At 73.7% G+C, this 57440-nt stretch carries 48 protein-coding genes, 1 pseudogene and 2 CRISPR repeat arrays (1 of these 51 running past the window's edge); of the genes and pseudogenes, 22 read left to right on the top strand and 27 right to left on the bottom strand.

Annotated elements, in window-relative coordinates; translation table 11 throughout:
- The 3 genes from ABZ340_RS04830 to ABZ340_RS04820 all read right to left on the bottom strand — a co-directional run.
- A protein-coding gene (locus ABZ340_RS04830; protein ID WP_358780313.1) for a terpene synthase family protein crosses the window boundary here: on the bottom strand, positions 1-1821 show its 5' portion. The gene continues 606 nt to the left of window position 1, outside the view; 1821 of the gene's 2427 nt are visible here — the first part of the coding sequence; the start codon lies at positions 1819-1821; its stop codon lies beyond the left edge, outside the window.
- 106 nt (positions 1822-1927) lie between these two features.
- The gene (locus ABZ340_RS04825; RefSeq protein WP_358780312.1) at positions 1928-3157 is read right to left on the bottom strand and encodes a damage-control phosphatase ARMT1 family protein; all 1230 of its coding nucleotides are present in this window, start codon (positions 3155-3157) and stop codon (positions 1928-1930) included.
- Between the two features lie 112 nt (positions 3158-3269).
- Entirely contained in the window at positions 3270-3947 is a 678-nt protein-coding gene (locus tag ABZ340_RS04820; protein ID WP_358780311.1) for a Tat pathway signal sequence domain protein, read from the bottom strand.
- Between the two features lie 824 nt (positions 3948-4771).
- Here ABZ340_RS04820 and ABZ340_RS04815 point away from each other — a divergent pair.
- Positions 4772-5443, top strand: coding sequence for a DUF6230 family protein (locus ABZ340_RS04815; protein ID WP_358780310.1), 672 nt, complete (start codon positions 4772-4774; stop codon positions 5441-5443).
- Entirely contained in the window at positions 5443-5904 is a 462-nt protein-coding gene (locus tag ABZ340_RS04810) for a DUF6114 domain-containing protein (RefSeq protein WP_358780309.1), read from the top strand. The genes ABZ340_RS04815 and ABZ340_RS04810 overlap by 1 nt, the downstream gene beginning before the upstream one ends.
- A gap of 191 nt (positions 5905-6095) precedes the next feature.
- On the opposite strand, the gene ABZ340_RS04805 is transcribed toward ABZ340_RS04810, so the two are convergent.
- The 9 genes from ABZ340_RS04805 to ABZ340_RS04765 all read right to left on the bottom strand — a co-directional run bounded on the left by ABZ340_RS04805 (position 6096) and on the right by ABZ340_RS04765 (position 15083).
- A complete protein-coding gene (locus ABZ340_RS04805; RefSeq protein ID WP_358780308.1) occupies positions 6096-7055 on the bottom strand; it encodes an ABC transporter substrate-binding protein in 960 nt (319 codons plus the stop codon).
- Between the two features lie 91 nt (positions 7056-7146).
- Positions 7147-7812: an ABC transporter permease gene (locus tag ABZ340_RS04800; RefSeq protein WP_358780307.1), complete on the bottom strand. Its 666-nt coding sequence runs from the start codon at positions 7810-7812 to the stop codon at positions 7147-7149.
- Positions 7809-8492, bottom strand: a complete 684-nt coding sequence (locus tag ABZ340_RS04795; protein ID WP_358780306.1) for an ABC transporter permease — start codon at positions 8490-8492, stop codon at positions 7809-7811. The genes ABZ340_RS04800 and ABZ340_RS04795 overlap by 4 nt, the downstream gene beginning before the upstream one ends.
- Positions 8489-9619 (bottom strand): ABC transporter ATP-binding protein, encoded by a 1131-nt coding sequence (locus ABZ340_RS04790; RefSeq protein ID WP_358780305.1) that lies wholly within the window; start codon positions 9617-9619, stop codon positions 8489-8491. Before ABZ340_RS04790 ends, ABZ340_RS04795 begins: the two co-directional genes overlap by 4 nt.
- Before the next feature lie 141 nt (positions 9620-9760).
- A complete protein-coding gene (locus ABZ340_RS04785) occupies positions 9761-11134 on the bottom strand; it encodes an FAD-dependent monooxygenase (protein WP_358780428.1) in 1374 nt (457 codons plus the stop codon).
- A gap of 316 nt (positions 11135-11450) precedes the next feature.
- The gene (msrB, locus tag ABZ340_RS04780) at positions 11451-11858 is read right to left on the bottom strand and encodes a peptide-methionine (R)-S-oxide reductase MsrB (RefSeq protein WP_358780304.1); all 408 of its coding nucleotides are present in this window, start codon (positions 11856-11858) and stop codon (positions 11451-11453) included.
- A 14-nt stretch (positions 11859-11872) separates the two neighbouring features.
- Positions 11873-13270, bottom strand: a complete 1398-nt coding sequence (gene murC / locus ABZ340_RS04775; RefSeq protein ID WP_358780303.1) for a UDP-N-acetylmuramate--L-alanine ligase — start codon at positions 13268-13270, stop codon at positions 11873-11875.
- Positions 13271-13428: 158 nt separating this feature from the next.
- Positions 13429-13884, bottom strand: coding sequence for an indole-3-glycerol phosphate synthase (locus ABZ340_RS04770; RefSeq protein WP_358780302.1), 456 nt, complete (start codon positions 13882-13884; stop codon positions 13429-13431).
- Positions 13885-14276: 392 nt separating this feature from the next.
- Positions 14277-15083, bottom strand: coding sequence for a pyrimidine reductase family protein (locus ABZ340_RS04765; protein WP_358780301.1), 807 nt, complete (start codon positions 15081-15083; stop codon positions 14277-14279).
- 172 nt (positions 15084-15255) lie between these two features.
- Here ABZ340_RS04765 and zapE point away from each other — a divergent pair, with 172 nt between their 5' ends.
- The 13 genes from zapE (at position 15256) to ABZ340_RS04700 (ending at position 29827) form a co-directional block, all read left to right on the top strand.
- On the top strand, positions 15256-16377 hold the full coding sequence (zapE, locus tag ABZ340_RS04760) for a cell division protein ZapE (protein ID WP_358780300.1): 1122 nt from the start codon (positions 15256-15258) through the stop codon (positions 16375-16377).
- Positions 16378-16602: 225 nt separating this feature from the next.
- Complete coding sequence (locus ABZ340_RS04755; RefSeq protein ID WP_358780299.1) at positions 16603-17004, top strand: hypothetical protein; 402 nt, start codon at positions 16603-16605, stop codon at positions 17002-17004.
- Positions 17005-17088: 84 nt separating this feature from the next.
- Positions 17089-17670 carry a carbonic anhydrase gene (locus tag ABZ340_RS04750; protein ID WP_358780298.1) on the top strand — a complete coding sequence of 194 codons (582 nt, stop codon included), beginning with the start codon at positions 17089-17091 and terminating at the stop codon, positions 17668-17670.
- 17 nt (positions 17671-17687) lie between these two features.
- Positions 17688-19205, top strand: coding sequence for a SulP family inorganic anion transporter (locus tag ABZ340_RS04745; protein WP_358780297.1), 1518 nt, complete (start codon positions 17688-17690; stop codon positions 19203-19205).
- 205 nt (positions 19206-19410) lie between these two features.
- Positions 19411-20214 (top strand): slipin family protein, encoded by an 804-nt coding sequence (locus ABZ340_RS04740; protein ID WP_358780296.1) that lies wholly within the window; start codon positions 19411-19413, stop codon positions 20212-20214.
- 101 nt (positions 20215-20315) lie between these two features.
- Positions 20316-21803 (top strand): PhoX family protein, encoded by a 1488-nt coding sequence (locus ABZ340_RS04735; RefSeq protein WP_358780295.1) that lies wholly within the window; start codon positions 20316-20318, stop codon positions 21801-21803.
- Between the two features lie 100 nt (positions 21804-21903).
- Positions 21904-23430, top strand: a complete 1527-nt coding sequence (locus tag ABZ340_RS04730; protein ID WP_358780294.1) for an FAD-dependent oxidoreductase — start codon at positions 21904-21906, stop codon at positions 23428-23430.
- A gap of 216 nt (positions 23431-23646) precedes the next feature.
- Complete coding sequence (locus tag ABZ340_RS04725; RefSeq protein ID WP_358780293.1) at positions 23647-24516, top strand: polysaccharide deacetylase family protein; 870 nt, start codon at positions 23647-23649, stop codon at positions 24514-24516.
- An 18-nt stretch (positions 24517-24534) separates the two neighbouring features.
- On the top strand, positions 24535-24717 hold the full coding sequence (locus tag ABZ340_RS04720; RefSeq protein WP_358780292.1) for a hypothetical protein: 183 nt from the start codon (positions 24535-24537) through the stop codon (positions 24715-24717).
- Positions 24718-24822: 105 nt separating this feature from the next.
- Complete coding sequence (locus ABZ340_RS04715; RefSeq protein WP_358780427.1) at positions 24823-25506, top strand: aminoacyl-tRNA hydrolase; 684 nt, start codon at positions 24823-24825, stop codon at positions 25504-25506.
- Between the two features lie 164 nt (positions 25507-25670).
- Positions 25671-27005 carry a DUF692 domain-containing protein gene (locus tag ABZ340_RS04710; protein ID WP_358780291.1) on the top strand — a complete coding sequence of 445 codons (1335 nt, stop codon included), beginning with the start codon at positions 25671-25673 and terminating at the stop codon, positions 27003-27005.
- A 95-nt stretch (positions 27006-27100) separates the two neighbouring features.
- A complete protein-coding gene (locus tag ABZ340_RS04705) occupies positions 27101-27904 on the top strand; it encodes a TIGR04222 domain-containing membrane protein (RefSeq protein WP_358780290.1) in 804 nt (267 codons plus the stop codon).
- 297 nt (positions 27905-28201) lie between these two features.
- Positions 28202-29827, top strand: coding sequence for an alpha/beta hydrolase (locus tag ABZ340_RS04700; protein ID WP_358780289.1), 1626 nt, complete (start codon positions 28202-28204; stop codon positions 29825-29827).
- 8 nt (positions 29828-29835) lie between these two features.
- On the opposite strand, the gene hemQ is transcribed toward ABZ340_RS04700, so the two are convergent.
- On the bottom strand, positions 29836-30567 hold the full coding sequence (gene hemQ, locus ABZ340_RS04695; RefSeq protein WP_358780288.1) for a hydrogen peroxide-dependent heme synthase: 732 nt from the start codon (positions 30565-30567) through the stop codon (positions 29836-29838).
- 4 nt (positions 30568-30571) lie between these two features.
- Positions 30572-32038: a protoporphyrinogen oxidase gene (gene hemG / locus ABZ340_RS04690; RefSeq protein WP_358780287.1), complete on the bottom strand. Its 1467-nt coding sequence runs from the start codon at positions 32036-32038 to the stop codon at positions 30572-30574.
- Positions 32039-32196: 158 nt separating this feature from the next.
- Between hemG and ABZ340_RS04685 the strand changes: the two genes are divergently transcribed.
- Positions 32197-33117, top strand: coding sequence for a DUF4349 domain-containing protein (locus ABZ340_RS04685; protein ID WP_358780286.1), 921 nt, complete (start codon positions 32197-32199; stop codon positions 33115-33117).
- Positions 33118-33167: 50 nt separating this feature from the next.
- Positions 33168-33683: a CRISPR direct-repeat array (repeat unit 28 nt; unit sequence GAGCAACCCCCGCGGGCGCGGGGACGAC).
- A 21-nt stretch (positions 33684-33704) separates the two neighbouring features.
- On the opposite strand, the gene cas2e is transcribed toward ABZ340_RS04685, so the two are convergent.
- The 8 genes from cas2e to cas3 all read right to left on the bottom strand — a co-directional run bounded on the left by cas2e (position 33705) and on the right by cas3 (position 44259).
- Positions 33705-34052: a type I-E CRISPR-associated endoribonuclease Cas2e gene (cas2e, locus tag ABZ340_RS04680; RefSeq protein ID WP_358780285.1), complete on the bottom strand. Its 348-nt coding sequence runs from the start codon at positions 34050-34052 to the stop codon at positions 33705-33707.
- A complete protein-coding gene (cas1e, locus tag ABZ340_RS04675; protein WP_358780284.1) occupies positions 34049-35053 on the bottom strand; it encodes a type I-E CRISPR-associated endonuclease Cas1e in 1005 nt (334 codons plus the stop codon). Before cas1e ends, cas2e begins: the two co-directional genes overlap by 4 nt.
- Complete coding sequence (cas6e, locus tag ABZ340_RS04670; RefSeq protein ID WP_358780283.1) at positions 35046-35828, bottom strand: type I-E CRISPR-associated protein Cas6/Cse3/CasE; 783 nt, start codon at positions 35826-35828, stop codon at positions 35046-35048. The genes cas1e and cas6e overlap by 8 nt, the downstream gene beginning before the upstream one ends.
- A gap of 3 nt (positions 35829-35831) precedes the next feature.
- A complete protein-coding gene (gene cas5e / locus ABZ340_RS04665; RefSeq protein ID WP_358780282.1) occupies positions 35832-36623 on the bottom strand; it encodes a type I-E CRISPR-associated protein Cas5/CasD in 792 nt (263 codons plus the stop codon).
- On the bottom strand, positions 36620-37804 hold the full coding sequence (cas7e, locus tag ABZ340_RS04660) for a type I-E CRISPR-associated protein Cas7/Cse4/CasC (RefSeq protein WP_358780281.1): 1185 nt from the start codon (positions 37802-37804) through the stop codon (positions 36620-36622). Before cas7e ends, cas5e begins: the two co-directional genes overlap by 4 nt.
- Positions 37805-38001: 197 nt before the next feature.
- Positions 38002-39219 carry a type I-E CRISPR-associated protein Cse2/CasB gene (gene casB, locus ABZ340_RS04655; RefSeq protein WP_358780280.1) on the bottom strand — a complete coding sequence of 406 codons (1218 nt, stop codon included), beginning with the start codon at positions 39217-39219 and terminating at the stop codon, positions 38002-38004.
- Entirely contained in the window at positions 39216-40895 is a 1680-nt protein-coding gene (casA, locus tag ABZ340_RS04650) for a type I-E CRISPR-associated protein Cse1/CasA (RefSeq protein ID WP_358780279.1), read from the bottom strand. The genes casB and casA overlap by 4 nt, the downstream gene beginning before the upstream one ends.
- 334 nt (positions 40896-41229) lie before the next feature.
- The gene (cas3, locus tag ABZ340_RS04645; protein ID WP_358780278.1) at positions 41230-44259 is read right to left on the bottom strand and encodes a CRISPR-associated helicase Cas3'; all 3030 of its coding nucleotides are present in this window, start codon (positions 44257-44259) and stop codon (positions 41230-41232) included.
- A 30-nt stretch (positions 44260-44289) separates the two neighbouring features.
- Positions 44290-45988: a CRISPR direct-repeat array (repeat unit 20 nt; unit sequence CGCGTCCGCGGGGGTTGCTC).
- A gap of 19 nt (positions 45989-46007) precedes the next feature.
- Between cas3 and ABZ340_RS04640 the strand changes: the two are divergent.
- From ABZ340_RS04640 to ABZ340_RS04625, 4 genes and pseudogenes are all read left to right on the top strand, one after another.
- A pseudogene (locus tag ABZ340_RS04640) lies at positions 46008-46517 on the top strand (DUF4349 domain-containing protein); the annotation flags it as partial.
- 57 nt (positions 46518-46574) lie between these two features.
- Positions 46575-47975, top strand: coding sequence for an FAD-dependent oxidoreductase (locus tag ABZ340_RS04635; RefSeq protein ID WP_358780277.1), 1401 nt, complete (start codon positions 46575-46577; stop codon positions 47973-47975).
- Between the two features lie 138 nt (positions 47976-48113).
- Positions 48114-48932: a rhomboid family intramembrane serine protease gene (locus ABZ340_RS04630; RefSeq protein ID WP_358780276.1), complete on the top strand. Its 819-nt coding sequence runs from the start codon at positions 48114-48116 to the stop codon at positions 48930-48932.
- Positions 48933-49126: 194 nt separating this feature from the next.
- Entirely contained in the window at positions 49127-49990 is an 864-nt protein-coding gene (locus ABZ340_RS04625; protein ID WP_358780275.1) for a maleylpyruvate isomerase family mycothiol-dependent enzyme, read from the top strand.
- On the opposite strand, the gene ABZ340_RS04620 is transcribed toward ABZ340_RS04625, so the two are convergent.
- From ABZ340_RS04620 to hemE, 5 genes are all read right to left on the bottom strand, one after another.
- Positions 49968-51233 (bottom strand): FAD-dependent oxidoreductase, encoded by a 1266-nt coding sequence (locus ABZ340_RS04620; protein ID WP_358780274.1) that lies wholly within the window; start codon positions 51231-51233, stop codon positions 49968-49970. The two genes, ABZ340_RS04625 and ABZ340_RS04620, sit on opposite strands and share 23 nt — an antisense overlap.
- The gene (locus tag ABZ340_RS04615) at positions 51230-51424 is read right to left on the bottom strand and encodes a ferredoxin (RefSeq protein ID WP_358780273.1); all 195 of its coding nucleotides are present in this window, start codon (positions 51422-51424) and stop codon (positions 51230-51232) included. The genes ABZ340_RS04620 and ABZ340_RS04615 overlap by 4 nt, the downstream gene beginning before the upstream one ends.
- Positions 51425-51482: 58 nt before the next feature.
- Positions 51483-52706, bottom strand: coding sequence for a cytochrome P450 (locus ABZ340_RS04610; protein ID WP_358780272.1), 1224 nt, complete (start codon positions 52704-52706; stop codon positions 51483-51485).
- Positions 52707-53081: 375 nt separating this feature from the next.
- Positions 53082-53738, bottom strand: a complete 657-nt coding sequence (locus ABZ340_RS04605; protein ID WP_358780271.1) for a TetR/AcrR family transcriptional regulator — start codon at positions 53736-53738, stop codon at positions 53082-53084.
- Positions 53739-54144: 406 nt separating this feature from the next.
- Positions 54145-55212 (bottom strand): uroporphyrinogen decarboxylase, encoded by a 1068-nt coding sequence (gene hemE, locus ABZ340_RS04600; protein WP_358780270.1) that lies wholly within the window; start codon positions 55210-55212, stop codon positions 54145-54147.
- Positions 55213-55372: 160 nt separating this feature from the next.
- Between hemE and ABZ340_RS04595 the strand changes: the two genes are divergently transcribed.
- Positions 55373-56053, top strand: coding sequence for a DUF3000 domain-containing protein (locus ABZ340_RS04595; protein ID WP_358780269.1), 681 nt, complete (start codon positions 55373-55375; stop codon positions 56051-56053).
- Positions 56054-56480: 427 nt separating this feature from the next.
- Complete coding sequence (locus tag ABZ340_RS04590) at positions 56481-57143, top strand: response regulator transcription factor (RefSeq protein WP_003993737.1); 663 nt, start codon at positions 56481-56483, stop codon at positions 57141-57143.
- Positions 57144-57440: the final 297 nt, after the last annotated feature.

Here is a 57440-nt window from a genome sequence, read left to right as displayed (position 1 = left end):
GATCTCCTTCTGGTACGAGAAGACGTCGTTGAGCAGGGAGGCGTAGTCGACGGCGGCGTTCTCCAGGGAGCGGACCGGGCCGCTGCGGTAGACCTCGGGCGGGACGTCGGGGCCGCGGCCCAGCCGGCACAGGTGCAGGGTGATGTCGGCGCCGAAGGTCTGGCGGCGCATCTCCAGGTAGTCGACCGGGTCCGGGACGCGGTTCTGGAGCTGGTTGGACAGCTCCCACACCCATGCCTCGGTCATCGTGTTGACGGCGTCCTTCAGGGTGCGCCGCTCCGGTGCCGTCATGTCCGCCGTGGTGCGCGCCCACAGGTCGGCCAGCCCGCGCTCCATGCCGTTGGCCGGCGCCGGCGGCGTCTCGCCGTCGAGCGGCATGCAGGCCGCGAGGCGGGCCGTGGTCAGCCGGGCGGCGGCCAGGTCGCGGCGGTGGCCGAAGACCAGCGGGTAGTAGTCGTCGCCGTACGTGCCCCAGGCGAGCCACTGCGCGCTCAGGTCGAGGGCCTCGGGTGTCGCGTCCGGATCGAGGCCCGCCGCGCACAGCGGGAGGTCCGCGGCGGCGAGCGTGTCCTCGTCCCAGACGCCCTCGCTGAGGAAGCCCATGCGCTGCGCCCAGCCGGTGAGGTGCCGCCGGGCGCCGTCGAGGTGGGGGCTGAGCTGGAGCGGGAAGGGCATGTACAGGTCGGGGATGCGGGACGGGCCGACCTTCCGGTACGGCACGTGCGTGTAGGCGCGCAGCCGCTCGGCACCGGACGCGGCGAGCAGGGCCCGTACGTCGACGGCAGAGGTGCCGGGACCGGTCGGCGGCTGCCAGGGGGTCCTGGCCCGCGCGTGCTCGTTCATGTACCGGCTGGAGCGCATGTGCCATTCGTGGCCGCCGGACTGCCAGTCCTGCAGGCCCTTCGCGTAGGCCGCCACCGCCGCGACCTCGGCCGGGGTGAGCCCCTCGTCCAGGGCCAGCGCGGGCACCTCGGTGAAGGCGGTGTGCTCGAACTGGTGCAGCCGGGAGGTGAGGACGTCGTTGACCATGTCGGCGGCCTGCTGGGTGGAGCAGCCGAAGAAGGTCTCCAGCACCAGCACGCCGTTGCTGAGCTCGCCCTCGTCCTCGACCTCGCGCTGGTAGGAGAAGAGGTCGTTGCGCAGGTGCACCGCGTCGGAGAACGTCTCCATCAGCACCCGCAGCGGCCGGGAACCGGCGACGGACTCGGGCACTTCGGCGGTCGCGTACTCCACGAGCCCGGCCGACCAGGGCGCGCCGCCCACCTTGCGGCGCATCTCGATGTACTCGACGGGGTTGGCGATCCGCCCCTCGTTGATGTTGGACAGCTCCCACAGCGACTCGTTGAGGAGGTGCTCGGTGGCGGTCGCGAAGCGGCGGCGCCAGCCGGCCGACATCGACGGCACCGTACGGGCCCACAGGTCGGCGAGGCCCGCCTCGACCGGGTTCTCCGGCTCGGGCACGCGGGCGGCGGGGTCCAGCGGCATGAACAGCGGCAGCCGTTCCAGGTGGTCCCGGCCGCCGACGCGGTCCTGGGTGCGCTTGAACTTCTCCAGGAAGTGGTCGTCGAAGAAGAACACCCACACGTACCAGTCGGTGATGAGGGAGAGGGCGGGGCCGTCGCAGTCGGGGTGGGTGTAGGCGCACAGCAGGCCGTAGTCGTGGGCGTCGAGATCGGCCTGCTCCCAGACTCCGGAGCCCTCCAGCATGCCCATCTCGCGTGCCCACGCCGTGGAATGGGCCCGGGCCTCCTCGACATGCGGGTTCAGCCGCGCGGGATGCGGCAGGTAGAAGTGCGGGAGTTCGAAGGGCTGCTGCGTCATGCGCGGGCCCTACCCACGGCCCTTCGGCTCCATCCGGAGCGCGGGACATGATCACACCATCGCGTGAACACCGCGCGAACGGCCCACGCGGCAGGCCGGAGAGAGGTCAGGTCCTGACCTGGATCAGCGCGTGTGTACCGCTCGTCCGCCACCGCCGGTCCCCGGCGGCGCCGGTCAGCGCGGCCTCCGTACCGGCGTCCAGGCCGGTGATCACGTCGGACTTCAGGGTGCGCAGCGCGGCGACCGGCCCCGGGAAGTGGGCGGTGACCTCGGTGAACGGCGTGGTCGGCGGCCACCACCGGTCGCCCACCAGGCGGCGGTAGTTCAGATCGCCCTTGAGGACGGTGACCGTGGCGGCGGCGAACTCCGCGCGCAGGTCGCCGGACATGTCCGCGTACGGCAGCGGCGCGCAGGAGAAGGGGTGGGCGCGGACGGTGAGGCGGCCCTCGGCCAGCGCGGTCCACAGCCGGCGGCCGTACGCGGCGGCCGTCCCGCCGGCACCGGTCAGCCGGCGCAGCGCGTCGACCACGTCGGCGGTCGTCGCGTCGGAGACGTAGTACGGGTACGGCTTGACGTGCAGGACGGCCCGTTCGGCGTGCCCGTGCGCGAGGAGGTGGGCGATGAGCAGCAGGTCGGGGACGAGTTCGCGGCCGGCGTTGTCGGCGACCAGGCACAGGGTGCCGCCTTTCCCGGCCGGCAGGAGAGACCACAGGGCCTCGCTGTCGTCGGCGACCAGGCCGGGGACGGCGGCCCGGGAGCCGGAACCGGAACCGGTGGCGGTGGCGGTGGCGGAGGCGGAGGCGGAGGCGGAGGCGGAGAGACGGAACCCGAGGTCGGCGCGGTTGCCCCAGAGGGAGCCGTGGAGCAGGGCCCGGGCCTGTTCGCCGGCGGGCAGACCGGCGAGGCCGTCGAGCGCGGCGAGTTCCTCGTCCGTCTCCGGGGCGTCCAGTTCGGCCAGTTTGGCCGGGCGGAAGGGGTCGATGCCCTGCCAGGCGCCGGGGCCGAAGTAGCCGACGGCGTGGAGGAGGCGGCGGTAGAAGTAGCTCTCGGACCACAGCCAGGGCGCGTCGAACCAGGAGCGCCCGGCGTACGTGCCCATCCCCCAGTCCGTCCAGCGGCCCCGGTCCGGGGCGTCGGCGGGCAGGGGCTCGATCCCGCCCTCGGTGCAGCTCTCCAGCAGCGCGTCGAGCGCGCGGTGCTGGGCGGGTTCGTAGGGGAACGCCTCCCGGACCTGCCGGATGATGGCGGGATGCCGCTCGGCCAGCACTCCGTGAGGGAAGGAGCCGGGCTCGTCCCCGACGATGACGGGCACGGGCACGGGAGGTGTGTCGGGCATGCGCCTCACCGTACCGGGCGGGCCGGGCGTCGCCGTCCTTCCTCTTCCGGAGCCGGAGGCCGTGTCCCGGGGCCCGGGTGCCGGTGCCCCGGGACGCGGCCGGAGGTCCGCGTCAGTTGACGAAGACCGGTCCGCCCGCGGCGGTCACCGGGGCGTAGGTGGCGGTGAAGTAGCCGTTGGCGAAGCAGAGCGCCGAACCGGAGACCTTGGTGAACTGCTGGTTGGTGAAGGTGATCCCGTTGATGGCGTTGTTCGCGGTGCCGGACAGGCTCGGCGCCTGGTAGACGCAGCTGACGTTGCCCAGCAGGGTGCGCAGCGAGACCGTGGCGCGGATGGTGGTTCCGCTCGGCGGGGTCACCGTGACGGCGCCGGCGGAGGTCACGGTGGCGTTGTACGGCAGGCCGCCGAGGCTGATGCCGTTCACACCGAGCACACCGGTGACGTTGCTGGTGCAGGTGGCGCCGTCGAAGGTGTGCGAGGTGAGCGACTCGGTGGCCGTGCCGGGGGCTGCCGGGTTGCCGGTGACGGTGGCGGTGAACCCGGAACGGGTGCAGGACACCCCGGTGGTGCCGGTCGCGCTGGAGTAGAACGTGGCGGCGGTGCCGCTCGCCAGCGAGGCGGTGAGGGTGCCGCCGACGGGGACCGCCGTGCCGCCGGGGCCGCCCGTGGTGAGGACGGCGTTGTCGGCCGCGGAGGCCGCGGTGGCGGCGGTGGCGGGGACGGCCGCGGGGAGCGACAGCGCCGTGACGACGGCGGCGAGGGTGAGGAAGGTGCGGGTGCGCGTGCGCATGCGGATACCTCTTCTCCGGAGTGGGGGTCGATGAGGTGGAGCACAACGGGTTGCGCGCGTGGGACCGGCGCGTGGGGGGTGGGGAAGCGCCGTGGTGCGGTGCGTCCCGGCCGTCGGGCGCGCCGGGACGCGGGGTACCGCCCGGGCGCCGTTGCCGGACCATGACGCCTTCTCCGTACGTGACGGGCGGCGACGGCGGGCCGGAAACCGGCCGGAGAGGCGGTGACCTTCCCGCGCGGGGCGAGCGGTGCGCGTGCCCGGTGTGGAACCGGGCGGTGCGCGTGCCCGGTACTGGACCGGGCGGTGCGCGTGCCCGGTGTGGAACCGGGCGGTGCGCGTGCCCGGTACTGGACCGGGCGGTGCGCGTGCCCGGTACTGGACCGGGCGGTGCGCGTGCTCCGTGCGGGACGAGCGGTACGAACGCCCTGGGGCGTGCTCTGCGCATGCCCCAGGGCGGGGCGGCGTGCGAGCCGGGAACGCGGGCGGTGCCGCGGGACAAGGATCCGGCGCCACGGATCCGGAAACCAGGGCAGTTGTAGACCTGATCCGCCGTCAGAGTCAATAAGGAATACGGAAGTTGTGCGTTCACCGTCGAGAGGCACGACAGAACACCAGGCCGCGCACACCATCACCACTCTTTGCGCACAACTCGCTTGACCCGACCTGTAACCACCGGTAACTTTCCGGTGAGCTACTGGTGCGTAACGTGAAAGTCCTCACGACCGCCGGGAGTCGTGGGGGCGCGTCCGCCCCGTCCGCTGTCCGCGCCAGGACAACGTGCCACGCAAGCCTGACCCGCATCGCCTATGCCTCAGGGAGCAGACATGGCCTCGTCCTCGGACCTCACTCCACCCGCCGGCAACGCCCCCGACGGCCCGGCCGGCCCGGCCGTCCCCGCCAGACGCGGCCGGGTCAGACTGCGCCGGGCCGCGGTGATGGCCGTCCCGGCCGCGGCGGTCACCGCCGGACTGGCGATCCTCACCGCCCAGGGCGCCCTGGGCGTGCAGTTCGCGATCTCCGGCATGCCCTTCACCGTCACCGCCACGGAGCTCGACGGCAAGGGCTTCGCGCAGTTCGGCGGGCTGGACAACATGGCCGAGGGCAGCCCGAACGCCGGTGACACCGGAGGGCAGGTGCTGGTGGTCACCTCGGTGATCAAGGAAGCGACGCTCACCAAGCTGTGCCAGAGCGTCGACCTGGGCGGCACCAACCTGCTCATCACCGCGGGCGGCGGTGACAGGAAGGTGTCCGCGGTCGACCTGACCACCGACTCGACGGAGCTTTCGGGCGACGCGGCCTTCGACAACATCGAGATCGGCAACGACGCCAGCACGCTGGACAAGGCCGGCCCCAAGGGCCGCGGGCCGATCGGCGTCTTCAGCCAGCAGGCCGACACCGTGCGCATCGAGAAGCTGCGGCAGACCAACTACGCCACCACGGCCGGGGTGTTCAAGCTGCCGGGGCTGAAGATGCGCTTCAGCGACTCGGGGTGCTGATGGCCGACGAGCCGCGTACGGGCTTGTGGTCCGCCTTCCGCCGGTGGCGGGACCGCCGGCCGTTCTGGGGTGGGCTGCTGCTCACCCTGGGCGGGGCGGAGGTCCTGCTCACCATGAAGGCGTCGCTGAAGGTGGTCCTGCACGTCGGGGTGCAGGGCGTGGCCGGCTATCTGCTGCCGGCGCTGATGGTGCTGTGCGGTCTGCTGGCCCTCTTCGCTCCCGCGCAGCGCCTCTTCTATTCGATCACCGGCGTGCTGGTCTCCCTGGGCACCTGGCTCACCTCGAACCTCGGGGGGTTCCTCGTCGGACTCCTCCTCGGGTGCGTCGGCAGCTGCCTGGTCTTCGGGTGGCTGCCGGACCAGGAGCCGCGCCGCGGGCGCCGGCGCCGCCGGAAGGAGGCCGCGGCGGACCCGTCCGCGGTGGCCTCACCGCTGGGACGGCAGGCCGACGGCACCGTGTGAATCCGCTGCGCCCGCCCGGACCGGGGCCGGACGGGCGCAGCGAACACAGGCGGCCCGGACGCGGACGGACACAAGACGCCCGGACGCGGGCGGACGGACACAAGCGGCCCCGGAGACCGGCAGTCCGGAGACCGGCAGTCCGGAGACCGGCGCCCCGAAGACCGGCCGGCGTCGAAGACCGCCCCCCGGCGTCAGACGAGCCCCTCCGACCTCAGCCACTCCTTGGCCACGTCCAGCGGGTCCTTCTTCTCCAGCTGGACCCGGGCGTCCAGCTCCCGCAGTGTGGCCGTGTCCAGCCCGGCGGAGACGGCGTCGAGGGCCTCCACGCCTTCCTGCGGCAGGTCGCCCTCGCGGACCAGCGGCTGCACGTTCTGGAAGCCGAAGAGGTTCTCCGGGTCCTTCAGGACGACGAACTTCTCCTTGGCGATGGCCGGGTCCGTGGTGAAGACGTCCGCCACCTGCACGGTGTTTTTCTTCAGCGCCGCCAAGGTCAGCGGGCCGCCCGCGTCCAGCGCCTTGAACGACGCGAACTCGACGCCGTACACCGACTTCAGGCCCTCCAGGCCCTGGTGCCGGGTCTGGAACTCCGGGGAACCGCCGATGGCCAGGTCCCCGGCGATGTCCTTCAGGTCGCCGATGGAGGACTCGGCGGTGAGCCCGTGCTTCTCGGCGGTGGCCGCGTTGACGGTGACGGAGTCCTTGTTCTGCGCGGGCGACGGCTCCAGCAGCGTCAGCTTCGGGTCCAGCTCGCCCTCGATGGCCTCGGTGGTCTCCTCCACCGTCTTCGGCGTGGTCTTCACGCCGAGGTAGGCCAGCAGCGCCCCGTTGTACTCCGGCAGGACGGTGACGGAACCGTTCTTCATCAGCCCGTACGTCGTCTCGCGGCTGCCGATGTTGTGCTTGTACTCGACCTTGATGCCCTTGGCCTTGAGGGCCTCGCCGTAGATGTCGGCGAGGAGGGTGGACTCGGCGAAGTTGTTGGAGCCGACGACGACGGTCCCGGCCTCCGCCTTCTCCCCGGCCAGCGGGTTGTCGGAGGTGCCGCCGGAGGAGGAACAGCCCGCGAGCAGCGCCGCCGCGGCAGTGAGCGCGACGGCCGCCGCGCCGGTGTGCCTGGTCCTGGACCTGCTGCTTCGTGCGGTAGAAGTCATCCGACGATCCAATCCAGCCGCCTGTCGGTCAGTCAAGAGCAGCCTGGTCACGGTTTCCTGGCGAGGCCGGCCGGGCGGGGCCGGGCGCGGGTCAGCGCCGGCGCACCCCCGGGGAGACCGCGAACCGTCCCGCCGCCCAGAACAGCGCGAGCGTGGCCAGCGCCAGCACCGCGACCAGGGTGGCGCCGCCGACCACCTTCTCGTAGTCCCGCTGGTAGAGGCCGTCGACGATGTACCGCCCGAGGCCGCCGAGGCTGACGTACGCGGCGATGGTGGCCGTGGAGACGATCTGGACGGCCGCCGAGCGCAGGCCGCCGAGGATCAGCGGCAGGGCGACCGGCAGTTCCACCTGGAGCAGGATGCGCGACTCGTGCATGCCCAGGCCCCGGGCGGCGTCCACCGGGGCGGGGTCGACGGAGCGCACCGCCTCGTAGGTGGTCACCAGGATCGGCGGAACGGCCAGGACGACCAGCGGGATCATCACGGGCGTCAGGCCGAACCCCATGAGGAGGACGGCCAGCACCAGCAGACCGAAGCTGGGCAGGGCGCGGGCGGCCGTGGCGAGGAAGGCCAGCGCGTTGCCGCCGCGCCCGGTGTGGCCGGTGACCAGGCCGACGGGCAGGCCGATCGCGGTGGCGAGGGCGAGGGCCAGCAGCGAGTACCGGACGTGTTCGAGCAGGCGCTGCGGGATGCCGTCGTAGCCCTGCCAGTGGGCGCTGTCGCCGAAGAAGGCGCCGACGAAGTTCAGGACGTTCACCGGGCGGCCTCCACCGGCTCGGGCCGGGGACGGGTGCGCGTGCCGCGCGGCATCCACGGCGTCAGCAGGACGCGCAGGCCGACCAGCGCGGCGTCGCACAGGATCGCCAGGACGGCCGTGGTGATCACGGAGGTGACCGCCAGTTCGGGCCGGTCGTACTTCTGCGCGGCGGCCAGCAGGTTGCCGAGGGCGCCCTGGTTGCCGATGAGGGCGCCGACGCTGACCAGCGAGATGCTGGAGACGGTGGCCACCCGCAGGCCGGCGAGGATCGCGGGCACGGCGATCGGCAACTGCACCTGCGCGTACCGGCGCAGGGGCCCGAGCCCCATCGCGGTGGCCGCGGCGAGGGTCTCCGGCGGTACCGAGCGCACGCCGTCGACGATGGCCGGAACCAGCACCACGAGGCTGTAGACGGCCAGCGGGATCATCACCGTCAGCTCGGTCTGGCCGGTGTAGTCGATGAGGACGACGAAGAAGGCGAGGGAGGGGATGGCGTACAGCACGGTCGTCACGCCGAGCACCGGCGGGTACAGCCAGCGGAAGCGCACGCAGAGCTGGGCCAGCGGCAGCGCCAGCACCAGCCCGGCCAGCACCGGCAGCAGGGCCTCGCGCAGATGCAGGCCGATCAGGCCGGGGTAGGTGTTCTGCAGGTCGCTGGGTATGTCGAAGTACCCGTTCACGGCGCGACCCCGGCCCGGTCCCCGGCGTCCGCGTCGGCGGCGTGCGCGGCGCGGATCGCCTCGCCGATGGTCTGCTGGGAGACGACGCCGGTCACCCGGCCGTCGGCGTCCACGGCGACGGCCCAGCCGGTGGGCGAGAGCACCGCCCCGTCCAGGGCGGCCCGCAGCGAGTCGGTGCCGGGCACGAACGGGCGCCCGTACGACAGCAGCCGGCCCGGATCGACGTCCCCGGCGGCCAGGTCCCGCGGCGTGCCCCAGCCGAGCGGCCGGCCGTCGGCGTCGGTCACCAGCAGGTAGGGCGCGTCGGCGGCGGCGAGGCGTTCGGCGCCGGCGTCGGCGCGGACGACCGGGCCGGTCGTCAGCTCCAGCCCCGCCGACGAGAAGAACGACAGCCGCCGCACGCCCCGGTCGGCGCCGAGGAAGTCCTCGACGAAGGCGTCGGCGGGGGCGGACAGCAGCTCGGCGGGCGGCGCGAACTGGGCGAGCCGGCCGCCGGTGCGCAGCACCGCGACCCGGGAGCCGAGCTTGATCGCCTCGTCGATGTCGTGGGTGACGAAGACGATGGTCTTGCCCAGTTCGTCCTGGATGCGCAGCAGTTCGTCCTGGAGGCCCTTGCGGACCACGGGGTCGACGGCCGAGAACGGCTCGTCCATGAGCAGCACCGGCGGGTCCGCGGCGAGCGCGCGGGCCACGCCGACGCGCTGCTGCTGGCCGCCGGAGAGCTGGTAGGGGTAGCGCTCGGCGAGGGAGGCGTCCAGCCCCACCCGCTCCATCAGCTCCGCCGCGCGGGCGCGGGCCTTCCGCTTGCCCCAGCCGAGCATGCGGGGCACGGTGGCGATGTTGTCGGCGATCGTCCGGTGCGGGAACAGCCCGGCGTTCTGGATGACGTACCCCATGGAGCGGCGCAGGGTGGTGACCGGCTGCTCCTGGATGTCCCGGCCGTCGAGGAGGATGGTGCCCTCGCTGGGCTCGACCATTCTGTTGATCATCCGCAGGGTCGTCGTCTTGCCGCAGCCCGACGGCCCGACGAGGACCGTGATCGAGCGGTCGGGTATCTCCAGCGACAGCCGGTCGACCGCCACCGTGCCGTCCGGATACCGCTTGGTGACTGATTCCATCCGTATCAAAACGCCCCGTACCCTTCGGGTGGCTCAGGGCCCGCGCTCCCGGCCGGCGTCGGCGGGCCGTTGGGGGGAGAGTGTAGACGCCGTGTCAGCTTCTTCCGGTCGTTCTCCCGTCCGCCGCGCCGGGCCGGCCGCCGGCCCCGCTCAGGCCCCCGGTTCCTCCGGTGTCCCCGGTCCCTCCGGTGCCGCCGGTGGCTCGGTGGGGGTCGGCGCGGGCGGGCGGAACAGGACGGCCCGGACCACGGGCGGGGCGAACAGGGCGGTGTCAGGCGCGGAGAGGGTCAGTACGGCGCGGAAGGCGCGCCCCACGACGGGGTCGCCGGGAGAGCGTTCCTGGACGCGCCGCAGGTACCAGCCGGCGACGCGGTCCGCGGGTCCGCCGGTGAGAGCGGTGCCGACCGCGCCCGGCATCTTGCGGTCCGCCCCGGCGGAGATGTCCCACGCCTGCCGGGACGCCGCGAGGAGCGCCCGCTGCACGCGGCGCGTCGTGGGGGTCCGGCGCGGATCGGCCAGTGCGTCGCGCAGGGCGACCGCGCTCATCGCGGCGACGGCCATGCCCTGCCCGTAGATCGGGTTGAAGGTGCACAGGGCGTCGCCGGTGGCGAGGAAACCGGCCGGGCTGCGGCCGGGCAGGTCGTAGCGGCGGCGGACGTTCGCGGTGCGCCGGTAGCCGAACGCCGGCGAGAGCGGTTCGGCCTCGTCCAGCCACCGGTGCAGGAGCGGATGCGGCAGCCTCTTGGCGTACGTCACGAACGCGTCGTCGTCCGTCGGCGGTTCGTCGCCGCGCAGCCCCGAGACGATGACCAGGTGGGTGCCGTCCTCCAGGGGCAGTGCACCGCCGCCGTGGACCTGGTCGGGGCAGGGGTACACGTAGTAGCCGAGGGTCTCGCCGTCGAGGACTCCCTTCCTGCCGCGGTAGACGCGGGAGGCGTAGGCGAGCCCGGTGTCGATGGTCTCCTCGCGCGGAGTCTCGGCGCCGATCGCCGCGAGCCACTGCGGGGCCTTGGTGCCGGCGCCGGTGGCGTCGACGACCAGGTCGGCCTCCAGCGGCCGGGGCTCCGCGCCCGCGTCCCCGGAACGGTCCCGCAGCAGCACGCCCCGCACGCGCGAGGCGTCGCCGAGGAGTCCGACGGCCTCGGCCCCCTCCGCCACGCCGACCACCGGGTTGGCGAGGACCCGCCGCCGCACCAGTTCCTCCAGCTGCGCGCGGGAGCCGGTGTAGAAGTGGGTCGTCGAGGGCACCCTGCGCAGCCAGCGGCCGTCCTGCCACAGCACCATGTCCGCCGGCATGCCCACCCGCGGCGCCCCCGCCGCCCGCAGCTCGGCCAGGAAGCCCGGCAGCAGCGACTCCAGGGCGGTCTGCCCGCCCTGGAGCAGGACATGCGGGTGCCGGCCCTGCGGCACGCCGGGCCGTGGCGCGGTGCCGTCCGGGAACCGGTCGCGCTCGACGACGGTCACCCGGTCGGCGTACCCGGCCAGGACGTGCGCCGCGAGGAGCCCGGCGAGGCTCCCGCCCACGACGACCGCGTGCCGCCCGCCCCGTCCGCCGCCCTCGGTCCGACGGCCCGTCTCTCCGGCAGTGTCCACCGATCCGCTCCCCTGGTCGCCACGTCGTGCGGAGGCACCAGTATCCCGCTCCGCGGGGCGGGAGGGCCGCGTTCCGGCTCTTTCGCGCGTCTCGGTACGTTCGTCTCGAATGCGTCCGTCTCGAATGCGTCCGTCTCGGATACGTCCGTCTCGGATACGTCCGTCTCGGATACGTCCGTCTCGAGTACGCCCGTTGTTCCTACGGGTGGGGCCGTCCCGGACCGCTCCCGGTCCCGGCCCCCCGCCGTCAGCCCTCGTCGGGCGTCAGCCGCAGCGCGATGCTGTTGATGCAGTACCGCTGGTCGGTCGGGGTCGGGTACCCCTCCCCCTCGAAGACGTGCCCGAGGTGCGAGCCGCACCGCGCGCACCGCACCTCGGTCCGCACCATCCCGTGCGACCGGTCCTCGACCAGCTCCACCGCGTCGGAGTCCTTCGGGTCGTAGAAGGACGGCCACCCGCAGTGGGAGGCGAACTTCGTCTCCGAGGTGAACAGCTCCGCGCCGCAGGCCCGGCAGGAGTAGACGCCCTTCGTCCGGGTGTCGGTGTACTCACCGGTGAAGGCGGGCTCCGTGGCCGCCTGGCGCAGGACGGCGTACTCGGCCGGAGACAGCTCCGCGCGCCACTGCTCGTCCGGCTTCTCCACGTCGTACGGCACAGTCCTTCAGCCCCTCACTTCGACAGACGGTCCAGGATGCGCGGGCCGAGGTCCGTGACGTCGCCCGCGCCCATGGTGAGAACGAGATCACCGGGCCTGGCCATTCCCGCGATCACCTCGGGGACCTCCGCCTTGTCGTGCAGCGGCGTGACGTCTGCGCCCGCCGACCGGGCCGCCTCGATGATCAGGTCGCTGGTGACGCCGGGGATCGGGTCCTCGCGGGCCGGGTAGATGTCGAGGACGACCGAGGCGTCCGCCAGGGCGAGCGCCTGGCCCATCTCCTTGCCGAGCTCCTGGGTGCGGGAGAACAGGTGCGGCTGGAAGACGACCAGGATGCGGGCGTCGCCGGCGGCGCCGCGCATCGCCTCCAGGTCCGCCGTCATCTCCGTCGGGTGGTGGGCGTAGGAGTCGATCACCTGGACGCCGGCCGCCTCGCCCTTGAGCTGGAGGCGCCGCTTGACGCCCGTGTAGGCGGCCAGCGCGCCGGCCAGCTCCGCGGCCGGGACGCCGAGGGCCGCGCCCGCGGCGAGGGCGGCCACCGCGTTGTGCGCGTAGTGGCGTCCGGGGACGGAGACGGCGAAGGTGAGCTCGGCGCCGTCCAGCACCACCGTCACCTCGCTCTTCAGCCCCTGCGGCACCACGGACAGGATCCGCACGTCGGCGTCCTCCGCCTCGCCGTACGTCACCGTCCGCACCGCGTTGCCCGATCCGGCCAGCCGCCGCGTCAGCTCGCGCGCGCCCTCGTGGTCCGCGGCGATCACCAGCGTGCCGCCGGGGACGATCTTCCCGGCGAACGTCTCGAAGGACTCGTAGATCTCGTCCATGGAGGCGTAGTTGGCGTGGTGGTCGAGCTCGACGTTCAGGACGATGGCGACCTCGGGGGCGTACTTGTGGAAGCTGCGGTCGCTCTCGTCCGCCTCGGCGACGAAGATCTCGCCCTCGCCGTGCAGCGCGTTGGAGCCGGGGGCGTCCAGGTCGCCGCCGATGGCGTACGAGGGGTTCAGGCCCAGCTCGGACAGGGCCACCGCCAGCATGGAGGTGGTGGTGGTCTTGCCGTGCGTGCCGGCCACCGCGATCGGGCGCAGGCCCGCCATCAGCGCGGCCAGCGCGTCGGAGCGGTGCACGACCGGGACGCCCAGCTCGGCGGCGCGCACCAGCTCGGGGTTGTCCGGCCGGATCGCCGAGGAGACGACCACGCAGCTCGCGTCGTCGGCGAGGTGCTCCGCCGCGTGCCCGATGTGCACGGTCGCACCCAGCGCACGCAGGGCCTCGGCGGTCGCGGAGTCCTTCGCGTCACTGCCGGCCACCCGGGCGCCGCGCTGCGCGAGGATCTTCGCGATGCCCGACATCCCGGCGCCGCCGATGCCGATGAAGTGCGGTCGGTCCATGGCGGTAGGAAGGCCGGGTGCCATGCGTGTTTCTCCCCAGTGGTGCGACGAGTGATACGGCTGATACGACAAGTGGTGCGCCCTGTGGTGCGCCACCCCGTACGCGCGGTGGTACGGCGGTGACGGCCGGCGCCGCGCGGCGGCGACGGCGCGCGCTCCCGGCGCGGGAGCGCGGCCCAAGCCTATGCCTTGCTGTGGGAGAACAGCTTCAGCACCGGTACGCCGACCTTGTGCCGGGCCCGGGAGGCCCAGTCCCGGTGGAAGAACTCCTCCACGTAGTGCGGGTCGGTCAGGACGATCACCTCGTCGGCGTCCACCTCCTCGACCAGGGACTTCAGCTCGTCCAGCGGATGGTCCTCGATCAGGCGGCCCTCCGCCTCGCTGCCGGCGGTGCGCAAGGCGGTCAGGGACACTTCCAGGGCGCGCTGCCCCATGGACAGCGCCTCCTCGCCCTCGGGGGTCTCGCCCTCGCGGACGGCCTCGTCGAGCTCGCCGAGCGCGATGTCGTCGATGGCGCGCAGCAGCCGGTCGGCCTGCTCGCCGCGCGGCTGGAGCAGCACGTGGAAGGAGACCGGCTCGTCCCCGTGCAAGGTGGTGACGAACTCCACGTCGGCGGACGTCAGTGCCTTCTCGATCATCAAAACGCTTGTGAACACCAGACGCCCCTTTTCCCTCGAGGGCCCGCGGGCCCGCCCGCAGGGCCGTGGCGGGGTCCTGCGGAAACCATCCTGCCCCGTGACCGCACGGGTACTGCCGGAGTCAGTGTGCCCGCCGGAGGCTAAACGGAACGGATGATTCCGCCGATTACCTGACCGGTGGCGGTACGGATCGAACATGCGCTCGGGGGACGTGAGTGGACCTGAGGGAGAGGGCGGCGGCACGGCGGCTGGGGCCGTACGGCGGCACGGGCGGCGCGGCGGCGGCGCGGCCGAGCCGCACTCCGGCAGCCCCGCGCCCCGCCCCCGGCAGCCCCGCGCCCCACCCCCGGCAGCCCTGCGTCCTGCGCCCCGCCCCCCGGCGGCCTCCCGCTTCAGACCTGCCGGTACCGGCTGAAGAGGAAACCTTCCTCCTCCAGCAGGGACACCAGCTCGAAGCGGCGCGGCACCGCCACCGACGGCCCTCCGGCGATGCGCTGCGCGTCGCCCGCGGTGAGCATCGGGGAGACGGTCAGGCACAGCTCGTCCAGGACGCCGGCCGCGACCAGCTGGCCCAGCAGCCGCGGGCCGCCCTCGGTCAGCAGCCGGGTGTGGCCGAGGTCGGCCAGGGCCCGGACGGCACGGGCGGGCTCCACTCCGACGCCGTCCCCGGCGATCACCACCCGGGCGCCCGCCTTCTCCGCGGCGGCGATCCGGTCCGGGGCCGCCGCGGCGCCCGTCAGGATCAGCGTGGGCACCAGCGGGGAGGTGAACAGCGGCAGCGAGAAGTCCAGCTCCAGACCGGCACTGACCACCGCGACCGCCGGTGCCGGTCCCTGCCCGGCCGCCCGGCGCAGCTCGGCGAACTCGGCTCGCGCGCGTGCCGGGCGGTACCCCTCCTGCCGTACCGTCTGCGCGCCGACGACCACGACGTCCGCCAGCGCCCGGAGGGTGCCGAAGATCCGCATGTCGGCCGCGCTGGAGATGGGCTGGGAGCGGCCGTCGTGCTGGGCGGCCCCGTCGAGCGTGGAGACCATGTTGGCCCGCAGCCACACTCCCCGCCCGCCCTCGCCCGGCTCCGGATAGGCGTAGGCGTCGGCCAGCTCGGCGAGGCTCCACTCGCGGTCGGCCGCGTCCGCCCCGGGGGCGGGGCCGGAACCCGGGTCTGCTGTCTCGTGGATCACAGGGAACAGGCGTCGCATGCCGTGCAGTGTTCCACGGCGCCCGGATCCCATCCCCGCCCCGCGACCGGCCCCTCCCACACACAACCAACCCGCCCCGCCGCCCCGCGACCGGACCACCCCGCCCCGCGACCACTCCCCTGGCCACCCCGGCCCGGCACTCTTCACCCGGAAGGCCCTAGCATGGGGAACCGTGTCGTCCTCCGCCTCCGCCTCCGGTTCCGCCGCTCCCGGGTCCGCCCCGACAGCCGACGCCGTCCCGCTGTCCCTGTGCGCCCGCGAGCCGCACGTCCCCGCGGACCGGCTGGTCGCCGAGATGGTGCCGCCGCCCCGCTTCGACTCGGTCCGCTTCGGCACCTACATCCCGGACCCGAACCAGCCCAGCCAGGCCGAGGCCGTCCGCGTCCTGGAGGGCTTCGCGGCCGGACTGGGCGGGGCGGGCGCGAGCGGCGGCGGCAGGCGCGGCTTCTTCGGCTTCGGGAAGGCCAGGGCGCCCAAGACCCCGGCCGGCCCCCGCGGGGTCTACCTCGACGGCGGTTACGGCGTCGGCAAGACCCACCTGCTGGCCTCCCTGTGGCACGCCACCGACGCCGACCCCTCCCGCAAGGCGTTCGGCACGTTCGTGGAGCTGACCAACCTGGTCGGCGCGCTCGGCTTCCAGCAGACCGTGCAGACCCTGTCCGGGCACCGGCTGCTGTGCATCGACGAGTTCGAGCTGGACGACCCGGGCGACACCGTCCTGGTGTCGACCCTGCTCGGCAAGCTGGTGGACGCGGGCGTCGCGCTCGCCGCCACCTCCAACACGCTGCCGGGCAAGCTCGGCGAGGGCCGGTTCGCGGCGGCCGACTTCCTGCGCGAGATCCAGGGCCTGTCCGCCCACTTCCGCACTCTGCGCATCGACGGCGAGGACTACCGCCACCGCGGCCTGCCCGAGGCACCCGCCCCCTACTCCGACGAGCAGGTCACCCGCGCCGCCCACGCCACCGCCGGCGCCTCCCTCGACGGCTTCCCGCACCTGCTGGACCACCTCGCCCGGGTCCACCCGAGCCGCTACGGCGCCCTGACCGACGGCATCACGGCCGTCTGCCTCACCGGCGTCCGCCCGGTGCCGGACCAGTCGACCGCGCTGCGCCTCGTCGTCCTCGCGGACCGGCTCTACGACCGTGAGGTGCCCGTCCTGGCCTCGGGACTGCCCTTCGACCGGCTGTTCAGCGAGGAGATGCTGCGGGGCGGCTACCGCAAGAAGTACTTCCGGGCGATCTCCCGCCTCACCGCGCTGGCCCGGGACGCGGCCCGGCTCGTCGACGAGAGCTGACCACACCCCCGTCACGACGGGAACCGACCACGCCTCACTACACGGTCAACGCCCGCGCTTCAAGGGCTGGTTCCCGTCACCTCACCTACTCTTTTCGGGCTCTCTCCACACTCGAAACATTGAGTTAACCCTGCAAACGGCTTTACCGGGTTAACGTGTTTCTTGACCAAGCGTTGACCAAGTATTGGTGCGCGCTAGAAGTGTGAGCCGGTGGGAGGGGGGCGCATGTCCGGAGGCAAGACGGCCCGGGCCGTGGTGTCGGCCCTCGCCGCCCTTCTGTTCGCCCTCCCGTTCTTCGCACTCACCGCGCCGTTCGCATCCGCGTACACAGCACGTCATGTCGTGGCCAACGCCCAGCCCGGAAACCTTCCTTCCGGCATGGCGCCGCGCGAAGAAACCGTCGCCTGCCAGGACACCGGCCGCCCCGGCACCCCGCCCGGCCCGCTGCGCGTCCGCGATCGGCACCGCACCGCGTCCGCCCCGGCGGCCGAAGGCCCCGAACGTCCGCTCTCCGGGCCGGACACGGAGGCCGTCCACGCACAGGCCGCCCCCGGCGCGGCCCGTCCCCGCGCACCGAGCCCACCGGCCGACCACTCCCCGGCGGCGCTCCAGGTCTTCCGCTGCTGAGCGGCAGAGCAGTTCCCCGATCCGATCTGTCCTGTCCTGTCCCGTCCGACGCGTCCCCACGCGCGCCAGGAGGAATCACCACACATGCAGCCCCTCATCGACCACGCCCGCACGTTCGGACAGCGCCCTGAGGAGTTCGCCCCCCTTGCCGAAGGCCAGTGGCCGGAGGTCCTGTTCATCACCTGCTCCGACTCGCGGGTCGTGCCCGCCCTGATCACGGGCGCCCGCCCCGGCCGGCTCTTCGAGCTGCGCACCGCGGGCAACGTCGTCCCGGCCTACGCCGCCGACCGCCCGACCGGCGAGGCGGCCACCATCGAGTACGCCGTGCAGGTGCTCGGCGTGCGGCACATCGTCGTCTGCGGCCACTCGCACTGCGGCGCCGTGGGCGCGATGGTGCGCGGCGACGACCTGACCGCCGTACCCGCCGTGCGCGCGTGGCTCGCGCACGCGGCGGAGGAGCCCAAGTGCTCCGACCCGTCCGACCCGACGGTCGCCGAGGCCGTGCAGAACCACGTCCTGGCCCAGCTGGAGCGCCTGCGGTCCTACCCCTGCGTGGAACGGCGCCTGACGGAGGGCGAACTGAGCCTGCACGGCTGGTACTACGAGGTCCACACCGGGACCGTGCGCGAACACCGCGCGGGCACCGGCGCGTTCGAGGCCCTGTGAGCGGGGGGAAGAGCGCGATGACCGCGATATCGAGGTTCCCCCATCTGCGGCAGGACTTCACCGCCTCCCTCGTCGTCTTCCTGGTCGCCGTCCCGCTGTGCGTGGGCGTCGCCGTCGCCTCCGGCGTCCCGGCCGAACTGGGCCTGGTCACCGGCATCGTCGGCGGGATCGTCACCGGTCTGCTGCCGGGCAGCAGCCTGCAGGTGTCCGGGCCGGCCGCCGGTCTGACCGTACTCGTCTTCGGGGCGGTCGACACCTACGGGCTGCCCGCACTCGGCGTGATCGTGCTGGCCACCGGACTGCTCCAGCTCGCCATGGGCGCCCTGAAGCTGGGGCGCTGGTTCCGGGCGATATCCATATCCGTCGTCGAGGGCATGCTGGCCGGTATCGGTCTGGTCATCATCGCCGGCCAGCTGTACGCGGCGGCGGGGCTGGAGGCGCCCGCCTCCGGCATCGACAAGATCCTGGGTCTGCCGGGGGCCGCCGCCGACGCCCTCGGCAGCGCCGAGGCGCTCGCCTCGCTGGCGGTGGGCGCGGGCACCATCGCGGTGATGGTGCTGTGGAAGCGGCTGCCCAAGGGCGCGCAGACCGTGCCGGGCGCGCTCGCCGCGGTCGTGCTGGCGACGCTGGCCACGCTCGCCTTCAGCCTGCCGGTCGCCACCGTCGAGGTGCAGGGCCTGATCGACTCCGTCCAGCCGCCCGGCGCGGACGACTTCGCCGGTCTGGCGAACATCGGCCTGATCGGCACGATCCTCGCCTTCACCCTGATCGCGTCGGCGGAGAGCCTGTTCAGCGCCGCCGCGGTGGACCGGCTGCACGACGGGCCGCGCACCCAGTACGACAAGGAGCTCATGGCACAGGGCGCGGGCAACGCGGTGTGCGGTGTGCTCGGCGCGCTGCCGATGACCGCGGTCATCGTGCGCAGCTCCGCCAACGTCGCGGCGGGCGCGCGGACCAAGGCGTCCCGGGTCCTGCACGGCGTGTGGCTGCTGCTGTTCGCGGCGCTGCTGCCGGCCGCGCTGGCCCTGATCCCGCTGCCCGCACTGGCCGGCATCCTGGTCCACGCGGGCTGGAAGCTGATCCCGTTGCGGGGTCTGGTCTCGCTGTGGCGCTCGCACCGGGGCGAGGCGCTGATCCTGGTGGTCACCGCCGTGTCGATCGTCGCGGTGAACATGTTCGAGGGCGTGCTGATCGGTCTGGCCCTGTCCGTGGTCAAGACCGCCTGGGACGCCTCGCACGTCCGGCTGGAGGTCATCGACAAGGGCGCCGGTCCCATCCAGGTGTACCTGTCGGGCAACGCGACCTTCCTGCGGCTGCCGAAGATCCTCGACAGCCTGGAGTCCCTGCCCCAGGACCGGCCGGTCGAGCTGGACCTGTCGGGGCTGCACCACCTGGACCACGCCTGCCGTACGGCGCTGGAGAACTGGGCCGAGCGGCACAGTGCCACGGCCACGGAGCCGGTGAAGGTCACGGAGCCGGCCGTCCGGGGCGAGGCCGCGGAGCCGGCCGCCAAGGCCGGGGCCACGGCCGGGTAGCCCGGTCCGCTGTGATCCGCGGCGGTCAGCAGCGATGGCCGCGGCGGTGACCACGACGGTCCGCAGCGGTGACCACGACGGTCCGCAGCGGTGACCGCGGCGAGCCGCGTCCCGAGTGCCCGGTCCGGAGGCATGGCCCCGGACCGGGCACTCGGCATATCGTGACAGGAGCAGACGAAAGGGACCCCTGAGCAGGGAGGTCGTCATGCTCCAGGAGCTGCTGACGGCGGCCGCGGCGACCGGTTCGGCCGGTGTGGTGTACCTGTCCGCGGCGGCGCGGGTCGTCAAGCAGTACGAACGCGGGGTGGTCTTCCGGCTCGGCCGGCTCCACGGCGACGTGCGCCGGCCCGGGTTCAACCTGATCGTGCCGGGCGTCGACCGAATGCGGAAGGTCAACATGCAGATCGTGACGATGCCGGTGCCCGCGCAGGAGGGCATCACCCGGGACAACGTCACGGTGCGGGTGGACGCGGTGGTGTACTTCAAGGTCGTGGACGCGGCGGCGGCCGTGGTCAACGTCGAGGACTACCGGTTCGCCGTCTCCCAGATGGCGCAGACCTCTCTGCGGTCGATCATCGGCAAGAGCGAGCTGGACGACCTGCTGTCGGACCGGGAGAAGCTCAACCAGGGCCTGGAGCTGATGATCGACAGTCCGGCCGTCGGCTGGGGCGTGCAGATCGACCGGGTGGAGATCAAGGACGTGTCCCTGCCCGACACGATGAAGCGGTCGATGGCCCGACAGGCCGAGGCCGACCGCGAGCGGCGGGCCCGGGTCATCAACGCCGACGCCGAACTCCAGGCGTCGAGGAAGCTCGCCGAGGCCGCGCAGCAGATGGCCGACACCCCCTCCGCGCTGCAACTGCGCCTGCTGCAGACCGTCGTCGCGGTCGCCGCGGAGAAGAACTCCACCCTCGTCCTGCCCTTCCCGGTCGAACTGCTGCGCTTCCTGGAGAGGGCCCAGCAGCAGATCCCGTCCGGCCACGCCGCGGAGCGGCCCACCGGGGCGTGACGGAAGGCAGCCGGTGGTATCCGCGTGGTTCCCGGGGCGTGTGCCGGGGTGATAGACACGGCGGGGTCGCAGTTCCTGTCCGCCAGCAGGAAGGTTTCTCCATGCCCGAGACCACGACCGGCAGCACGACTGGCACCACGCTCGGCAGCACGACTGGCACCACGACCGGCACCACGACCGGCACCACGCCCGCCGACGGCTCCCCCTCCCGGCGCCAACTGCTCGCCCGTACCGGCGCGCTGGGCGTCTCGATCGCCTTCGCCGGAAACCTCTCCGAGCTCTTCGCGGGCACCGCCGCCGCGCAGGACCTCGGCCACGGCGGTTACGGGCCGCTCGTCGAGGACCCGGACGGCCTGCTCGACCTCCCCGAGGGTTTCCGCTACCGGGTCCTGTCCCGCGAGGGCGACCCGCTCCGCTCCGGCGAGGGCCTCGTCCCCTCGAACCACGACGGCATGGCGGCCTTCCCGGGCAGAGGGGGCCGCGTCCACCTGGTCCGCAACCACGAGAACCGCGCCACCGCCCGCCTGGGCGTCCCGACGGTCGAGGGCCTGACCTACGACCCGGCCGGCAAGGGCGGCTGCACGGCCCTGACCTTGAGCCCTCGGGGCGACGTCCTGTCCGAGCGGGTCGCGATAGCCGGTACGGCCGTCAACTGCGCGGGCGGGCCCACCCCGTGGGGCACCTGGCTGACCTGCGAGGAGACCGAGGACAAGGCCGGGACCGCCGGATACGCCAAGGACCACGGCTTCGTCTTCGAGGTCGACCCGGCCGACCCGCACCGCTCCGGGGCGGTGCCGCTGACCGCGATGGGCCGCTTCCAGCACGAGGCGACGGCCGTCGATCCGCGGCGGGGCGTGGTGTACGAGACGGAGGACGCCTTCCAGAGGCCGTTCGGCCTCTTCTACCGGTTTCTGCCGGTCAAGCCGCTCGGCGGTCTCGGGTCGCTGCGGGCGGGCGGGCGGCTCCAGGCGATGCGCGTGCCCGGTGTGACCGACCTGTCCGCCGTCCAGGAGACGGGGGTCTCCTTCGACGGCATCGAATGGGTCGACGTACCGGACCCCCAGGCCCGCGAAACCCCCATCCGCCTCCAGGACTTCGGGCCGAAGGGCATCACGCACGCGCAGAAGCTGGAGGGCTGCTACTGGGGCGGGCGGTCGGTGTACTTCGTGTCGTCCTTCGCGCGCAGCGCCGAGGGCTCGGCGGCCGACCACTACGGACAGGTCTGGCGGTACGACCCGGAGCGGCGCCGGCTGACCCTGGTGATCGTCTTCGGCCCGGACACGGACGTGCGGCTGCCCGGGGAGTCGCCGGACAACATCTGCCTCGCGCCCAGCGGCGGCCTGATGGTCTGCGAGGACGGCAACGGCGCCCAGCACGTCTTCGGCGTGACCCGGCACGGCGAGGTCTACGCGATGGCCCGGGGCCGCCAGGCGATCACATCAGCCGCTGCCGCGGCGGGCGGCACGCCCCAGGAGCCGGAGTGGGGCGAGTTCGCCGGCGTCACCTTCTCCCCCGATGGCCGCACCCTGTACGTCAACTGCTACACCCCCGGCACGACCTTCGCGGTGACCGGCCCCTGGCGCCGGTAGCCGCGGGTCCTCGAAGGATCCCCCGACCGGGCGCCGCAGTCGGCGCGGTCCTCGCGGCGCCCGGTCACTGAAGTCGCCGCGACGGGGTACCCGGGCCCACATGACGCAGAACCCGCACGTCAGCGACTCGTACTGGCTCCAGACCGCCCCGGGCGGCACCCCTCACCCCGCGCTGGAGGACGACCTCGACGTCGATGTCGCCGTGATCGGCGGCGGCATCGCCGGGCTGTGCACCGCCTGGGAGCTGACACGGGCCGGGCGGAGTGTGGCGGTGCTGGAGGCCGGGCGGATCGCGGCCGGCGTCACCGGGCACACCACCGCCAAGGTCACCGCCCTGCACTCGCTGGTCTACGGCAAGCTGCGCCGCACCCGCGGCCCCGAGGGCGCCCGGCTGTACGCCCGCTCGCAGACGGAGGCGATCGAACGCGCCGCCGAGGTCGTGGCGGAGCTGGGCATCGACTGCGACTGGGAGACCCGGAGCGCGTACACGTACGTCCGTGACGCGGGCCGCGTGGAGGAGGTGCGGGCCGAGGCCGCCGCCGCGAAGGAGGCGGGACTGCCGGCCTCGTTCGTGACGGAGACCGGGCTGCCGTACCCGGTCGCGGGCGCGGTCCGGGTCACCGGGCAGGCCCAGTTCCACCCCCGCAAGTACCTGCTGGCCCTCGCCGAGGACCTGGTCGGGCGGGGCGGGCGCATCTTCGAGCACACCACCGTGCACGGCCTGGACGAGGGCGAGCCGTGCCGGGTGTCGACCGGCACGGGCGCGACGGTGACCGCCCGGGACGTCGTCGTCGCCACGCACTACCCGATCTTCGACCGGGCGCTGCTGTTCACCCGCCTCTCCCCGCGCCGCGAGCTGGTCGTCGCCGGGACGGTCGAGGCCGGGCGGGACCCCGACGGCATGTACATCACGCCGGACGAGAACACGCGGTCGGTCCGCACGGCCCCGTACGGCGACGGCGGCGACCGGCGGCTGCTGGTGATCACCGGGGAGCACTTCACCCCCGGCACGGGCGACACCCGGGAGCGGTTCGACCGCCTGTCCGCCTGGGCCCGCGAGCACTTCCCCGGCGTGGAGCTCACCCACGCCTGGGCCACCCAGGACAACGACCCCACCGACACCGTCCCCATGGTGGGCCCGCTGCATCCCGGCGCCCGGCACACCTACGTGGCCACCGGCTTCGCGGGCTGGGGCATGAGCGGCGGCATGATGGCCGGGCGGCTGCTGGCCCGGCAGCTCACCGGCGAGGAGTGCGCCTGGAGCGAGCTGTACGACCCGCGCCGGCTGCGCACGGCCGTGCGGGAGGCGCCGCAGTTCCTGAAGACGCAGGCCGAGGTCGCCGGCCACTTCGTCGGCGACCGGCTGCGGCCCGCGCCGCCGGTGGACTCGCTGCCTCCCGGGGAGGGCGCCGTGGTCCGGGCGGGCGGCGACCGGCTCGCGGTCTACCGGGACGAGGCCGGCGCCCTGCACGCTGTCTCCCCGCGCTGCACCCACCTGGGGTGCCTGGTCGGCTTCAACGCGGCCGAGCGCGCCTGGGAGTGCCCGTGCCACGGCTCCCGCTTCGACACGGACGGCAAGGTGATCCAGGGTCCGGCGACCCGGCCGCTGGAACGACGGGACATCTGAGGGCCCACGGCGTCCGCCGGGCCCGCGCCGCCTGCCGGTCCTTCACCGCCGGCCGGGCCCGCGCCGCCTGCCGCTCCTCCACCGTCCACCGGGCCCGCGCCGCCTGCCGGTCCCGCCGCACCCGCCCGTCCCGGGTCCCGTCCGGGCGGGTGAGACTCGGCCTCACCGGCGCGCATATATTCGTACATTCACAACAAAAGGCCGTACGTTCATGCGGTGATCGCTCTCCTGCGCCGTGTGACCGCCGTCTGCGCCCTGGGCGGTGCCCTCGCCGCCTGCGGCACCGCCCAGGCACCCCAGCCCCAGGCCCCCCGGGAGCCCCGCCCCGCCCCCTCCGCGTCCTCCGCCCTCCCTTCGTCCGCCCCGTCCCGGCCGCCCACGCTCGCCCCCGGCCCGGCCGGTCTGGCCCCCGTCTTCGAGAACGGCCCCCGCACTCCGGACAAGACCGTGGCCCTGACCTTCGACGCCGACATGACCGCCGATCAGGGGCCGCGGGCGGCGGCGGGCGAACGGTTCGACAACCCCCGGCTGATCGCCGCGCTGCGGGAGCTGAAGGTGCCCGCCACGGTGTTCATGACCGGGCGCTGGGCGCAGGAGTACCCGGACCAGGCCCGCTCCATCGGACGGGACCCGCTCTTCGAGGTCGCCAACCACTCCTACAGCCACCACGCCTTCACCGGCGACTGCCACGGCCTGCCGGTCCTGCCCGAGGACCGGATGCGGACGGACGTGGAACGGGCGTACACGGCCTTCCGCGCGGCGGGCGTGCCCGACCCGAAGCCGTACTTCCGTTTCCCCGGCGGCTGCTACGACCGGCGGGCGCTGCGGGCGATCGCCGCGACCGGCGTGACGGCGGTGCAGTGGGACGTGGTGAGCGGCGACGCGTTCGCCACCGACGCGGACGCGGTGGCCCGGCAGGTCCTGGACGGCGTACGGCCCGGTTCGGTGGTCGTCCTGCACTGCACGCGCAGCGCCGCCCCGGTGACCGAGCGGGCGGTGCGCGCGGTCGTCCCCGAGCTGCGCCGGCAGGGCTACCGCTTCGTGAAGGTCTCCGAGCTGATCGGGGCCGCCGCCGGACGCCGGTGACCGGCCTACGCTGGAGACATGAGCGACGGCGACGACTACTGCCTGATCGACGCGGCCCGGCCGCCCAAGGCCGACGGGCCGCCGTACGCGGAGTGCGTCCTGTGCCGGGAGCCGACGGAGTACCCCGAGTCGTACAAGGGGATCACGCTCTGTCCGCGCTGCGAGTGGCAGGAGGCCCAGCGCACGGCCTGCTCGGGGTGACGGGCACCGGGCGGGCGGACCCCGGCCGCCTCCGGTGCCGATCTTCCGGCTGGCACACTGGGAGGCGTGAGCCAGGACCAGGACCAGCATCAGGACCCGACGCCCGTGAACGACAGCCCCTCCCGCCCCGGGACCGGCACACGCGAGTACGTGCTGCCGCTGGTGGTCCGGATCGAGCGGGCGGCCCCGCCGCCGCGGACGGACGCCCTGGAGACCTCGGCCCGCGCGGTGCTGACCCTGCTCGCCGACGAGCGGTCGCTGGGCGACGGGGAGTGGGCGCGGGCGGTGCGGGACTGGCAGGACGCCCGCATCCGCAAGGTGGTGCGGCGGGCGCGCGGCGCCGAGTGGCGGCGCGCCGAGGCGCTGCCCGGCATCACGGTGACCGGGAAGGCGGCCGAGGTGCGGGTCTTCCCGCCCGTGCCGCTGGACGGCTGGCCCAAGGACCTGGCCCGCCTCCAGGTCTCCGGCACCGACCTCGACGACCCGGAGCCCCCGGTGGACGCCGGCCCGTCCGCACCCGTGCTCTGGACCAACCCGGACCTGGAGATGTCGGCCGGCAAGGCGATGGCGCAGACGGGCCACGCCGCCCAGCTCGCCTGGTGGGAACTGGACGGCGAGCAGCGCGCCGCCTGGCGCGACGCCGGCTTCCCGCTGGCCGTGCGCACCGCGGACCCCGCCGACTGGCGGCGCCTGACCACGAGCGGCCTGCCCGTGGTCCGCGACGCCGGTTTCACCGAGATCGCCCCCGGTTCCTGCACGGTGGTCGCGGACCACCCGGCGCTGCGGTAGGGCCACCGCCTCGGGGCCGCCCGGGGCCCGCCCGCCGCCCGCCCCTTTTGCCCGAACCTCAAATGTTCCTCTGAACGTGCCCATGCCGAGATTGGCGCGCGCGGCGCGGGGCCATACCCCCCTCGCGGCCGGAACGGCATCCCGGCGTGCGGAGGAGGGGGACGATGGAGCGACTGGGGACGGGCATCGGGTGGCGGCCGGAGATCGCGGACGCCGTGGAGCGCATGCCGGGCATCGACTGGGTCGAGGTCGTGGCCGAGAACGTCTGCCCCGGCCACCTCCCCGCCTCCCTGCGGCGCCTGCGCGAGCGCGGTGTCACCGTCGTACCGCACGGCGTCTCCCTGGGCCTGGGCGGCGCCGAACGGCCCGACCCGGACCGGCTGGCCGCGCTGGCCGAACGGGCCGAGGTGCTGGGCTCGCCGCTGGTCACCGAGCACATCGCGTTCGTCCGCGCGGGCGGGCCGCTGACCGCGTCCGCGCACCTGGAGGCGGGACATCTGCTGCCGGTGCCGCGCACCCGGGACGCGCTCGACGTGCTGTGCGAGAACGTCCGCATCGCGCAGGACGCGCTGCCCGTGCCGCTCGCCGTGGAGAACATCGCCGCCCTGTTCTCCTGGCCGGGCGAGGAGATGACCGAGGGACAGTTCCTGTACGAGCTGGCCGACCGCACGGGGGTGCGGCTGCTGATCGACGTGGCGAACCTGCACACCAACCACGTCAACCGCGGCGAGGACCCGGCCAAGGCGCTCGCCGAACTCCCCCTGGAGGCCATCGCCTACGTGCACGTCGCGGGCGGCTACGAGCGCGACGGCGTCTGGCACGACAGCCACGCCCACCCCGTGCCGCGGCCGGTCCTCGGCATCCTGGCCGACCTCGCCTCCCGCGTCGCGCCGCCGGGCGTGCTGCTGGAGCGGGACGAGAACTTCCCCGAACCGGCCGAGCTGGAGGGGGAGCTGGACGCGATCCGGGCGGCGCTGCGCGCGGGGCGGCGGAGCGCGGCCGAGGCGCGCGCCGAGGGGGCGGGTGCCGGGCCGGCCGCCCCCGCCGGGAGGGCGGAGGAGCCCGCGGACTCCTCCGGGTCCGAGTCCGCGCGGGAGCGGCTCGGCCTGGCGCAGGCCGCGCTGCTGTCCGCGCTGGTCGCCGGGACACCCGCGCCCGAGGGGTTCGACCGGGTGCGGCTGCGGGTGCAGGCGCGGGCGCTGGCCGCGAAGCGGGCGGGCATCGTCGCGAAGGTCGCGCCCGAACTGCCGGTGATCCTCGGGAACGGCTACCGGACGCTCTTCCTCGCCTACGCCCACGGACGCCCGTTGACCGGCGGATACCGGCGGGACGCGCTCGACTTCGCCGGACTGCTGCTGGCCGACGGTCTGCCGGAGGACCCGCGGGCGCGGCGGGAGTTGCGGGAGTGGTGGCTGGAGCGGTCGGGACCGGCGCCGCGGTCGCGCCGGCCGGCCGTACGGCTGGCGCGGGCCACGCGCCGGGTGCTGTCGCGGCGCTGACCGGAGACGAAACGGAACGTCACATACCGGCAACGCTCTGTCCGGATGGTGAACAGGGCATGGCGCGGCCGACGCCGCTGTCATACAAACGCGGCATGTTCTGGGTCCTCCTCCTGCTGCTCGCCTGGGTCTTCGCCGGCACCGCGTGCACACGGCTGTGCCTGACCGCGGCGCGCACGGCGGCCGTGGACACGGCGGACGCGCCCGCGGGCCCCGGGCACGAACTGACCCTGTACGAGGCGGCGTTCCTGTCCGGCGGCCCCGGGCGGGTCGCCGACCTGACGCTCGTCTCCATGGCGCGCCAGCGCCGGCTGCTGCTGGCCCACACCGGCTGGGCCACCGTCGTCGACCCGCGCGGACGGGACGAGATGGAGCGGTCCGTCCTCGGGGCCATCGGGCCCGGCGGGCAGTCCCGGATCGCGCCCGTGCGGGCGGCCGCCGCGGCGGCCGACGCGGTGCGCGGGCTCGCCGAGCGGCTCGTCGGCGCGGGACTGGCCGTGCCGGACGGCGGCCGCGACAGCGTGGCGGCGGCCGTCCGGCAGGTACGCCTGGCCGCCGTCGCCGTGTGCGCGCTGGGCGCGACCGCCGTGTCCCTGCCCGTCCCCTCGGACGTGCCGCGGCATCTGATCGCCCTGTGGTTCACGCTGCCGCTCGCCCTGGCCCTGGGATGCCTCGCCCTGGCGCGCATGGAGATCCATCCGTACGCGCGCTGGGCGTCCCCCGCCGGGCAGCGGCTGCTCGGCGCGCTCACCCGGCAGGCCGACGGCACGGACGGCGCGGACGGCGAGCGGACGTTCCTCACCTCCGTGGCCGTACGCGGCATCCACGCGATCGGCGAACCGGACCTGCGCGCGGCCTTCGCCCACCGCGAGCGGCACACCGAGCGCCACGGCGGCTGAGGCGGCACGCCGGCGGGGAGCCGGACGGCACCTGGCGGCGAGCGGGCCGACGCGCCGCACGGGCAGACCGACGGGCCGCCCGGACAGACCGACGGGCCCACGCGCCACGCGGGCAGACCGGCACGCTACGCGGGCCGACCGACGTGCTACGCAAGCAGACCGACGGGCCGACGCGCCACTCGGGCGGGCCGACGCGCCGCACGGACCGACCGACGCGCCGCACGGGCGGTGCTTGCCTTGCCCGATGATCGGCCGAAACATCCCTTCTGTCGCCGCCGCGCAGCGAAGGGATCCGCGATGAGAGCCACCGTCCTCCACCCGGCCGCCGGGGCCCTGCTCCTGACCGCCCTCGCCACGGCCCCGGCCGGCGGCGCCCCGCAGGAGCCCGGCGCTGCCGAGCGGCGCGGCACCGCGGTGGCCGCCGCGCGCGCCGCGGCCGCCGGCATCGCCTTCGGCAGGTGCCCGGACGCGGAGGACCTGCCCGGCTCCCTGCGGTGCGGCACGGTGACGGTCCCGCTCGACTACGCGCGCCCCGACGGCCGGCAGATCCGGCTCACCGTCGGCCGGGTGCGGGCCACGGGAAAGGACCCGCGCGCCGGCGGGCGCACGGTGCCCCGGCAGGGGGCGCTGGTGTACAACCCGGGCGGACCGGGCGCCTCCGGCCTGCACTTCCCGCTGGTCGGGCTGCTGCCCGAGTGGAAGCGGCTCGCCGCGGCCTACGACCTCGTCGGCTACGCCCCCCGCGGGGTCGCCCCCTCCACGCCCCTGTCCTGCCAGGACCCGAAACGCTTCCTCAAGGGCCCCGGACCGGCCCCGGTGCACCCCTCGGCGGCGTACAAGCGGGAGCGGATCACCGAGGCGCGGGCGTACGCGCGGGGCTGCGCCGAGCGGTCGGGCGACGCGCTGCGCCACCACCACTCCCTGAACAACGCCCGTGACCTGGAGGTCGTCCGGGCCGCGCTGGGCGAGAAGCGGCTGACGTTCATGGGCGCGTCGTACGGCACCTACTTCGGGGCGCTGTACGCGGAGCTGTTCCCCTCGCGTGTGCGGCGGATGGTGTTCGACTCGGTGGTGCACCCCGCCCCCGAGCGGATCTGGTACCGCAACAACCTCGCCCAGTCGGAGGCGTTCGAGCGCCGCTGGGCGGACTTCCGGACGTGGATCGCCGCGCACGACGACGTGTACGGGCTCGGCCGCACGCCGCGCGAGGTGCAGCGCCGCTACGAGGAGGCGAGCGCGCGCCTGGCCACGCGGCCGGCGGGCGGCACGGTCGGCCCGGCGCAGCTGCAGGAGATGCTGCTGCGGGCCGGGTACTACGACGACCTCTGGCCGCACCGCGCACACGCGCTGTCGGCGTATCTGAAGGGGGACCCGCAGCCGCTGATCGACCAGGCGGGGCCGCACCCGGAGGCGGCGGCCGAGGCGGAGAACGCGAGCGCGGTCTACACGGCGGTGGAGTGCAACGACGGGCCCTGGCCGACGGACTTCCGCGTCTGGGACCGGGACAACACCCGCCTGGCGCGCCGGGCGCCGTTCGAGACCTGGGAGAACGTGTGGACGAACCTGCCGTGCGCGTACTGGACGGCGCCCCGGCAGCGGCCCCTGGACGTGCGCACCGGGCCGGGTGAGCTGCCGCCGACGCTGATCCTGGCCGGGGAGCGGGACGCGGCGACCCCCTACGACGGGGCGCTGGAGCTGCGCCGCCGGCTGGCGGGCTCGGTGCTGGTGACCGAGCGGGGCGCCGGCTCGCACGGCGTCGCGGGCGGCGCAAACGCCTGCGTCGACGGCCACCTGGAGGCGTACCTCCTGGAGGGCCGGCTCCCGGCGCGGGACGCGTCCTGCGCCCCGCGCCCGGCGCCGAGGCCGACGGGCCGGCCGGCGGACCGGTCCGGGGAGGCCGCGGCGCCCCGGACCGCGTCCTGATCACCTGATCAGGCGAGCCCGGCCACCAGCTCGGCGATGTCCTTGCGGCGGCCCGTGAAGAAGGGGACCTCCTCGCGGACGTGCATCCGCGCCTCGGAACCGCGCAGGTGACGCATGAGGTCGACGATGCGGTACAGCTCGTCGGCCTCGAAGGCGAGGATCCACTCGTAGTCGCCGAGGGAGAAGGAGGCGACCGTGTTGGCGCGCACGTCCGGGTAGCCGCGGGCCATCTTGCCGTGGTCGGCGAGCATGCGGCGGCGGTCCTCCTCCGGCAGGAGGTACCAGTCGTAGGAGCGCACGAACGGGTAGACGCTGACGTAGTTCCGCGGCGTCTCGTCGGCGAGGAACGCCGGGATGTGCGAGCGGTTGAACTCGGCGGGGCGGTGCAGCGCCATGTTCGACCAGACCGGCTCCAGCGCGCGGCCCAGCCGGGTGCGGCGGAAGAGGTTGTACGCCTCCTGGAGCTGGTCGCTGGTCTCGGCGTGCCACCAGATCATCAGGTCGGCGTCGGCGCGCAGGCCGGAGACGTCGTAGGTGCCGCGGACCGTCACGTCCTTGGCGGCGAGCTGGTCGAACAGCTCCTGGACCTCGTCGGCGTAACCGGCGCGGTCCTCGGGGAGCACGTCCTTCAGCTTGAAGACGGACCAGAGGGTGTAGCGGATGACCTCGTTGAGGTCCTTGGCCAGCTTGCCCTTGTTCGGGATCCGCTCGGGGGCGGGGGTGGAGGCGTCGTCACTCATGGCCCTATTCTCCCGCCCCGCCGTGCAGGCTCTGCACCGGGTGGGCGGTGAGCTCCCGCACGGCGCGCAGGTCACCGTGGATCTGGTCCACGGCCGCGTACGCGCTCGCGATGGACGCCGGGACGCCGACGCCGTCGTACGCCGCTCCGCACACGGCCAGGCCCGGCACCTTGCCGACGTGCTCGCGGACGCGGGCCACGCGCGCGTGGTGGCCGACGGGGTACTGCGGCAGGCCGTCGGTCCAGCGGGTGACACGGGTGGCGACCGGCGCGGCGTCCAGGCCGGTGGCCTCCTTCAGGTCGTGCCGGGAGACCGCCACGAGATCCTCGTCGTCCCGGCCGAGGATCTCCGTCTCGCCGTACCGGCCGACGGAGGTGCGCAGCACCACCAGGTCCGGGTCCTCCTCGGCGATCCAGCCCCACTTGCGGGAGGCGAACGTGGACGCCTTGATGGTCCGGCCGTCGACCGGGGGCACGAGGAACCCGCTGCCCTCGGGCAGCGCGGCGGCCTCGGAGCGGCGGTAGGCGAGGGTGATCAGCGCCATGGAGGCGTACTCGACGGCGGCGAGCTCGGCCGCCGCGGCGGGCGCCTCGGCCTTGAGCAGGCCGGCGGCGGCGGGCGCCGGGACGGCGACGACGACCGCGTCGGCGTCCAGGACCCGCTCGCCGGCGACGACCCGCCACCCGGCGGGCGCCGTGCGGCGCAGCTCCGTCACCGGGGCCCCCGTGACGATCTCGCCGCCGCGGGCCCGCACCGACGCGGCGACCGCGAGCGGCAGCGTGCCGATGCCGCCCTCGATGCCCATGAAGACCGGCCCGCCGCTGCGCGGAGCGGCGGCCGTCCTGCCCTGGATCGCGCGCACCGCCTCGGTGAGGGAGGTGTGCGTGCGGGCGGCCTCGAAGAGCTGCGGGACGGCCGAGCGCATCGAGATGCGGTAGGCGTCGCCCGCGTACACGCCGCCGAGCAGCGGTTCGACCAGGCGGTCGACGACCTCGCGGCCCAGCCGCGCCGCCACGTACTCCCCCACCGCCACGTCGTCGCCGACCTCGGTGCGGGGCAGGTCCGCGTCGCGCTCGATCCGGGCGAGCCCCTCCTCGGACAGCACGCCGGACAGGGCGGAGGCGGTGCCGGGGACGCCCATGACGTGGCCCTTGGGCATGGGGCGCAGCGCGCCCCGGGTCCACAGGGCGGCGGTCGCGGTGGCCGGCGGCTGGAGGCGGTCGGCGAGACCCACCGCACGGGCCAGGCCCACGGCCTCGGGGCGGCGGGCCAGCATCGACTCGGCGCCGAGGTCGACCCGCACCCCGGCGATCTCGCCGGGCAGCAGCTTGCCGCCGACCCGGCCGGACGCCTCCAGCACGGTCACCCGCGCCCCGCGCTCCAGCAGCCGGTGGGCGGCGGCCAGCCCCGCGATGCCGGCCCCGATGACGACGACATGCCCCGCACCCGCACGGGTCTCCTCTTCACGCATGTCCCCAGCCTCTCAAACGGCACCGACAGCGCGGCCCGGCCCCCGGTGTCCGGCCCGAGTCCCGACCGTGACCTCTTCGGGACCGTTCCGCGCCAACGTTCCGGCCGCTTCCGGCGTCGAAGGGACGTCACAGTCGTCACGACCCTCGGGGGCACCACGTGCGCACACACCTTTCCGTCCGGTCCGGCCGGTCCCTGGCCGGTCTCCTGCTCGCGGCGGCCCTCGCCCTCACCGGGTGCAGCGCCGCCGGTGACGACAGCGCCGGGGACGGCTCCGGCGCGGAAGCCGCCTCGCAGGCGGACTCGGCGGCGGGCGCCGGCGCCAAGGAGGGCGGCGCCCGGGACCGCGGCGCGGGCGGCGCCGGGGCGTCGGCGCCGCAGAAGCTCACCGCGAACCACATCATCCGCACCGCGTCCCTGACCGTGCAGGTGAAGGACGTCCCCAAGGCCCTCGACGCGGCCCGCGCCACCACCGAGAGCGCGGGCGGCTACGTCGGCGGTGAGACCACCACCCGCGACGAGGACGGCCACGAGCGCACCCGGGTCGTGCTGCGCGTGCCCGTGGAGAAGTACGACGGGGTCCTCGCCGGCCTGGAGGGCGCCGGGAAACTCCTCCAACGCGACGCCAAGGCCGAGGACGTCACCGACCAGGTCGTGGACGTGGAGAGCCGCATCGCCTCCCAGCGCGCCAGCGTGGCCCGCATCCGCGCGCTGATGGACCGGGCCACGAAGCTGAGCGACGTGGTGACCCTGGAGGGCGAACTGAGCTCCCGCCAGGCCGAACTGGAGTCGCTGCTGGCCCGGCAGGCATCCCTGAAGGACCGCACAACCCTGGCCACCATCACCCTGTCCCTGACCGAGACACCGGTGAAGGAAGCCGCGGAGGACGACGACCCCGGCTTCACCGACGCCGTGGCGGGCGGCTGGGACGCGTTCGTGACGATGCTGCGCTGGCTGGCGGTGGCGCTCGGCGCGGTGCTGCCGTTCGCGGCGGTGGCGGCGCTGCTCGTCCTGCTGTGGCTGCGGCTGGTACGGCCGCGGCTGCCGCGCCGCGCCGCCGACGGGGACGGACAGGACTGAGGGAGGACCAGACTGAACGGAGACGACACCGCGCCCGGCCGGGAGCCTTGGAGCAACCCCCGCGGGCGCGGGGACGACCAGCGGATGTACTCGCGGATCAGCCGTGTCCGGGAGCAACCCCCGCGGGCGCGGGGACGACGTGACGTTGGCCTGGATGGCGGCTGCGGTGGTGGAGCAACCCCCGCGGGCGCGGGGACGACTCGACCTGGACCGGCGCCACTCCGCTCGCCCCGGAGCAACCCCCGCGGGCGCGGGGACGACGGGGCGGCGAGGGTGAGCGTGCCGTCCTCGGCCGAGCAACCCCCGCGGGCGCGGGGACGACCCGCCCGGAATCGGTCCGGGCGGCAGGGGCCGCGAGCAACCCCCGCGGGCGCGGGGACGACCGCACCACCCGGAACCGGGCCCGGCGCGCGAACGAGCAACCCCCGCGGGCGCGGGGACGACCGCACCACCCGGAACCGGGCCCGGCGCGCGAACGAGCAACCCCCGCGGGCGCGGGGACGACCAGGACATTGGAGAAGGAACCGAGCCGTGGGAGGAGCAACCCCCGCGGGCGCGGGGACGACACTTACTGGCCTGCGGTTTTGTCAAGTGGGTGGGTGGTTTTCCTTTACCTCGTGTCCGGGGCGCCAGGGTTGGTTTCCGGTGCGGCGTGGGCGGGCCATGAGGGTGAGGCCATCGAAGTCGACGGGGGTCCAGCGGTCCCGGCCTGCGGTGCGTACGGCCCAGCCCTGCTCGGTCGGCACGGGTTCGATCATGACGGCTTGACCGTCGTGTATGCGGTCGGTGAGGAGGGACCACAGTCGGTCGCGGATACGGGTGTTGGGGGTGCCGACGTAGACGCCGGGGGCGGCTTCGACGAACCAGCGGGTGAGGTGGCCGCGCAGGCCCGGGGGTGCAGCGATCAGGATGACGACGGTCGTGCCTGCGGTCATGCGTCCGTCTCCCGTCGCGGGCCGCGTTCCTCCTCGGGTGGCGGTGGGATGACGTCGACGTGGTGATCGGGGGTAAAGGAGTCGCTCCAGTTCCGGCCGCCGCTGACGACGGTGTTCCCCTCGTCCCAGAGGCCGTGGAGGTCCTTCTCGGGGAGGTCGGTGCCGTCGGGAACGAGGAGCTGTTTGACGTCGGTGACGATACGCGGGAGAAGTTTGTGCTGGACGACGGCGTCACGAAGGGCTGTGCGGGCGTCGCGTTCTGTGGTGAGGCCCTTGGCGGCGAGGTCGAAGGCGAGGGGAATGGTGAACTCGGCCTTGTAGAGGTCGGCGATGTCCAGGACGAACGACAGCGCGGACCCGGTATGGACGAAGCCGAGGGCGGGGCTGGCGCCGATGCCGGTGATGACGGCGTGGCAGATGCCGTACAGAGCCGAATTGGCGGCGGACAGCAGGCGGTTGACGTCGTCTCCGGTGGCGAAGGCGTCCCCGGCCTTGTAGTCGCGTTTGGTCCACGGCACGCCGGTGCGTTCGGAGTGCTGCGCGTAGAGCTTGCGGACGCGGGTGCCCTCCCGGCCGCGGAGCTGCTGGAGGGTCAGCGTGGTGGTGTCCTCGCCGGGGAAGCGCAAGTCGTACATACGGCGGGCGACGGCGACGCGTTCCTTGGGCCGGGTGACGAGCCATGCCTGTCTCAGCTGGAGCTGGGAACCGCGGGCGGTGCCGAGGCCGGAGGCGTACAGGCGTACGCCCTGCTCGCCGACCCAGCACACCGAGGTGGCGGAGTCGGCGAGCAGGGCGACGGCAGCGTGGGTGATGCGGCTGCCGGGACCGATGAGGAGCACGGCGAGGTAGGCGGCCGGGACGTGGACGATGCGGGCCTTGTTGACCAGGACGATGGCGTTGTCGTCCCGGTCGATGTGGCACCGCTCGACATACAGGCTGGAGACGCGGTCCTCAAGCCTGTGGACGTCCTGCGGACCGGTCCGCCACCAGGGTTCAGCCACGTGCGGCCTCCCCTGGGAGCGGGGCGAGGGTGAGCAGGCCCTGCCCGTAGCCTTTGGCGGGCCCGATACCGCCCAGCAGAGCGGCACGCAGGGCCTCGGGGTCGGTGACGCGGAGCCGCCCCTGGAAGGTGGCGGTGGAAAGGGTGACGCGCGGGCCGTCCTTGCCCTTGCGGAAGCGCAGGGTGTCCCGGGCGATGAGGGAGACGGCCGGTGCCGGGCCGGCGGGAACGTCGGTGCCGGTGCCGAGCGCGATCCCGGGGCCGGTGTCGGTGGTGGGGATGGTGAAACCGTGGCGTTCGGCCCGGGTGAGCAGCCAGGTGAGCTGCTGGGCCGCGGTGCGGTGTGCGACGCGGAAGCCGCGCCGCCGCTCCGAGGCGTCGGTGCCGGACTTCATGCGTCGCATCTGCTCTTCGCTGGGGCTGGCAGGGCGCTGCATGCTCTGGACCGGGTTTGCGGTCAACCGGAAAGCGAACTCCCGGCCGGGCGCGAGGCGTTGCAGCAGAGGGCTGTAGTCGGCGACGAGAGGTTCGCCGCCGTCGGCGTCCGGCCACCCGGCCTGTTCCACCAGGTGCTGCCAGGAAGGGCGGTTCTCGGTGAGGACGAGGATCTCGGCGCGGTGCGCGGTGCTGTTCTCCAACCGCCACAGTACGCGTTCGGTGACGGGCTGGACGGCCAGGCCGCCCAGGATGGCGGCGTGCAGCCGATGCGGGTTGGCCAGCAGAGCGACGGCTGCCCGGCGGCGCGGGTTGAGGGGGATCTTCGACAGGTACGGCAAGGGTCACCAGCCCAGGAGAGCGAAGGGATCGTGGCCGGGGTCCGTCCGGTCGGACGAGTCGTCGGCCTGGTCGGTCGTCGTGTGGCCGGTGGGCAGGGTGATCCACAAGTGCCGGACGGCTCGCCGGCCGAAGACGGTGCCGGTCTTCAGGTCGTAGGTGTCGGGGACGTCGGCGGCGAGCAGGTCGCCGGCCGGGTCCTCGACGGTGGCCTCCAGCGTCACCCGCGGCCCGCGGAAGCGGTCGCGGTGGCGTGCGGACGCCTGCCAGGGCACGTCGGTGAGCACCTGCGGCAGCTCGGCGTCGGGACGCAGACCGAGGCTGACGGGGCCGGTCGGCGGGCAGGAGCGGCGTCCGAGCGAGAGCGGGAAGACCGGGTGCCGCACGGCGTGTTCCAGACGCTGCAGCAGGGGGGCGGGTCCGCGCAGTGCGGCGGTGAAAACCGCGTCCTGCAGGTAGTAGCGCTGAGTGACGCCGGTGTACTTGGCCGGTCCGGTCCTCTTCTGCACACCTTTGGCATCGACCTTGGCGGCCGGCAGAGGCAGGCCGCGGTGGTCGCTGACGGTGTGGTAGTCGCGCAACAGTGTGCCGGGCTGGTCGACCCGTACGCCGAGCCGCAGGCCGAGCAGGTCGGTCAGGGAGGCTTCACGGGGGCGGCCCTCGGCCGCGGCGAGCAGGCCGAGAACGCCGGACTTGGTGGGTTGGGACCGGGTGTCGCGTCGGTTGTAACGGGAGGAGCCGCCCCAGGACTGCAAGGGGGCTGCCAGCCGCAGGACGAGTACGGCTTGGTCATTCATCGCTCGCCGGCCTCCGTCGTCTTTGTCCGCTGCGCGGGGATCTCTCCGTGGGTCAGCCAGGCGCCGACCAGTTCGCCGACCTCGTCGAGGAGAGCGCGGAAGGGGAGGGAGGGGCCGAAGGTGTCCACGAGCTTGTCGCCCTCCAGTGCGTATGTCGCCAGGGTCCGCAGCGGCACGGTGCCCCAGGTCTCGCTGACGGACCTCAGTTCGCCGGCCAGGGCCGCGGCCGATTCGGCTGCCAGGCCCCGCTCCCCGGTGACGGGTTCCTCGAAGGCTGAGACGAGGTTCACGGGCTGGTCGGTGCGGAGGGTGACCAGGACCAAGTGGGGCAGAGTGCGGTGCGCGAAGGAGTTCTGGTGGCCGGTGGGCATGGAACGGGTGAAGGCTTCGACGAACCGGACGGCGGCCTCGCAGGTGGCCTCCGACGAGGTGAGGTTGTCGCGCAGCTGGTGCGCGCCCAGGACCGCGTAGCGGTAGAGGGTGGAGGAGTTGAACTCCACGGTGCCGATCATGCCGGCCCCGCTGTCCTCGGTGTTCTCGTCGTCGACAGCGGTGTAGTAGTCGAACTCGGTGCGCACCGCGTGGGTGGACAGTGCGTGGGCGACCTGGACGGCGGCGTCGACGTTCAGTTCCTTCAGGTCGGCGACCATCCGGCCGAAGAGAGCGACCTCCGCCGGGTGCCCGGTGGACAGCGCCGAGACCACGGGCAGCTTCTCCACCTCCTCCTCGAGTTCCTTGTCGGGAAGCGCGGCCAGTTCTGCGGCACGCCCGTCGAGGAGGGCGACGAGGTTGTCGAGCTGGCGCTTGCCGAAGAAGAGGAGGTAGGCGGAGTGTTCCTCCTTCTTGGTCGACTTCTTGATGCCCAGGGGTTTCAGCAGGGCGGTGGCCAGCCGGTCGGCCTGGGCGGTCTCCAGGCCCGCGCCACCCTCACCTCCGGGCCGGGCGAGGCGCTCGGCGAGCAGGGCGGCGATCCGCTTGGTACGGGTGGCGCGGTCGGCGGGAGGCTCGGCCTTGGCGAACTCGATCCGGGTGGCGCGCTTCCACGCCTGTGAGGAGATCCGGGCGCGGCGGGCGCCGCCGTAGAGGGCCTGCTTCGGGGTGCCCGAATCGTCCCGGTTGATGTTGGACGGCGGGACGCTCTGCAGGATGTGGACCTCGACGAAGAGGGTGGGCTGGGGCATGGCATGACTCCTTCGGAGGTGAACACCACGGTGGCGGCACGGAAAGCGGCAGAGGCAGAGAGAGGCAGGGGCAGGGGCAGGGGACGAGGAGGCGATGGGACCGGTCACAGGCCGGACCGGGAAGCGGGTTGGCCGGTGCCGGGGACATACGCGTGTCCGCCGCCGCCTGTGTGGCGGGCACGCCGGAAGACGGGAGGTCAGGTCTGCGGGTTCTCGCGGCGGAAGTCGTGGTCCCATGCGTTGCGGATACGGGACTGTGCGTCCGGCCGCTTCGGGTCGTCCCAGTCCCGCAGCGCTCTGCGGAGCAGGGTGTAGTCCAGGCCGATGTCCGCCTGACGCAGGAGCGGGACGAGGCTGCGCAGGTGGTGGGTCAGTTCCCCGGTGTCGAGTGAGGTGATCAGAGCACCGAGTCTTTTCTCCAGCGCCGTGCGGTCCATGTTCTTGTTCCGGGCGAGGAGGAGCCGGCATGCGGCGCCGGGGCTGGTGCCGGGCGCGTGCATCGATTGGTTCCTGCCCTGCTGATGGATCCCGAACAGGGTCAGCGCGGCGTGTTCGGCGACGAGGTCCCGGGTGAGGGCACCTCTGGTGCGCAGCTCGCTGCCCATCCGTGTTCGGTAGAAGGTCCACATGGCGGGTACCGTGCCGGCCTCCTCCCCCAGACCGGAACGCAGTGCCGCCAGTTCGGCTCCCGTCTCGGGGCGTACGGGGTCGAATCCGGACCAGTAGGGGGACTCCGTGTCCCCTCCGGACGGACGGGCCTGCGTGATCTGCGCAACGGGAGCGGGATCGGTGTACTGCAGCCCCCAGGACCGCAGTACCCGGCCGTGATGCGGCGTCAGCCAATCGCACAGGTCACGGTGCAGCCTCGTGTAGTCCAGGCCGATGTCCGCCCTGCGCAGCAGGAGAACCAGTCCGTGCAGGTGGTGGACCAGCTCGTCGAGGTCCAGCGCGGTCGCGGCGGCGGTCAGCCGCCGTCGGACGGGCGCGGCCACGCGCTGCTCCTCGGTGGCGGTCAACCGGCGCCCGGCGGCCTTTTCGGACTCGGCGGTCACATGGACCCTCATGACCTGGCAAGCCGTTCCCAGTCCCACGCCCGGGCGGTGGACCGGCTGCGCCGCACCGTGCTGATGCAGGCCGAAGAGGGTGAGCGCGGCATGCTCGGCCCGATAGGTGAGGGGCAGGCGTTCCGAGGACCGGGCGGCGTCGGTGAGCTCCACCCGGTGCAGGTGCCGCATACCGGCCACGGTGCCCGGCGCACGCCCGAGCCCCTCGCGCAGGGCACGCAGACCCTGCTCGGCCCATACCGGCGGACGGGGTTGGTTCCGCTCTCCGGAACGCGGACCCCAATCGCTGGTGAACTCCTCCCAGAAATAGTGGCGGTAATACTTTCTCGAAGCAGCCGTCCTGGCGCTCATGCCGCCTCTCCCTCCCCCGTCGCGGCATCGGCGACACGGGTGAGGATCTCACCGAGCCTCTTGTGGAACACGCCGACGGCCTTGCCACTGCGGAAGACGATCTCCTTGCCGTTCACCTTCTCGGTGCGTCCGACCACGGCCCGGGGCGGCGCGGCGGCCAGCAGCCCGGCCGCCTCCCGCAGGGCCGCCCGGCGCAGCGTGATCTCCCACGCCTCCTGGGCGCGCTCCAGCGTGTCGTAGTCGTCGCCGATGGTCCGCAGTCCGGCGAGCAGACGCCGCATCCGGCCGTCGACGGCGTGCAGGAAGCGTGCCGAGGGCCGTTCGCCCTTGTCCCGGGGGAGCGGCTCGCCCCCGGAGGCACGGCGCAGATCTGCATGGAGGCCGTCCAGTGCCCGGGCGACCCGGTCGGCCTGGTCCACGCAGTCCAGAAGGGCCGTGCGCAGCCATGCGTCGTCGGTGAGGAGGGAGGCGACGGGCAACGGAAGACTGTCGGCGAGGGCGTTCTCCACTACGGCGGACTGGTTGCCGTACTCCAGCCCGCAGGTCTCGACACCCAGGGCGAAGTCGGCGGGCAGGTGGCCCTCCGCATGCAGCTGACCGGTCTGCCGCAGCAGCACGGACGTGTACGGGCCGTCGCCGTCTGCCGGAATCGCCAGCGCCAGCAGGGCACCGAGCCCTTGCCAGGCCGCGCGTCCCGAAGTGTGGCGGCGGGGGCGCCGGGCCGGCTGGTCCGCCTTCCGCTTGGCGGTGTGGTTCCAGGCGGTGTGCAGCTCCTCCTCGGGCGTGGAGGCGAGTCGGTCTCCGGCGCAGACGACCACCTGCCGCACCCGCAGCCCTTGCCCGGTCTCGGTGGGGATCAGCCGGATCCGGCGGGACTGGAAGGTGAGCAGGTCCAGCAGACCGCCCGCGGGGCGTGCCGACCACTCGGGCCCGGTCGGCGTCTTCCCGCCGGACGAGGCCGGGCGCTCGTCCCAGGCCCACTGCGGCCGGTCGGCCGCGGCCAGCCCGTCGGGCACCACCGGTGTGTTCAGCAGCAGCGTCTCGTACAAGGTGCGGCCGGTTGGCACGATCACGCCGAGCTGGCCCAACGGGCCCGTCGGATTGCCCGTCGTCTTTCCGTTCTTCGCCTGCCCGTCGCCGACGGCCCCCGTCTTGATGGCGGCGGTGTCCCAGCAGTGGGCGTGCAGGAGCCACAGCGCCGCCTGGGCGGGCGATAGATCCAGGTGATCGGCCTCACTGAGCGCGCTGAACAACGGCACGTTGTTGCCCGATGCCACCGAGGGGACGAGCAGAGTGGACGGCTTCGTCTCACCGTTGAGCGCCGTCAGACCCGCCACCTGCGCGAACGGCCGCCCGGAGGAGAAGAGCCGGAAGCGGTCGCCGTAGCGGGGGCCGAGGTAGTCGGCGAGCTTCTCCTTCTCCTCGGCGGAGAAGCCGCCCTGCGCGAACCGCTTGCCCCACTCTCCGCGCGACCGCGGTACGCCCAGCGCGTCGAACACGACGGGCAGCAACAGCTGACGCAACACCGCCGGCAGCATCGTCGGCACCGGCAGATCCAACCGCCGAATAGCATGCGAGCTGCCGAGTGCTTCCAGCAGGCTGTCCATCCGGGCCTCACCCCCGATGCCGATGACGGGCAGCCAGGCCTGCCGGGCCAGGTCACCTTCCGGCTCCACGGCCTTCCCCCTCCCTCCGATCCAGCGGACCTCCCCCCGGAGAGTCCGGCCAGCATCGAGCAACTCCCCCTGGTTGACGAGGAGTTGCCTCAGCGTCTGCCGGCACTCCAAGGCTCGCACGCAAGGTTCAGTACTTTCAAGCAGTTCCCGGATGTTCGAATAAGGACCGCCGGGACGGTCCACCTACTCGGGTGCAGCGTTCGACAGGTACGCTGTCAAGTCGCGGCGTCCCCCGCTCCCCGCGCTGCCAGGCGGGGGTGTTCCCGTTCATTACTTCACGTCGTCCCCGCGATCGCGGGGTGCAGGAACCCCGAGCGGACGCCGCCTCTCCGTTTCAGTGCCGCTCCACCAACAGACCCAGCTCGACGTCGTACGAGAGCCGGACCTCGCCCAGCTCCGCCCACCCGTCCTCCAGGACCAGGACATGGGCGTACCGCAGCCACGGGTGATCGGCCCATCCCGGCAGCGCGCTCATCCGGCCGGCCTCCTTCGAGAGCCCGACGGGCAGCCGGACGGAACCTCCCAGCAGCCGCTCGACCACCGGATCGTCCAGAACCTCACCGTGCACACCGAGTCGCGTCCCGTCCAGCGCCGTGTAGCCACCCGTGACTCGGTGCACGAGGACGACCTCAACGCCTCGGTCGCCGTCCCGGACCACCGCATCCAGATCCTCCTCCGCCGCGGCGCTGCTGCCCCCGTAATGCAACCCCTCGAGCGTCGTCGTCCCCCACTCGCGCGGGCGCGTCAACAGGAACCCTTCCGCCTCGGCTCGGCGATTGGCCTCTTGCGCTCGCCAGGTGGCGTGCGCGGCCGGCTCGTCCCACTCCACCGGACAGATCTCCGCCTCGCCGTACGCGCGCGCCACCAGACCGGGCACGTCCGCCGGGATGCTCCATGTGCCCGTGCCCGGCCCGCCTGTGGCACCCTCGCGGGGCAGCGGGCCGGCAGTTTCCGCCACCAGTGCCGCCGCGCGCAGCAGGGGCCACTCCTCGTAGATCAGTTTCGAGGCGGGCAGGAACCGGGGGCGTCCCCGAGCATCGGCGGCCACCCCTGTCACCAGGACACCCGGCGTCGCGTGCGCCGCCGGCCTGCGTGTCCCGGCGTGCCGGTGGAGCCTGCCGATGCGCTGCAGCAGCAGGTCCACCGGAGCGAGATCCGTGATCAGCAGATCCGCGTCCACGTCGAAAGACTGTTCGGCGAGTTGGGTGGCGACCACCACCATGCGTTCCGGCCGCGCACCGCCGGCCTCCGGCCCCATCGAGCGCAGGCACTCCTGCGTCCGCTCCGCCCGGTGCGCGGCGCACAGCCTCCCGTGCAGCAGATGCAGCCGTCCGTCGAACCCGCCGTGGCGCAACGCCCGGTAGACGGCCTGGGCGCGGTCCACCTGGTTGACGACGACCAGGACGACACCGCCTTCGGCCACCGCGTCCCGCGCCGCCGCGGCGACGACCGCCCCGTCCTTCTCGGTGTCCGGCAACCACTCGATCCGGGTCGGCACCGATGCACGCCACGACGCGACGGACGTACGAGAGCTCTCCACCACCGGCTGTCCGCTCGTCGCGAAGGCAGTGGTGACGCAGGGGTACCCGGCCGGTTCGGGAACCGGCTGCTCCACGTCCGCCGTTCCCAGCACCCCCGACAGGTACGCGTCGACGAAGGCCTGCCGCTGCACCGGCGGCAGGGTCGCCGACAGCAGCACCACCGGCACACCCGCCTGCCCGAGCCACCGCAACGCCTCCAGCAGGAACTGCCGCATGTAGACGTCGGCCGCATGCACCTCGTCCACGATCACGACCTTCCCCGTCAGGCCGGCGAACCGCAGCATCACGTGCCGCGTACGCGTCGCCGCGTACAGCAGATGATCGACGGTACCGACGGCGAACGGTGTCAGCAGCCCGCGCTTGTTCCCCAGGAACCACACCGGCGGTCCGCTGCGCTCGGCTTCGGCACCCGCCCCGCCCACGCTGCCCGCACCGCCCGGCCAGCCGAACTCGTCATCCTCGTCGATCGCTCCGTAGTCCTCCCACGGACTGGCCACGCACTCCTCGGCGCCCTCCGCACCGGCAGGCCGTCCCCCTTCCCAGATCTCGCGCCACTGCCGGTTGAAACGCCGCTTGCCGTGCAGCAGCGCCACCTGGGACATGAGGTCCGGATCGAAGGAGCGCACCCACTCCAGGACTTGGTCGTACATCGGATCGCTCGTCGCCTGCGTCGGCATCGCCACGAACACACCGTTCAGGCCGAAGCGAGCCGCGAGTACCTCCGCCGCCGCCAGAGCGGCCTTCGTCTTCCCTTCACCCATCGGCGCCTCGGCCACCAGTAGCCCCGGCGCGGGCATCGACCACGCCCGCTCCACCAACTCCCGCTGCGAAGCACGGGGCGACACGCCCAGACGTCCCGTCAGCGGCGTCCACATGGACCGCGGCAGTGCAAGCTCGCCCCATCCGCCCTGGAACCCGAGCCGCTTCCAGGCCGCCTCCGCCCTGCGGCACGCCTCGGCCGGCGAAACATCACGGGCATCCGCCAGCCCTTTGAAGTGCTCGCTGTCACTCGCGATCCAGTCCGCCATCACGATCAGCCCCGACAACGCCAATTGCTCCGCCTTCCGCAACGGCGAAACCGGCCTCACCGCCGCCAGGTCCTCGAAGCCCACAGCGCGAGTGAACACGTCCACCAGCGCGCGCTGCACCCCGGCCCAGGCCGACCCCCTGCCCTGCGCGTCCGGGTACGGTGGCCGCCGCAGCCTGTCCACGGATGGGAAGGCCCCGTGGTGGCCTGCCACCAGCGGCCGCACCCACGCCGCGGCATCGGCGTCCCCCCACTCCTCACGCAGTCGCGGCTCGAGCATCGCCCCGCCCGCCACGTCATGCCGCCACTTCATCCTCTTACCGGCCGGCAGCCGCCCCCACGTCAGCCCGGCCGCGCGCACGGGAACCGCCTCCGCTGCATCCAGCCCCTGGAACGCCGGGCACGCCTTACCGCAGTCGTGAATGCCGCACACCCACATGAACCACGCCCGCCCACGCCCCCCGCTGACCTCGTCCAGACGCCGACGGAACGACGGCGCCAGATACCGGTCCCACATCAGCCCCGCCACAGCCGCGGTGTCCAACAGATGACCGAGCAGCAGGTGGGTCCGCCCGCCATTGCGCGCGGCCGACTTCCCCCACAACCGCGCCACCCGCGCTACGGTCTCCTCCGGCATCCCCATCGACCGCATCGCCTCAACGACCGACCGCTCATCCTTCACCAGCAAGCCCCCAGACAGCCCCACCCAAAACTGACCTGCCACGATAAACGGCAGGTCTGACAACGCCGCCCTGAAAGACCCCAGCCCGTGATGCAGGTAAAGGAAAACAGGCAACCTTGTTAGCATCCCTGCAGGTCAACAAGTGTCGTCCCCGCGTCCGCGGGGGTTGCTCCTTGTCGCGTTCGGTGCCGGGCAGCTCCCGAACGTCGTCCCCGCGTCCGCGGGGGTTGCTCGCCGTCGGCCGCCCCGGTCCCATCCCGATCACGGTCGTCCCCGCGTCCGCGGGGGTTGCTCGCCCATGGACTCGCCGGCCGCCAGCCCGCTCGCGTCGTCCCCGCGTCCGCGGGGGTTGCTCATGCAGATCGTGACGATGCCGGTGCCCGCGCAGGTCGTCCCCGCGTCCGCGGGGGTTGCTCCCTGATGCCCCAGCCGGGCTGGACCGCCGACCGGTCGTCCCCGCGTCCGCGGGGGTTGCTCGGCCGAGCAGTCCCTGTTCTGGCGTGACGAGAAGTCGTCCCCGCGTCCGCGGGGGTTGCTCACGCCCCGGGGGTGCAGACGGCGCTCGCCAGCAGTCGTCCCCGCGTCCGCGGGGGTTGCTCGATTGGGCCGCACTCCCTGCACGGGCTTGAGTGGTCGTCCCCGCGTCCGCGGGGGTTGCTCGAGGAGGAGGAGACCAACGCCGCCATCGTGCGGGTCGTCCCCGCGTCCGCGGGGGTTGCTCGTCCGCCAAGGCGCTGCAGCGCGTGTGCGACGTGTCGTCCCCGCGTCCGCGGGGGTTGCTCCCCGGACGCGTCGGGGATGTACTGCTGGCCGAGGTCGTCCCCGCGTCCGCGGGGGTTGCTCGCCGGCACGGGGCCAGAACGCCGCTGACGAGGGGTCGTCCCCGCGTCCGCGGGGGTTGCTCGCTGTTCCCCTCGCGTGTGCGGCGGATGGTGTTGTCGTCCCCGCGTCCGCGGGGGTTGCTCCGTCACCGACGACACGGCGTCGATCCAGGCCGCGTCGTCCCCGCGTCCGCGGGGGTTGCTCGCGCTCTCCCGGCTGCTCGGCCGGCCCGTAACGGTCGTCCCCGCGTCCGCGGGGGTTGCTCCATCGCCAGCTCCCAGCTCGACATGGGGCCGAGGTCGTCCCCGCGTCCGCGGGGGTTGCTCGGCCGTGGTCATCGACGCCTGGTCGTGGCTGAAGTCGTCCCCGCGTCCGCGGGGGTTGCTCAACGTGGACGCCGGCCGACGCCCGCGCCCTGTGGTCGTCCCCGCGTCCGCGGGGGTTGCTCGATCGGGCCCGCGGGCGCAACGTCGTTGGTGAGGTCGTCCCCGCGTCCGCGGGGGTTGCTCTGTCGCGGCGGTCGAGGAGGTCCCCGCATTCGGGTCGTCCCCGCGTCCGCGGGGGTTGCTCGCACGCGGTGCCGGTCCCGGTCCGGGCCACAGAGGCGGAACCCAACCCGCCCAAGCGTCGTCCCCGCGTCCGCGGAGGTTGCTCACCGTCCGGCGCGAGACGCCGAGACGCTCCGCCAGTCGTCCCCGCGTCCGCGGGGGTTGCTCGCCGCCTGCGCAACCTGGCCTACGGTGACCGGGGTCGTCCCCGCGTCCGCGGGGGTTGCTCCGCCTCCGAAAAGGAGCCGCCGACCCGGCCGAGGTCGTCCCCGCGTCCGCGGGGGTTGCTCGGACCACCTTCGCCCAGAACCGCGCGTCACGCGGTCGTCCTCGCGTCCGCGGGGGTTGCTCGGCCGACCCAGCAGGCCGGTTCCTCGGCGGGTGGTCGTCCCCGCGTCCGCGGGGGTTGCTCGGCCGGTGTCGGCGACCTGATCCAGCTGCGCCGATCGTCCTCGCGTCCGCGGGGTTGTTCCGGGTGACTTCGGCGTGGAATACGAGGGTCTCCTCGCCGGCCTGGAGGGCGCCGGGAAGCTCCTCGAGCGCGACGCCAAGGCCGAGGACGTCACCGACCAGGTCGTGGACGTGGAGAGCCGCATCGCCTCCCAGCGCGCCAGCGTGGCCCGCATCCGCGCGCTGATGGACCGGGCCACGAAGCTGAGCGACGTGGTGACCCTGGAGGGCGAACTGAGCTCCCGCCAGGCCGAACTGGAGTCGCTGCTGGCCCGGCAGGCATCCCTGAAGGACCGCACAACCCTGGCCACCATCACCCTGTCCCTGACCGAGACACCGGTGAAGGAAGCCGCGGAGGACGACGACCCCGGCTTCACCGACGCCGTGGCGGGCGGCTGGGACGCGTTCGTGACGATGCTGCGCTGGCTGGCGGTGGCGCTCGGCGCGGTGCTGCCGTTCACGGCGGTGGCGGCGCTGCTCGTGCTGCTGTGGCTGCGGCTGGTACGCCCGCGGCTGCCGCGCCGCACCGCCGACGGGGACGGACAGGACTGAGGGAGGACCAGGCGCGCCCCGTCCCCGTAGCGTGTCCGCATGGGTAGGAGCATGCACATGAGGACGAGTGACACGCGAGGTGCGAGGCGGCGGCTGGTCGTGATCGGCGGCGACGCCGCGGGCATGTCCGCGGCGTCGCAGGCACGCCGGATGAAGGGCCCCGGCGAGCTGGAGATCGTGGCGTTCGAACGCGGCCACTTCACCTCGTACTCGGCGTGCGGCATCCCCTACTGGGTGGGCGGTGACGTCCCCGGCCGGGACCGGCTGATCGCCCGCACGCCCGAGGAGCACCGCGCGCGCGACATCGACCTGCGGCTGCGCACCGAGGTCACCGCGATCGACGTGGAAGGCGGGCGGGTACGCGCGCGGGACGTCGATTCCGGGGCCGAGTCCTGGACGTCGTACGACGATCTGGTGATCGCGACCGGCGCGCGACCGGTCCGCCCGGACCTGCCGGGCGTCGACGCGCCCGGGGTGCACGGCGTGCAGACCCTCGACGACGGCCAGGCGCTCCTGGACACGCTGGCCCGCACGCGCGGCCGTCGCGCGGTGGTCGTCGGCGCCGGCTACATCGGCGTGGAGATGGCGGAGGCGCTCATCAAGCGCGGTTACGAGGTGACGGTCGTCAACCGCGGCAGGGAGCCGATGGCGACCCTGGACCCGGACATGGGGCGCCTGGTGCACGACGCCATGGAGGGCATGGGCATCACCATGGTGAACGACGCCGAGGTCACCGGGCTGCTCACGGGGGACGACGGGCGGGTGCGGGCGGTGGTCACGCGGGACGCCGAGTTCCCGGCCGACGTGGTGGTGCTCGGCATCGGCGTACGCCCGGAGACCTCGCTGGCCGCGGCGGCGGGGCTGCCGCTCGGCGCGCACGGCGGGCTGCTCACGGACCGGGCGATGCGGGTGCGCGGGCACGGGAACATCTGGGCCGGCGGCGACTGCGTCGAGGTCCTCGACCTGGTCTCCGGCCAGGAGCGGCACATCGCGCTCGGCACCCACGCCAACAAGCACGGCCAGGTCGTCGGCACCAACGTCGGCGGCGGCTACGCCACCTTCCCCGGCGTGGTCGGCACCGCCGTCAGCAAGGTCTGCGACCTGGAGATCGCCCGCACGGGGCTGCGCGAGAAGGACGCGCGGCGGGCGGGGCTGCGGTTCGTGACGGCCACCATCGAGTCGACCAGCCGCGCCGGCTACTACCCGGGCGCCTCCCCCATGACGGTGAAGATGCTCGCCGAACACCGCACCGGCCGCCTCCTCGGCGTCCAGATCGTCGGCCGGGAGGGCGCGGGCAAACGGGTCGACATCGCGGCGGTGGCCCTCACGGCGGGCATGACGGTGGAGCAGATGACGGCCCTGGACCTGGGGTACGCGCCGCCCTTCTCCCCCGTGTGGGACCCGGTGCTGGTGGCGGCCCGCAAGGCGGCGGCGAAGGCGCGGGAGGCCGGGGTCTGAGGCTGTCGGCGTACGAGACCGGGGAGGGGAGACCAGGGAGGGGAGACCGGGGAGGGGAGACCGGGATGTGAGGCCGGGGATGATCCTCTTCCGGAGGGTTCACCGATTCGCCCGCCGCCCGGCGGGCACATGTCCCTCGTGGTCATTCCCGTTCATGACGTGAACCCGGTGCGCGGCACGCCCTGGGTGACGTACGCCCTGATCGCCGCGAACTTCGTGGTGTTCCTGACGATGCCCGGCATGGCCGGTTCGGTGACCGGCGACGGCAGCCTGGCCCAGCTCTGTCACCTCCAGGCGTACCTGGACCAGTGGGCGGCGGTGCCGCAGGAGCTGGTCCACCACCGGATGCCGCGACTGGTGCCCACCGGCGACGTCGGGCTGGGCCCGCGGGGACCGGGCTGTGTGATCGCCCCGCCCGGCTACGACAAGTCCCCCGAGCTGAGCGTCCTGACGGCGATGTTCCTGCACGGCAGCTGGCTGCACCTGCTGGGCAACATGCTCTTCCTGTGGATCTTCGGCAACAACATCGAGGAGCGGATGGGCCACCTGCGGTTCCTGCTCTTCTACGGCGTGTGCGGCTACGCGTCCGCGTACGGATTCGCACTCACGAACCCCAGCTCCACCACACCCCTGATCGGCGCCTCCGGGGCGATCGCCGGCGTGCTCGGCGCGTACCTGGTGCTGTATCCGAGGGCGCGGGTGTGGGTCCTCGTCCCCTTCCTGATCTTCCTGCCGCTGCGGCTGCCCGCCTGGATCGTGCTGGGCCTGTGGTTCGTCCTCCAGGCGTTCTACTCCGCCGGGCAGGGCGTGTCCGCCGCCGGCACGGTCGCCTATGTGGCGCATGTGGTCGGTTTCGTGGCCGGCATGCTCCTCGCCTGGCCGCTCAAGCCCGGCACGCCCCCGCCACCGGAACCGCGCGGCATCCTCTTCGGACGGCAGGCGCGGCGGGCCTGGTAGGGCCGGGAGCCCGCGGCCCGCGTCCGGGAGGCACCGCTCTTCGCCGGCGTGCCGCTGTGCTGCCCAGGCCGTTTCCCTCGGCTCCTCGGCGTGGTGCGCCGGTTGACGCTGCGGAAGCGCTCTGCCTACGGTCGAGCTAATTTCCGCTCAAAGAATAATTATTTCCGCCATTCGGATACACAACAGGGGGTGTCGTGCAGGATCTCGGAATCCTGGCCCCGATCGCCGCGTCCACCGACCGGTTCGTCGCCACCGTCACCTCCCTCACCGACGCACAGGTCCAGGGCGGCACCCGGGTACCACCCTGGACCCGCGGCCACGTCATCACCCATGTCGCACGCGCCGCGGACAGCCTCTGCCGGCTGCCCACCTGGGCGCGTACCGGCGTGGAGACACCGCAGTACGCGAGCATGGACGCCCGGGCCGCCGAGATCGAGGCCGGGGCCGGGCGGCGGGTCGCCGACCTCGTCGCCGACGCCCTCGGCACCGCCGCCCGCTTCGAGGAGGCGGTGCGGACCCTGCCCCCGGCGGCCTGGCACGCCGAGGTCCGGATGCGCACCGGGGAGCTGCGCACACCCGCGACCCTGGTCTCCACCCGGCTGCGCGAACTGGAGATCCACCACGCCGACCTGGACGCCGGCTACGGCTTCCGCGACATCCCCGCCGACGCCGCCCGGTGGATCATCGACGACATCGCCGAGGCACTCGCCCGCCGCCCGGACACCCCCCCTGCGCCTGGAGGCCACCGACACCGGCCTCGTCCGCGCCCTGGGGACCGGCGGCCTCACGGTCAGCGGGCACCAGGCCGACCTCCTCGCCTGGCTCAGCGACCGCTCCCCCGGCACGGGCCTGACCGCCGACGGGGCCGACGAGGTGCCCCCGGCGCCCTTCTGGATCCGAACGGGGCCGGCTGCGGCCGGAAAAGGCCGGCGGACGCTCCGGCGAGCGGTCCCGGGGCCCTGAGCATCCGGCCGCCCAGGGCCCCGGGACCGGGCCGCGCCGCGGGCCGGCGGAGACGTCGGAACCGTCGGCGGCTCAGGCGGCGACCGTCTCCGTGAGCCGCGCGGCGGCCTCCTCCCACGGGCCGGGTGCGGCGGCGAGCGGCCGCAGCCCCCGGGCCTGACGGGGCGTCAGGCCGATGCCGAGGACGCCGGTGACGCGGTCCTCGTCGCCGTACAGGGCGGCCAGGCGCAGCGGGTCCTTGTCCAGGCGCAGCACCTGGACCCGCCGGGCGCCGGCGAGGACGCCGTAGGCGTGCAGCTTCAGGTCGTACTGGTCGGACCAGAAGTACGGGACCGGCTCGAACGGACGGCGCGGGCCGAAGCGTTCGCCGTCCAGCTCGGCGAGGAGGTTGCGGGCGGCGGCCAGTCCCTGCTCGCCGGCGTTCATCCGGTGCTCGACGCGGATCCGCCGGTCCAGCCCCGGGTGGTACCAGCGGGCGACGTCTCCGGCGCCGTAGAGGCCCGGCGCGGCGGCGCAGTACCGGTCGCAGCCGAGACCGTCGGACAGGTCCAGGCCGGCGGCCTCGGCGGCGGGGCCGCGCAGCCAGTCGACGGCCGGTTCGGAGCCGATGGCGAGCAGGACGTCGTCGGCCTCCACGGTGGTGCCGTCGGCCAGTTCGACCCCGGTCGCCCGGCCGTCGCGGGTGGCGATCGCGGTGACGGTGGCGCCCGGGTACAGCGTGACGCCGTGGCCGCGGTGGACCTCGGCGAGCAGTTCGCCGACCTCTCGGCCCAGGACGCGTTCCATGGGCGTGTCCTGGCTGCCGACGAGCGTGACGTGGTGCCCGAGTCCGCGGACCGCGGCGGCGGCCTCGGCGCCGAGGACACCGCTGCCCACGACGGCCAGGCGCCGGCCCGGCTCGGCGAGCCGTCGCCGCAGGGCGAGCGCGTCCTCCAGGGTGCGCAGCACGTGCACGCCCTCGACGCCCTCGGTGCCGGGCAGGGTGCGGGCGCGCACCCCGGTGGCGACGACGACGCCCGCGCAGGTCAGGACGGTGCGCTCGGCGTCGTCCAGGGTGACCTCCCGCCGGGCCGGGTCGTAGGCGGTGGCCCGGGTGCCCAGCCGCAGGTCGAGGTCGAGGCCCTCGATCTGTCCGGCGTCCCGCAGCGCGGTGCGCTCGGGCTCCCACGCGCCGGACAGCACCTGCTTGGACAGCGGCGGCCGGTCGTACGGCAGGTGCGGCTCGTCACCGACGAGGGTGATCGCGCCGTCCCAGCCGAGGCGGCGCAGCCCCTCGGCCGCGGCGAGTCCGGCCGCCGACGCGCCGACGACGGCGATGCGGGGGCGGGCGGCGCTCATTCGTGGACCTGGATGGCCGCGGCCGGGCAGATGGTGGCGGCGTCACGGACGGCGGCGTGCTGATCGGCGTCCGGGGTGGCGTTCAGCAGCACCACGATGCCGTCCTCGTCGCGCTGGTCGAAGACCTCCGGGGCCACCAGCACGCACTGGCCGGCACCGCAGCACTTCGCCTCGTCGATGGTGATGTTCATGAGGGGACTCCTTCGATGAGGGTGGGGGGATGGGTGGGGAGAGGGGCAGGGGGCGAGGTCACCAGGTGACCGGCAGGGCGTGGCAGCCGTAGATGACCATGTCCGTGCGGAAGGGGATCTCCTCCACCGGCACGGCGGGGCGCATCGTGGGGAAGCGGCGCAGCAGCGTGGTGATGACGACCTGGAGCTCCGCGCGGGCCAGGGCCTGGCCGAGGCACTGGTGGATGCCGTAGCCGAAGGCCACGTGGTGCTGGGCGTTGGGACGGCAGATGTCCAGCCGGTCGGCGTCGGGGAAGACGGTCTCGTCGCGGTTGGCGGAGGGCACGGCGACGATGACGCCCTCGCCCTTGCGGATGAGCTGCCCGCCGACCTCGACGTCCTCCAGGGCGGCGCGGCGCGGGCCGTTGCGGATGATGCTGTGGAAGCGCAGCAGTTCCTCGACGGCGCCGCGGACCAGGGAGGGGTCCTCGCGCAGCCGGCCGGCGGTCTCGGGGTCGAGCATCAGGGAGAGGGCGCTCAGGCCGATCATGTTGGCGGTCGTCTCGTGGCCGGCGACCAGCAGCAGGACGGCGAAGGCGACGAGGTCCTCGTGGGTCAGCTCGCCCTGGGCGTACTGCTCGGTGGCGAGCCGGCTGAGGATGTCGTCGCCCGGCTCGGCCACCTTGGAGCGCACCAGGCCGTCGATGTAGGCGAGGAGTTCGGCACGGGCCGGGGCGCGCTCCTCCTCGCCGGTCTCACGGGACAGCAGGGTGCCGGTCAGCCGCTGGAAGGTGTCGTGGTCCTCGTAGGGGACGCCGAGCAGCAGGCTGATGGCGAGCGAGGGCAGCGGCAGGGCGAGGGCCTGGACGAGGTCGACGGGGTGCTCGGAGCGGTCGACGCGCTCCATCTCGTCGCACAGTTCGTCGGTGAGCCGCTGGAGGGTGGGGCGCAGCGCCTCGACCCGCTTGACCATGAAGTCGCGGGTGACCATGCGGCGCAGCCGGGTGTGCTCCGGCGGGTCCATGCGGATGAAGCCGCGCGCGGCGTCCGGGCGGGGGCTGCCGCCGGTCATGCCGCTGACCGGGTAACCCGGGGTGGAGGTGTCGGAGCTGAAGCGCTGGTCGCCGAGGATCGCCCGGATGTCCGCGTAGCGCGTGGCGAGCCAGGCCCAGCTGCCGTCGTCCAGCGTGACCTTGGACAGCGGCTCCTCCAGGCGCAGCCGCGTCAGGCCCTCGGGCGGGTCGAAGGGGCAGCCGGACGGCGGCTTGGTGGGCAGCGGGGGGAAGGGTGCGGTGGTGGACATGCCGCTCCTTGTGGGGGGGAAGGACTTGGGCTAACGGTTGTTAGCTTACACGTGTATCCCTAGAGCGCGACACGGCCCCGACCAGTGAAGGAAGCGTGAAATCCGGGCGGTTGCAAGGAAGTTGGGCATCGCGGGCAGGCGGGGCGGTGTTCCCCCGGGGGCCGCGCGGAGACCGCCGTACGGCCACGGGAAAACTCCGTACGGCCACGGGAAGCGGGGGTGGGGGAGGGCTGCCGCAGCACCGGCGCAGCCGATGGTGACGGCCGACGGCGGCGGCAGGTCGCAGTGACGGGCGGCAGTGACCGGCGGGCGAGGGCAACGACCGGGGGCAGTGGCCAGCGGGCGAGGGCAGCGGCCGGCGGGCGCCCGCCCGGCTCAGCGCTCCAGCAGCAGGCCCAGCAGCTCGTCCACGAACCGGTCCAGCCGCGCCGGATCCTTCTGACGGGGCATGACCTGCCACAGCGTGATCCGCCCGTGCAGCGAGCACCACAGGAGGTACGGGGCTTCCGCGCGCGTTCCGCGCACCCGCCACCCGGCGTCCTCGCAGCGCTCCAGCGCCCGGGCCAGGCCACGCAGCAGCAGCCCGGCCGGGTGGCCGTGGAGGCGTTCGTCCTCCACGGGGGTCTGCCAGGTCTCGCACATCAGGCGGTACTTGGCCGGATTGGCCACCGCGAAACGGCAGTAGGCGCCCAGTCGGGCACGCAGCCCGGCCAGCGGGTCGTCCTCGGGCGCCGAGGCGTCGGCCTCGGCCATGACCTCGGCCAGGCGCTCGTAGTGCTCCGCCAGGACCGTCCACACCAGTTCGGTCTTGTCGGAGAAGTGGCGGTAGATGCTCGGGGTGGCGATGCCGACCTCCCGGGCCACCGCACGCAGCGACAGGGCGTCCTCGCTGCCCACCTGTTCCAGGAGACGCCCGCCGGCCCGCAGGATCTCCTCCCGCAGCCGCTCACCCTGCCCGCGCGGGTTGCGCGTCCGGGGCGTGCGCTCCGGAGCGGCACCGGCGGTACGACCTTCTCCGTCCTGCTCGGCCACCGCCGTTCACCTCCTGCGCTCCGGCACCTGCCCTGCCCTCGGGGCACCCGCCGTCGCCGCACCGGCCCGGCGATGCGGGCGGCGGCGCGGAGCGTGGGTTCACCGGGGCACCACAGCGGTCGAAGACGGGAGCGACCGCACGATACCGACCCGACCGTACACGAAACCGACCGCCGGGCCGTGGGGCCCGCGTCCGGCAGACGGCGCGGACCTCACGGACCGGCTCCACGGGCAGGTCGGTGAGCCGCCCGGATGCGGACGCACGCCAGCGGTCCGGTCAGCAGGCCACCCGGACGCGGACGTGCTCCAGCGGTCCGGTCAGCCGGCCGCCCGGATACGGACGTGCTCCACCGGTCGCCCGGTCAGCGGGCCCTCCGGATGCGGACGTGCTCCACCGGTCGCCCGGTCAGCGGGCCGTCCGGGTGTGGACGTACTCCACGAGGCGGGTCAGCGCGTCCGGGTCGGTGGTCGGCAGGACGCCGTGGCCGAGGTTGAAGACGTGGCCCTCCAGGCCGGCCGCCGCGTCCAGCACCTCGCGGGTCTTGGCCTCGACCGCCTCCGGGGAGGAGAACAGGACGGCGGGGTCGAGGTTGCCCTGCAGGGCCTTGCCGGGGCCGACGCGCCGGGCGGCCTCGTCCAGGGGCACGCGCCAGTCGACGCCGACGACGTCGGCGCCCGCCTCGCCCAGCAGGCCGAGGAGCTCGCCGGTGCCGACGCCGAAGTGGATGCGCGGCACCCCGTATCCGGCGACGGCCTGGAAGACCTTCGCCGAGGCGGGCATGACCGAGCGCCGGTAGTCGGCGGGGGCGAGGGCGCCGACCCAGGAGTCGAAGAGCTGGACCGCGCTCGCGCCGGCCTCGATCTGCACCTTCAGGAAGGCGGCGGTGATGTCGGCGAGGCGGTCGAGCAGGTCGGCCCACAGCTGCGGGTCGCCGTACATGAGCGCCTTGGTGTGCTCGTGGTTGCGGGACGGGCCGCCCTCCACCAGGTAGCTCGCCAGGGTGAAAGGGGCGCCCGCGAAGCCGATGAGCGGCGTGGCGCCGAGCTCGCGGGTGAGCAGACCGATCGCCTCGGTGACGTAGGAGACGTCCTCGGGGGTCAGGTCGCGCAGCTGTGCCAGGTCCGCGCGGGAGCGGATCGGGCGCTCGACGACGGGGCCGACGCCGGGCTTGATGTCGAGGTCGATGCCGATCGCCTTGAGCGGGACGACGATGTCGCTGAAGTAGATCGCCGCGTCCACGCCGTGCCGGCGCACCGGCTGGAGGGTGATCTCGGTGACCAGCTCCGGCCGCATGCAGGACTCGAGCATCGGGATGCCCTCGCGCACCTTGCGGTACTCCGGCAGGGAGCGCCCGGCCTGCCGCATGAACCACACCGGCGTGTGCGGCACCGGCTCGCGCCGGCACGCCTTGAGGAAGGCGGACTCGTACGTGGCTGTCGGCTGCTTGCCCGCGGGGCTGTCGTTGGCACTCACGACGGAAAGTCTCGCACGTCCCTGTGACAACGGCGGACCGCGGTCCCGGCGGTCAGGGCGCGCGGGGTTTTCGGCCCGCGCGCCGCGTGATCCGGACATCGCGCCCGGACGCGGGTGTCCCTCCCCGCGCCGGGGCCCCGTTCCGCTTAATCTTCCCCGCATGGCTGCGGCTCAGGGACGAATGTCGGACGGCGCTGGCGGAATGGACGACCCGAAGGGCACCGAGGGGGACGTCCGGCATGGGGGCACGGCGCCGGCGCCGCCGCCCTTCAAGGCCGCGGTCGAGGCGCTGCGGGCCGCGCGGCTGCGGCCGCAGATCGCGGTGGAGCCGACGCGTCCGCCGCAGCGGCTCGCGCCGTACGCGTACGCGTTGGAGGCCACGGTCGCCGACGGCGACCAGGACCTGGCCGACGGGCGGCTGGTCCTGCTCCACGACCCGGCCGGCCACGACGCCTGGCGGGGCACCTTCCGGCTGGTGACGCTGGTGCGCGCGGAGCTGGAGCCGGAGATGGCGGCGGATCCACTGCTGCCCGAGGTGTGCTGGTCCTGGCTGACCGGCGCGCTGCAGGCGCGCGGCCTGACGTACGGCGAGCCCAGCGGCACGGTCACGCGCGCGAGCTCCCACTACTTCGGCGGCCTCGCGGCGCGCCCGTCCGCCTCGCAGATCGAGATCCGCGCCTCCTGGACACCGCGCGAGGGCCTGGGCGGGGCGCCGGACACCGCCGCCCACCTGGCCTCCTGGTGCGATCTGCTGGCCCAGGTCGCGGGGCTGCCGCCGGCCGGACCGGGCGACGCCTCGGTGGTGACGCTGCCGCAGCGGCGCGGGCCGCAGTCCCGGTAGCCGGCCTCCCCGGCCCGGTCGCACGCCACTCCCCGCCCCTCCCCTCCCCCGTCACCCCTCGCCTCCGGCCCGGCGCCGCCCGCACGGCTCCCGCCCCGGCCCGCCCCGGTGTCCCCACTGCCCCCGGTACCGCCGGCGACACCAGCCCCTTCCCTCCCTCTCCCGCGCCCGGCAGAAGTCACGCCAAAGATCACGTCACTTTGTCGATACGGCCACTTTCGACCGCTTAACGACGCAGAGCGAAACCGTTCGGTCTTCGAATGATCGACCGCGTGTCCGAATTGCTCGGATTGTTACTCACCGAATCGTGATCATTCTCTAAAGGCGGGCGGGTTCGCTGCCGAAGACCACTGTGACCTTGAAAGCACGTTTCGTCCCGGCTTCTTCCCCCACGAGCCGGTCCCGTCCCCCCACCCCAGGAGGCCTGGTGTCCGTTCTCCTCGAGCAGCCCGCAAGCCTGGTCGCCTACCGCCCGAACAAGCCGACCGCCATGGTGGTCGTGGCCGACCCGCGCGTTCGCTCGACCGTCACCCGTCATCTGTGGGCGCTCGGTGTACGCGATGTCATCGAAGCCTCGTCCATCGCGGAGGCTCGTCCCCGCATCGGCAACCCCCGCGACATCTGCGTCGCCGACGTCCACCTGCCCGACGGCTCCGGCCTGACCCTGCTGTCGGAGACCCGCGCCGCGGGCTGGCCCAACGGGCTCGCCCTGTCCGCCGCCGACGACATCGGCGCCGTACGCAACGCCCTCGCGGGCGGTGTGAAGGGATACGTCGTCACCGGCACCCGCACCAACGTCGGGCTCCCCACCCGGCCGGGCGCCGCCCCGATCGGCGCCGCCGCCGCCCGCCTGCACCGCCGCCCCCCGGGTGCTCCGAGCCACCCGGGCGGCTACCGCGAGCTGTCCGGCCGCGAGGTCGAGGTGCTGCGGCTGGTGGCCGAAGGCCAGTCGAACAAGGCCATCGGCGTCTCCATGGGCCTGTCCGCGCTGACCGTCAAGAGCCACCTCGCCCGCATCGCCCGCAAACTCGGCACGGGCGACCGGGCCGGCATGGTCGCGGTGGCCCTGCGGACCGGCATCATCCACTGACGCCCCCGCCCGCCCCTCTCCGTCCCCTGTCCGCCATCCGTTTCCCTCCCTCTCCCCCTTCTCTCCCCTCTCTCCCTCTCCCCTCCCCGGCCCTTCACCCGCGTGAACGGGAACGGCCGCCGATTCCGGCCGCCTCCCCCACCCCTCGTGAACCGGCTCCTTCACCGTCCTGACTGGTTTACGACCCCTGGGCGCCCGCCGACGGAACGTTCCGGGAGGCGGGGGCCCCCCCCCCGCCGAGCTGAAGTAGAGCTTAGCACAGCCCACCAGCCGGCACCCCACACGACAAAAGACGAA

Source organism: Streptomyces sp. NPDC006134 (genome assembly GCF_040628835.1).
In the GTDB taxonomy this organism is placed as follows: Bacteria; Actinomycetota; Actinomycetes; order Streptomycetales; family Streptomycetaceae; genus Streptomyces.
Note: the sequence above shows the minus strand (reverse complement) of the source record. Positions and strands in the feature narration are given on the sequence as shown.

What these genes read in the sequence shown, in the direction of transcription:
- ABZ340_RS04825 (WP_358780312.1), bottom strand. Translation starts at nt 3,157, where the DNA reads ATGCCCGACACACCTCCCGTGCCCGTGCCCGTCATCGTCGGGGACGAG.
- ABZ340_RS04820 (WP_358780311.1), bottom strand. Translation starts at nt 3,947, where the DNA reads ATGCGCACGCGCACCCGCACCTTCCTCACCCTCGCCGCCGTCGTCACG.
- ABZ340_RS04815 (WP_358780310.1), top strand. Translation starts at nt 4,772, where the DNA reads ATGGCCTCGTCCTCGGACCTCACTCCACCCGCCGGCAACGCCCCCGAC.
- ABZ340_RS04810 (WP_358780309.1), top strand. Translation starts at nt 5,443, where the DNA reads ATGGCCGACGAGCCGCGTACGGGCTTGTGGTCCGCCTTCCGCCGGTGG.
- ABZ340_RS04805 (WP_358780308.1), bottom strand. Translation starts at nt 7,055, where the DNA reads ATGACTTCTACCGCACGAAGCAGCAGGTCCAGGACCAGGCACACCGGC.
- murC (WP_358780303.1), bottom strand. Translation starts at nt 13,270, where the DNA reads ATGGCACCCGGCCTTCCTACCGCCATGGACCGACCGCACTTCATCGGC.
- ABZ340_RS04770 (WP_358780302.1), bottom strand. Translation starts at nt 13,884, where the DNA reads ATGATCGAGAAGGCACTGACGTCCGCCGACGTGGAGTTCGTCACCACC.
- ABZ340_RS04765 (WP_358780301.1), bottom strand. Translation starts at nt 15,083, where the DNA reads ATGCGACGCCTGTTCCCTGTGATCCACGAGACAGCAGACCCGGGTTCC.
- ABZ340_RS04755 (WP_358780299.1), top strand. Translation starts at nt 16,603, where the DNA reads ATGTCCGGAGGCAAGACGGCCCGGGCCGTGGTGTCGGCCCTCGCCGCC.
- ABZ340_RS04750 (WP_358780298.1), top strand. Translation starts at nt 17,089, where the DNA reads ATGCAGCCCCTCATCGACCACGCCCGCACGTTCGGACAGCGCCCTGAG.
- ABZ340_RS04745 (WP_358780297.1), top strand. Translation starts at nt 17,688, where the DNA reads ATGACCGCGATATCGAGGTTCCCCCATCTGCGGCAGGACTTCACCGCC.
- ABZ340_RS04740 (WP_358780296.1), top strand. Translation starts at nt 19,411, where the DNA reads ATGCTCCAGGAGCTGCTGACGGCGGCCGCGGCGACCGGTTCGGCCGGT.
- ABZ340_RS04735 (WP_358780295.1), top strand. Translation starts at nt 20,316, where the DNA reads ATGCCCGAGACCACGACCGGCAGCACGACTGGCACCACGCTCGGCAGC.
- ABZ340_RS04730 (WP_358780294.1), top strand. Translation starts at nt 21,904, where the DNA reads ATGACGCAGAACCCGCACGTCAGCGACTCGTACTGGCTCCAGACCGCC.
- ABZ340_RS04720 (WP_358780292.1), top strand. Translation starts at nt 24,535, where the DNA reads ATGAGCGACGGCGACGACTACTGCCTGATCGACGCGGCCCGGCCGCCC.
- ABZ340_RS04710 (WP_358780291.1), top strand. Translation starts at nt 25,671, where the DNA reads ATGGAGCGACTGGGGACGGGCATCGGGTGGCGGCCGGAGATCGCGGAC.
- ABZ340_RS04705 (WP_358780290.1), top strand. Translation starts at nt 27,101, where the DNA reads ATGTTCTGGGTCCTCCTCCTGCTGCTCGCCTGGGTCTTCGCCGGCACC.
- ABZ340_RS04700 (WP_358780289.1), top strand. Translation starts at nt 28,202, where the DNA reads ATGAGAGCCACCGTCCTCCACCCGGCCGCCGGGGCCCTGCTCCTGACC.
- hemQ (WP_358780288.1), bottom strand. Translation starts at nt 30,567, where the DNA reads ATGAGTGACGACGCCTCCACCCCCGCCCCCGAGCGGATCCCGAACAAG.
- hemG (WP_358780287.1), bottom strand. Translation starts at nt 32,038, where the DNA reads ATGCGTGAAGAGGAGACCCGTGCGGGTGCGGGGCATGTCGTCGTCATC.
- cas2e (WP_358780285.1), bottom strand. Translation starts at nt 34,052, where the DNA reads ATGACCGCAGGCACGACCGTCGTCATCCTGATCGCTGCACCCCCGGGC.
- cas5e (WP_358780282.1), bottom strand. Translation starts at nt 36,623, where the DNA reads ATGAATGACCAAGCCGTACTCGTCCTGCGGCTGGCAGCCCCCTTGCAG.
- cas7e (WP_358780281.1), bottom strand. Translation starts at nt 37,804, where the DNA reads ATGCCCCAGCCCACCCTCTTCGTCGAGGTCCACATCCTGCAGAGCGTC.
- casB (WP_358780280.1), bottom strand. Translation starts at nt 39,219, where the DNA reads ATGAGCGCCAGGACGGCTGCTTCGAGAAAGTATTACCGCCACTATTTC.
- ABZ340_RS04635 (WP_358780277.1), top strand. Translation starts at nt 46,575, where the DNA reads ATGAGGACGAGTGACACGCGAGGTGCGAGGCGGCGGCTGGTCGTGATC.
- ABZ340_RS04620 (WP_358780274.1), bottom strand. Translation starts at nt 51,233, where the DNA reads ATGAGCGCCGCCCGCCCCCGCATCGCCGTCGTCGGCGCGTCGGCGGCC.
- ABZ340_RS04615 (WP_358780273.1), bottom strand. Translation starts at nt 51,424, where the DNA reads ATGAACATCACCATCGACGAGGCGAAGTGCTGCGGTGCCGGCCAGTGC.
- ABZ340_RS04610 (WP_358780272.1), bottom strand. Translation starts at nt 52,706, where the DNA reads ATGTCCACCACCGCACCCTTCCCCCCGCTGCCCACCAAGCCGCCGTCC.
- ABZ340_RS04595 (WP_358780269.1), top strand. Translation starts at nt 55,373, where the DNA reads ATGGCTGCGGCTCAGGGACGAATGTCGGACGGCGCTGGCGGAATGGAC.